At 63.4% G+C, this 56,760-nt stretch carries 49 protein-coding genes (1 of these 49 only partly in view); 31 read left to right on the top strand and 18 right to left on the bottom strand.

The window, feature by feature from the left end; translation table 11 throughout:
- Positions 1 to 585: the 5' portion of a high-affinity branched-chain amino acid ABC transporter permease LivH gene (gene livH / locus AC07Y9_RS27850; RefSeq protein WP_007926616.1), read on the bottom strand. Its footprint begins 339 nt before the window's first position; 585 of the gene's 924 nt are visible here — the first part of the coding sequence; the start codon lies at positions 583 to 585; its stop codon lies off the left edge, out of view.
- A 231-nt stretch (positions 586 to 816) separates the two neighbouring features.
- Positions 817 to 1,944, bottom strand: coding sequence for a branched-chain amino acid ABC transporter substrate-binding protein (locus AC07Y9_RS27845; RefSeq protein WP_007926614.1), 1,128 nt, complete (start codon positions 1,942 to 1,944; stop codon positions 817 to 819).
- Between the two features lie 339 nt (positions 1,945 to 2,283).
- Here AC07Y9_RS27845 and AC07Y9_RS27840 point away from each other — a divergent pair, with 339 nt between their 5' ends.
- On the top strand, positions 2,284 to 2,595 hold the full coding sequence (locus AC07Y9_RS27840) for a DUF2288 domain-containing protein (RefSeq protein ID WP_009042488.1): 312 nt from the start codon (positions 2,284 to 2,286) through the stop codon (positions 2,593 to 2,595).
- A gap of 327 nt (positions 2,596 to 2,922) precedes the next feature.
- Here AC07Y9_RS27840 and AC07Y9_RS27835 read toward each other — a convergent pair whose 3' ends face one another.
- A complete protein-coding gene (locus tag AC07Y9_RS27835) occupies positions 2,923 to 5,106 on the bottom strand; it encodes a hypothetical protein (RefSeq protein WP_102681348.1) in 2,184 nt (727 codons plus the stop codon).
- A gap of 192 nt (positions 5,107 to 5,298) precedes the next feature.
- Here AC07Y9_RS27835 and AC07Y9_RS27830 point away from each other — a divergent pair, with 192 nt between their 5' ends.
- Positions 5,299 to 6,195, top strand: coding sequence for an NAD(P)-dependent oxidoreductase (locus AC07Y9_RS27830; RefSeq protein ID WP_037004535.1), 897 nt, complete (start codon positions 5,299 to 5,301; stop codon positions 6,193 to 6,195).
- On the opposite strand, the gene AC07Y9_RS27825 is transcribed toward AC07Y9_RS27830, so the two are convergent.
- Entirely contained in the window at positions 6,086 to 8,374 is a 2,289-nt protein-coding gene (locus AC07Y9_RS27825) for a putative bifunctional diguanylate cyclase/phosphodiesterase (RefSeq protein WP_102681347.1), read from the bottom strand. The two genes, AC07Y9_RS27830 and AC07Y9_RS27825, sit on opposite strands and share 110 nt — an antisense overlap.
- A 143-nt stretch (positions 8,375 to 8,517) precedes the next feature.
- Positions 8,518 to 8,877 (bottom strand): YkgJ family cysteine cluster protein, encoded by a 360-nt coding sequence (locus AC07Y9_RS27820; RefSeq protein WP_007926609.1) that lies wholly within the window; start codon positions 8,875 to 8,877, stop codon positions 8,518 to 8,520.
- A 338-nt stretch (positions 8,878 to 9,215) separates the two neighbouring features.
- On the opposite strand from AC07Y9_RS27820, the gene AC07Y9_RS27815 reads away from it, so the two are divergent.
- Positions 9,216 to 10,562, top strand: coding sequence for a spinster family MFS transporter (locus AC07Y9_RS27815; RefSeq protein WP_102681345.1), 1,347 nt, complete (start codon positions 9,216 to 9,218; stop codon positions 10,560 to 10,562).
- A 77-nt stretch (positions 10,563 to 10,639) separates the two neighbouring features.
- Here AC07Y9_RS27815 and rapA read toward each other — a convergent pair whose 3' ends face one another.
- Positions 10,640 to 13,486: an RNA polymerase-associated protein RapA gene (rapA, locus tag AC07Y9_RS27810; protein ID WP_007926606.1), complete on the bottom strand. Its 2,847-nt coding sequence runs from the start codon at positions 13,484 to 13,486 to the stop codon at positions 10,640 to 10,642.
- A gap of 218 nt (positions 13,487 to 13,704) precedes the next feature.
- On the opposite strand from rapA, the gene AC07Y9_RS27805 reads away from it, so the two are divergent.
- The 3 genes from AC07Y9_RS27805 to ccoM all read left to right on the top strand — a co-directional run bounded on the left by AC07Y9_RS27805 (position 13,705) and on the right by ccoM (position 14,700).
- Positions 13,705 to 14,052, top strand: a complete 348-nt coding sequence (locus tag AC07Y9_RS27805; protein ID WP_007926605.1) for a hypothetical protein — start codon at positions 13,705 to 13,707, stop codon at positions 14,050 to 14,052.
- Positions 14,053 to 14,279: 227 nt separating this feature from the next.
- Complete coding sequence (locus AC07Y9_RS27800) at positions 14,280 to 14,438, top strand: hypothetical protein (protein ID WP_023968072.1); 159 nt, start codon at positions 14,280 to 14,282, stop codon at positions 14,436 to 14,438.
- A gap of 145 nt (positions 14,439 to 14,583) precedes the next feature.
- Positions 14,584 to 14,700 (top strand): cytochrome c oxidase subunit CcoM, encoded by a 117-nt coding sequence (gene ccoM / locus AC07Y9_RS27795; RefSeq protein ID WP_007926603.1) that lies wholly within the window; start codon positions 14,584 to 14,586, stop codon positions 14,698 to 14,700.
- A 152-nt stretch (positions 14,701 to 14,852) separates the two neighbouring features.
- Here ccoM and AC07Y9_RS27790 read toward each other — a convergent pair whose 3' ends face one another.
- Both AC07Y9_RS27790 and AC07Y9_RS27785 read right to left on the bottom strand, forming a co-directional pair.
- The gene (locus AC07Y9_RS27790) at positions 14,853 to 16,328 is read right to left on the bottom strand and encodes an inorganic phosphate transporter (protein ID WP_007926602.1); all 1,476 of its coding nucleotides are present in this window, start codon (positions 16,326 to 16,328) and stop codon (positions 14,853 to 14,855) included.
- Positions 16,329 to 16,681: 353 nt separating this feature from the next.
- The gene (locus AC07Y9_RS27785; RefSeq protein WP_009042495.1) at positions 16,682 to 16,882 is read right to left on the bottom strand and encodes a hypothetical protein; all 201 of its coding nucleotides are present in this window, start codon (positions 16,880 to 16,882) and stop codon (positions 16,682 to 16,684) included.
- Positions 16,883 to 17,515: 633 nt separating this feature from the next.
- Between AC07Y9_RS27785 and pcaR the strand changes: the two genes are divergently transcribed.
- The 11 genes from pcaR (at position 17,516) to pcaC (ending at position 28,589) form a co-directional block, all read left to right on the top strand.
- A complete protein-coding gene (pcaR, locus tag AC07Y9_RS27780; RefSeq protein WP_007926599.1) occupies positions 17,516 to 18,358 on the top strand; it encodes a pca regulon transcriptional regulator PcaR in 843 nt (280 codons plus the stop codon).
- A gap of 309 nt (positions 18,359 to 18,667) precedes the next feature.
- On the top strand, positions 18,668 to 20,014 hold the full coding sequence (pcaK, locus tag AC07Y9_RS27775; protein WP_102681344.1) for a 4-hydroxybenzoate transporter PcaK: 1,347 nt from the start codon (positions 18,668 to 18,670) through the stop codon (positions 20,012 to 20,014).
- A 312-nt stretch (positions 20,015 to 20,326) separates the two neighbouring features.
- Positions 20,327 to 21,184, top strand: a complete 858-nt coding sequence (locus AC07Y9_RS27770) for a CoA transferase subunit A (protein WP_009042497.1) — start codon at positions 20,327 to 20,329, stop codon at positions 21,182 to 21,184.
- A complete protein-coding gene (locus AC07Y9_RS27765; RefSeq protein ID WP_172833204.1) occupies positions 21,181 to 21,963 on the top strand; it encodes a CoA-transferase subunit beta in 783 nt (260 codons plus the stop codon). Before AC07Y9_RS27770 ends, AC07Y9_RS27765 begins: the two co-directional genes overlap by 4 nt.
- Positions 21,960 to 23,165: a 3-oxoadipyl-CoA thiolase gene (gene pcaF, locus AC07Y9_RS27760; RefSeq protein ID WP_173679817.1), complete on the top strand. Its 1,206-nt coding sequence runs from the start codon at positions 21,960 to 21,962 to the stop codon at positions 23,163 to 23,165. Before AC07Y9_RS27765 ends, pcaF begins: the two co-directional genes overlap by 4 nt.
- A 29-nt stretch (positions 23,166 to 23,194) precedes the next feature.
- Entirely contained in the window at positions 23,195 to 23,899 is a 705-nt protein-coding gene (gene pcaH, locus AC07Y9_RS27755; protein WP_009042500.1) for a protocatechuate 3,4-dioxygenase subunit beta, read from the top strand.
- A gap of 1 nt (position 23,900) precedes the next feature.
- Positions 23,901 to 24,467: a protocatechuate 3,4-dioxygenase subunit alpha gene (gene pcaG, locus AC07Y9_RS27750; protein ID WP_102681342.1), complete on the top strand. Its 567-nt coding sequence runs from the start codon at positions 23,901 to 23,903 to the stop codon at positions 24,465 to 24,467.
- Positions 24,468 to 24,666: 199 nt separating this feature from the next.
- Complete coding sequence (locus AC07Y9_RS27745) at positions 24,667 to 25,962, top strand: MFS family transporter (protein WP_102681341.1); 1,296 nt, start codon at positions 24,667 to 24,669, stop codon at positions 25,960 to 25,962.
- 47 nt (positions 25,963 to 26,009) lie between these two features.
- A complete protein-coding gene (locus tag AC07Y9_RS27740) occupies positions 26,010 to 27,374 on the top strand; it encodes a 3-carboxy-cis,cis-muconate cycloisomerase (protein ID WP_102681340.1) in 1,365 nt (454 codons plus the stop codon).
- Positions 27,375 to 27,385: 11 nt separating this feature from the next.
- Positions 27,386 to 28,186 carry a 3-oxoadipate enol-lactonase gene (gene pcaD, locus AC07Y9_RS27735; protein ID WP_102681339.1) on the top strand — a complete coding sequence of 267 codons (801 nt, stop codon included), beginning with the start codon at positions 27,386 to 27,388 and terminating at the stop codon, positions 28,184 to 28,186.
- A gap of 10 nt (positions 28,187 to 28,196) precedes the next feature.
- Positions 28,197 to 28,589: a 4-carboxymuconolactone decarboxylase gene (gene pcaC / locus AC07Y9_RS27730; protein WP_007926582.1), complete on the top strand. Its 393-nt coding sequence runs from the start codon at positions 28,197 to 28,199 to the stop codon at positions 28,587 to 28,589.
- 225 nt (positions 28,590 to 28,814) lie between these two features.
- Here the strand turns inward: pcaC and AC07Y9_RS27725 are convergent, their stop codons facing one another.
- The 4 genes from AC07Y9_RS27725 to emhA all read right to left on the bottom strand — a co-directional run bounded on the left by AC07Y9_RS27725 (position 28,815) and on the right by emhA (position 36,143).
- Positions 28,815 to 30,080 (bottom strand): OprD family porin, encoded by a 1,266-nt coding sequence (locus tag AC07Y9_RS27725; protein WP_102681435.1) that lies wholly within the window; start codon positions 30,078 to 30,080, stop codon positions 28,815 to 28,817.
- Between the two features lie 298 nt (positions 30,081 to 30,378).
- On the bottom strand, positions 30,379 to 31,839 hold the full coding sequence (gene adeC, locus AC07Y9_RS27720; protein ID WP_053259877.1) for an AdeC/AdeK/OprM family multidrug efflux complex outer membrane factor: 1,461 nt from the start codon (positions 31,837 to 31,839) through the stop codon (positions 30,379 to 30,381).
- A complete protein-coding gene (gene emhB, locus AC07Y9_RS27715) occupies positions 31,836 to 34,982 on the bottom strand; it encodes an efflux RND transporter permease subunit EmhB (RefSeq protein WP_102681434.1) in 3,147 nt (1,048 codons plus the stop codon). The genes adeC and emhB overlap by 4 nt, the downstream gene beginning before the upstream one ends.
- Positions 34,983 to 34,985: 3 nt before the next feature.
- Positions 34,986 to 36,143, bottom strand: coding sequence for an efflux RND transporter periplasmic adaptor subunit EmhA (gene emhA / locus AC07Y9_RS27710; protein WP_009042509.1), 1,158 nt, complete (start codon positions 36,141 to 36,143; stop codon positions 34,986 to 34,988).
- Positions 36,144 to 36,407: 264 nt separating this feature from the next.
- On the opposite strand from emhA, the gene emhR reads away from it, so the two are divergent.
- Positions 36,408 to 37,040, top strand: coding sequence for an efflux system transcriptional repressor EmhR (emhR, locus tag AC07Y9_RS27705; protein ID WP_087089193.1), 633 nt, complete (start codon positions 36,408 to 36,410; stop codon positions 37,038 to 37,040).
- Positions 37,041 to 37,202: 162 nt separating this feature from the next.
- Entirely contained in the window at positions 37,203 to 38,090 is an 888-nt protein-coding gene (locus tag AC07Y9_RS27700) for a DMT family transporter (RefSeq protein WP_101337046.1), read from the top strand.
- A gap of 76 nt (positions 38,091 to 38,166) precedes the next feature.
- Here AC07Y9_RS27700 and AC07Y9_RS27695 read toward each other — a convergent pair whose 3' ends face one another.
- Genes AC07Y9_RS27695 through AC07Y9_RS27685 form a run of 3 tightly spaced genes read right to left on the bottom strand, consistent with a single transcriptional unit; the run spans position 38,167 to position 40,739 of the window.
- Entirely contained in the window at positions 38,167 to 39,216 is a 1,050-nt protein-coding gene (locus tag AC07Y9_RS27695) for an alkene reductase (RefSeq protein WP_007926565.1), read from the bottom strand.
- Between the two features lie 28 nt (positions 39,217 to 39,244).
- Positions 39,245 to 40,411 (bottom strand): MFS transporter, encoded by a 1,167-nt coding sequence (locus AC07Y9_RS27690; protein ID WP_102681433.1) that lies wholly within the window; start codon positions 40,409 to 40,411, stop codon positions 39,245 to 39,247.
- Positions 40,412 to 40,424: 13 nt separating this feature from the next.
- Positions 40,425 to 40,739: an ArsR/SmtB family transcription factor gene (locus tag AC07Y9_RS27685; protein ID WP_007926562.1), complete on the bottom strand. Its 315-nt coding sequence runs from the start codon at positions 40,737 to 40,739 to the stop codon at positions 40,425 to 40,427.
- 153 nt (positions 40,740 to 40,892) lie between these two features.
- Here AC07Y9_RS27685 and AC07Y9_RS27680 point away from each other — a divergent pair, with 153 nt between their 5' ends.
- Complete coding sequence (locus AC07Y9_RS27680) at positions 40,893 to 41,474, top strand: acyl carrier protein phosphodiesterase (protein WP_102681432.1); 582 nt, start codon at positions 40,893 to 40,895, stop codon at positions 41,472 to 41,474.
- A gap of 27 nt (positions 41,475 to 41,501) precedes the next feature.
- Here the strand turns inward: AC07Y9_RS27680 and AC07Y9_RS27675 are convergent, their stop codons facing one another.
- Positions 41,502 to 42,296: a lysophospholipid acyltransferase family protein gene (locus AC07Y9_RS27675; RefSeq protein WP_007926558.1), complete on the bottom strand. Its 795-nt coding sequence runs from the start codon at positions 42,294 to 42,296 to the stop codon at positions 41,502 to 41,504.
- The gene (gene olsB, locus AC07Y9_RS27670; RefSeq protein ID WP_007926556.1) at positions 42,296 to 43,051 is read right to left on the bottom strand and encodes an L-ornithine N(alpha)-acyltransferase; all 756 of its coding nucleotides are present in this window, start codon (positions 43,049 to 43,051) and stop codon (positions 42,296 to 42,298) included. Before olsB ends, AC07Y9_RS27675 begins: the two co-directional genes overlap by 1 nt.
- A 140-nt stretch (positions 43,052 to 43,191) precedes the next feature.
- Here olsB and AC07Y9_RS27665 point away from each other — a divergent pair, with 140 nt between their 5' ends.
- From AC07Y9_RS27665 to AC07Y9_RS27625, 9 genes are all read left to right on the top strand, one after another.
- On the top strand, positions 43,192 to 44,067 hold the full coding sequence (locus AC07Y9_RS27665) for an acyl-CoA dehydrogenase middle domain-containing protein (protein ID WP_087089186.1): 876 nt from the start codon (positions 43,192 to 43,194) through the stop codon (positions 44,065 to 44,067).
- A gap of 171 nt (positions 44,068 to 44,238) precedes the next feature.
- Entirely contained in the window at positions 44,239 to 45,336 is a 1,098-nt protein-coding gene (locus AC07Y9_RS27660; protein WP_102681431.1) for a serine hydrolase domain-containing protein, read from the top strand.
- Positions 45,333 to 45,668, top strand: coding sequence for an amidase (locus tag AC07Y9_RS27655; protein WP_102681430.1), 336 nt, complete (start codon positions 45,333 to 45,335; stop codon positions 45,666 to 45,668). The genes AC07Y9_RS27660 and AC07Y9_RS27655 overlap by 4 nt, the downstream gene beginning before the upstream one ends.
- A gap of 214 nt (positions 45,669 to 45,882) precedes the next feature.
- On the top strand, positions 45,883 to 47,058 hold the full coding sequence (locus tag AC07Y9_RS27650; protein WP_053259885.1) for a M20 aminoacylase family protein: 1,176 nt from the start codon (positions 45,883 to 45,885) through the stop codon (positions 47,056 to 47,058).
- A gap of 108 nt (positions 47,059 to 47,166) precedes the next feature.
- Positions 47,167 to 48,477: a citrate-proton symporter gene (locus tag AC07Y9_RS27645; RefSeq protein ID WP_087089178.1), complete on the top strand. Its 1,311-nt coding sequence runs from the start codon at positions 47,167 to 47,169 to the stop codon at positions 48,475 to 48,477.
- Positions 48,477 to 49,934: an amidase gene (locus tag AC07Y9_RS27640; protein ID WP_102681428.1), complete on the top strand. Its 1,458-nt coding sequence runs from the start codon at positions 48,477 to 48,479 to the stop codon at positions 49,932 to 49,934. Before AC07Y9_RS27645 ends, AC07Y9_RS27640 begins: the two co-directional genes overlap by 1 nt.
- Positions 49,935 to 50,020: 86 nt before the next feature.
- On the top strand, positions 50,021 to 50,788 hold the full coding sequence (locus AC07Y9_RS27635; protein WP_007927441.1) for an IclR family transcriptional regulator: 768 nt from the start codon (positions 50,021 to 50,023) through the stop codon (positions 50,786 to 50,788).
- Between the two features lie 185 nt (positions 50,789 to 50,973).
- A complete protein-coding gene (locus AC07Y9_RS27630) occupies positions 50,974 to 51,564 on the top strand; it encodes a YceI family protein (RefSeq protein ID WP_053259889.1) in 591 nt (196 codons plus the stop codon).
- A 1-nt stretch (position 51,565) separates the two neighbouring features.
- Positions 51,566 to 52,723 carry a phospholipase D-like domain-containing protein gene (locus tag AC07Y9_RS27625; protein WP_102681427.1) on the top strand — a complete coding sequence of 386 codons (1,158 nt, stop codon included), beginning with the start codon at positions 51,566 to 51,568 and terminating at the stop codon, positions 52,721 to 52,723.
- Positions 52,724 to 52,854: 131 nt separating this feature from the next.
- Here the strand turns inward: AC07Y9_RS27625 and bglX are convergent, their stop codons facing one another.
- Positions 52,855 to 55,176 (bottom strand): beta-glucosidase BglX, encoded by a 2,322-nt coding sequence (bglX, locus tag AC07Y9_RS27620; RefSeq protein WP_102681426.1) that lies wholly within the window; start codon positions 55,174 to 55,176, stop codon positions 52,855 to 52,857.
- 254 nt (positions 55,177 to 55,430) lie between these two features.
- On the opposite strand from bglX, the gene AC07Y9_RS27615 reads away from it, so the two are divergent.
- The gene (locus AC07Y9_RS27615) at positions 55,431 to 56,039 is read left to right on the top strand and encodes a LemA family protein (RefSeq protein WP_053259892.1); all 609 of its coding nucleotides are present in this window, start codon (positions 55,431 to 55,433) and stop codon (positions 56,037 to 56,039) included.
- A gap of 73 nt (positions 56,040 to 56,112) precedes the next feature.
- Positions 56,113 to 56,760: TPM domain-containing protein (locus AC07Y9_RS27610; protein WP_102690494.1), on the top strand; the 648-nt coding region annotated here is incomplete at its 3' end.

Here is a 56,760-nt window from a genome sequence, read left to right as displayed (position 1 = left end):
CAGGTTGGCCATCTTGATGTCCTCGGCGCAGGCACGGCAGGCGCGGCCCAGGCGGGAACGGGAGATGAACAGGGTCAGGCCGAGCATGGCGATCAGGGTCACCACGAACACCACGATTTGCATGTAGGAGATCAGCACTTCATGTGCGCCACCTGGCCCGATGGAGAAGTTGCCCGGGATCAGGTTGGGGATGGATTTGTCCTTGGAGTCTTGCGCCAGCAGAACCGTGTTCTGCAGGAAGATCGACATGCCGATGGCCGAGATCAGCGGGATCAGACGGTTGCTGCCGCGCAGGGGGCGGTAGGCGATCCGTTCGATGCTGTAGCCGTAGGCACTGGTAACGACGATGGTCGCGATGAAGGCCGCGGTCATCAAGAGCGGGACACTGTCGAGTCCCATCATGGTCAGGCCCGCGATGGCGATGAACGCCACATAGGAACCGATCATGTACACCTCGCCGTGGGCGAAGTTGATCATTCCAATGATGCCGTAAACCATCGTATAGCCGATGGCGATCAGGGCATACGTGCTGCCAACGGTGAGACCGTTAACCAGCTGTTGGAAAAAGTGATAGAGGTCAGGCATTACAGCGCTCCTAAAAACCTGATACGCATTTCACTGGTGGAGTCATTTTCCCGCCTGTGCCCCGTGGATCTGCATCCACTTCGGGTCAGGTTTTGCCAGCGAACCGCTGATGACGGTTTTGAGATTTTCAGGTGGGCGGGCTTCCGGATCACGGAAAACAGGCCCAATACGTTCGCAAAACAAAGCCCACGGCACGCCGTGGGCTTTATTGGCAGTCAGTCAGACAGGGCCTTATTGAGGCGAGACTTCGGTTTTAGGTTTGCCGAAGTGCCACTCGTAGACCACGAACTTGAAGTCTTTCAGGTCGCCCTTGGTGTCGAAGCTCAGGTCGCCGGTCGGGGTCTTGAACGTACCGGCGTGGATGGCTTCAGCCACTTTGGTGGCGTCTTCGGACTTGGCGGCCTTGATGCCTTCGGCAATCACTTGGACAGCCGAGTAGGAAGGGAACACGAACGGACCGCTCGGGTCTTCTTTCTTGGCCTTGAAGGCATCCGCCAGGGCCACGTTGGCCGGATCCTGGTCGAAGGATTTCGGCAGGGTCACCAGCAGGCCTTCGGAAGCGTCCTTGGCGATCTGCGAAATGGAGTCGTTACCCACGCCTTCCGGACCCATGAACTTGGCTTTCAGGCCTTTTTCCTGGGCTTGGCGCAGGATCAGGCCCAGCTCCGGGTGGTAGCCGCCGTAGTAGACGAAGTCGACGTTGGCTTGCTTGAGCTTGGCGATCATCGAGGAGAAGTCTTTGTCGCCGGCATTGATGCCTTCGAACACGGCAACCTTGGTGCCTTTCTTCTCGAGGGTCTGCTTCACGGCGGTGGCGATGCCTTCACCGTATTGCTGCTTGTCGTGCAGCACGGCAACGATTTTCGGCTTCACGTGGTCGGCGATGTAGTTACCGGCGGCAGGGCCCTGGGCGCTGTCCAGGCCGATGGTGCGGAACACCATCTTGTAACCACGGGTGGTGATGTCCGGGCTGGTGGCGGCGGGGGTGATCATGACCACGCCTTCGTCTTCGTAGATGTCCGAAGCCGGTTGAGTGGAGCTGGAGCACAGGTGACCGATCACGAACTTGACGCCGTCGTTGACGACTTTGTTGGCTACGGCGACGGCTTGTTTCGGATCGCAGGCATCATCGTATTCGACGGCCTGGAGCTGCTTGCCATCGACGCCGCCCTTGGCGTTGATTTGTTCGATGGCCATTTTGGCGCCACTGAACTGCATGTCGCCGTACTGGGCTACAGGGCCGGTCTTGGGGCCGGCGATGCCGATCTTGATGGTGTCAGCTGCGAACGAATGGCTGGCGACTCCGGCCAGAACCATAGCGGCAAACAGTTTGGAAATCTGCTTAGTAGCCTTATTCATAGTGCTCCACTCTTACTGTTGTAATTTTTATAGTCCTGGCGCCGTAGCAGCAGAACCGGGTCAGATATCTCTTGGATATCCCCGGAAAATGCCCCCGGCAACTGTACCGGTACAGTGTAGAGCGCCGATTGTTAGCCTGGGAAGCTGGCGCCAGGGGGCAAAATCAGGGGGTGTCGCTTTATTGAAAGAAAAAGACAGAATCGCGGCGGGGTTTTGACCGTATTCAGCGAGCAATCCCTGGCTCTCCTGCACTTCTCTATCGTTGACGCAATTGCAACCGGGTTTGTCTGCCAGAGCACCGACGTTATCATTGCGCCGATTTCTTTTCGGGACAGGCCCATGACTCAAGAACCTAGCACCCTCTATGCCAAGCTGCTTGGTGAAACCGCATCCATTACCTGGAAGGAGCTGGAACCGTTCTTCGCCAAGGGTGCCCTATTGTGGGTCGACGCCAGCCTGGATTTGATCGAGGCAGCCGAGGCCATGGCCGAGAACCAGGCCGAGAAAGTGTCTGCCTGGCTGGCCGCCGAGAAAGTGGGCAAGGTGTCTGCGACGCGGGCGCTGGATCTGGTGGAGCGCGATCCGCTGCTGTGGGCGGTGGTGGTTTCGCCGTGGATTCTGGTCCAGGAAAGGGCGCAGGGCGAAGGCTGAGCACCAAAATAGTGCCTGGTTTTTCCGGTTGAAAGTGTGTAGCCGAGTAACCGCGATCAGGGTGATGGCAAGTTGCCCGTGGAGAAAGGCCCCACCCATTTCAGGCTGACGGTGACGTAAGCGGAATGGGAACAGTTTGCAAGGCAGCCCGAGGGCTGCCTGATTGTTTCAGGGGATTAACATCACTTCCCTGTAAACGCCATTTCCCCTGTAGGAGCGAAGCTTGCTCGCGATGGCGTCCAGCCAGTCGACATCGCTTCAGCTCGATGCCGCTGATCGCGAGCCATCGAGCGTCGACCGGCTGTTCCTACAGAAGAGGGGCAGCTGTTAGTAAGCCGTCCTGCCCGTATGGTTGTTCAGCGAGATGACCTTGGTCTTGCCGATGCGGTGGCGGTAGATCTCGCGCAGGTACTTGATGGCTTTCTTCACGCAATCGCGGGACAGGCGGATGTCGTTGATCGAGACGAACTTGTCCTTGTCGTTGATCAGCTCGCGGTACTTCTTCTCGTACATCGGCTTGATCGCGTACCAGTTGGTATCGAGGATCTTCGCCGGGTTCTCGAACTCGTTGAGCAACTCGTCGATGCGGCTTTCATCGAATGCCTCGCTGACGATGAAGTCGAGGATCGAGTTGTCCAGGGTCTCGTCGAAGCGGTACGGGTTGCGGGCGAAGCAACGCTTGATAAAGGCCACGATCAGGGTCAGGAAGTCGTCCGACAGGCACGGGCTCTTGGCGATCAGGGTGGTCAGCGAGAGGTTGGCCGAGGCGCCGATCACCAGGGCGTAACGCTTGAGGGTGGTATTGGGGAACAGGCTGTTGAGGTGGGTCTTGAGCCGGTTCAGGTCCATGTACGACAGCTTGTAGTCCTTGGGCAGGGAGACGATCGACACCACCGACGAGCAGTTCTTGAAGAAGTGCAGATCGTGCAGGGCGGCGGCGTCGTAACCGGAAGCCTTGTATTGCTCCAGCGCCGCGCGATAACGCTTGGACTCGATCGGCAGCAGGCTGATGCCTTCGATGGCCTGGGTCACCTTGTTGAAGTGCGGCAGGTCGATGGAGCGGAAGAACAGGTCGTCGATGTTCAGGCGCTGCGGCTCTTTCTCGAACACCTTGAACTTGTCACCGCTCGGCACCGGGGTTTCCGGGACCACGGACTCGGCGTAGGCGATCGCCACCGGGCCGGCCAGGCTCATGAACAGGTCGTTGGCATCCAGGCGGATGGTCTCGCCGATGTCGATGCCGGCGCGGCGGAAATAGTTCTGGTCGTAGTCGGTGGTCACCGCCTGGGCGGTGAGGATGTTGAAGATCTGCTGGGAGATGTACTGGTTGGCGTGCTTCTCCATGGCGTTGACGTCGATGTTCTGGATGTTGCCGTCATCGCTCTCTTCGGCATAACGCATGATGTCGTTGGAAATCAGCATCATCGCGTTCCATGGGCGGATGCGCCCCATGACGCTGGCTTCGCTGCTGTCTTCGTTATCGAAGTTGTAGGAGAAGTCCCATTCTTCCGACAGGTATTTGCACAGCAAGCGTCCGGCGTTGATGTGCAACGCTTCGGACATTTCGCTGCGGTGATCGGAGATGTTCGGCAGTACGCAGATGCCGCTGGTGAAGATCGGCTCGAAGACGAAGGAGTGGCCGCTCTTGCTGTCGTGCTCGTCGATCGGCTTGGTGTCGAACGTCTTGTTCATGTACGAGTACTGCTGGGCCAGGCCGAACTCCGAGGCCATGCCCGAACCGGTACCGCCGCCGGCGCTGAAGATCGAGAAGTACAGGCGCGACTGGTTGGCCTTGATGCCGCAGGAGTCGATCAGGTACGAGTGGATCATTTTCCAGTCGGGGCTGGAGAAGCGCTGCGTGTCCTTGTTGAGGATGATCTTGGCCAGGTACTGGCCGAGGATCGGCGCGTTGCCGGCGCCGCCGGCATGGACTTCCGAGAGGTCCATGATCTTCATTTTGCTGTAGTCGCGGATGAAGCCGCTTTTTTCGCCCTTGCGCGAGAAGCGGATGCGCCCGGCGATGTCCTTGTCCAGGTCGCCCAGCATCACCAGCGGCTCGACCAGGAACACCGGTTTGCTGGCCTTGCTCTGGCCCAGGCGCAGGTTGTGGCGGATCCACTGGGCGGGGCTGTAGCCCTTGTCGGCATAGACCTTGTCGTCGGTGTTGAACTCGTTGAGGTAGAACTTGCGGGCGTTGTACACCAGCTCCGCCACATCCAGGGCGATGTTCGACCCGCAGCGGCCCAGGCCGATCAGGCAGACCGAGGGAAATTCCTGCTCGCGGCGCGCCTCGAGTTCGTCTTCCAGGTGCGGCGCGCGGGGAAATACCGAGTCGCGCAGGCCGTCGAGGTTGTCGAGGATGCGGTCGGTGTTGGTTTCGGTGAAGTAGAGGTATTGCTGGGGCGCCTGCGGGCGCGAGCTGGACAATGGCTTCGAATCTGAAAAGCTCTGGCTGCCCGGGGTCAGCGTCAGTTCGGATACTGCGTTGGCAGAATTGTTTTTAGAAGTCATTGTGCGCCGTGTGTCTGGACTGGTCGGCTCGGTGACAAGATATCAAAGAGCCATCAAGTGGGATCTCGCGACTTTACAACGCGATATTGGCCCCAGCGATAGGGATAAGTCTGATGGCCGCTAGGGGGAATCCTTTCCTAAGCTCAGATAAATCGGCCAGTTTTTGGTGATCTTTAATCAAAAGGAGGCAAGATGATGGCAACGTTACCCACCCTCGGGTTCGCCGGTATTGGCCTGATGGGCTTGCCCATGTGTCGCCGTCTGCTGGCGGCGGGTTATCCCCTGGTGGTGTGGAATCGCAACCGGGAAAAATGCGCGCCGCTGCTGGAGGCGGGCGCGCAACTGGCCGAGACTCCGGCCCGGTTGTGCGAGTCCGCGGACCTGGTACTGCTGTGCCTGGCCAATACCGAGGTGGTGCGTGAGGTGGTGTTCGGTGCCGAGGGTATCGCCCAGGGAGCCCGGGCCGGCCAACTGCTGGTGGACCTTTCCAGCCTGGAGCCGACCGCCACCCGGGAAATGGCCGCGCAACTGGCCAGCAGCACCGGCATGGGCTGGGTCGATGCCCCGGTGTCCGGCGGCACGCCCGGTGCCGAGGCCGGCAGCCTGGCAATCATGGTCGGCGGCGAGGCGGCGGATATCGAACGGGTGCGCCCGGTCCTGCTCAATCTGGGGCAACGGGTGACTCATATGGGCGGCGTCGGCGCCGGCCAGGTGACCAAGGCTTGCAACCAGATGATCGTCGCCTGCAATGCCCTGGTGATCGCCGAAGTGGTGGCGCTGGCCGAGCGTTCCGGGGTCGATGCGTCATTGCTGGCCGAGGCGCTGGCCGGTGGTTTCGCCGATTCCAGGCCGTTGCAGATTCTCGCCCCGCAGATGGCCGAAAGCCGCTTCGAACCGATCAAATGGCATGTGCGCACCCTGCTCAAGGATCTGGACGGGGCGGTGAAGTTCTCCCGCGAGCAGGGCTCGGCCACGCCGATCAGCGGATTGGCTGCACAACTGATGCGCCTGCATGGCGGCCAGGGCTATCTGGAGCAGGATCCCGCGACCCTGATCCGCCTGTATCGCGAACCGACGTCAGAGGGCTGACCGCGGCGACGGCGGGCAGCATGCGCTGCTCGATCTCGTCGATCACCCCGGGCAACTCTTCCAGGGGCAGCGCCCGGCTGAGCAGGTAACCCTGGATGAAGTCGCAGCCGTATTGGGCGAGGAACTCGTACTGCTGCAGGCTCTCGACGCCTTCGGTCACCACCTGCAGGTGCAGGGTATGGGCCATGACGATAATCGCCTGGACGATTTCCTTGTCCTGGGTCGACTGGGGCACGTCCTGGATGAACGAGCGGTCGATCTTCAGGGTGTTGAGCGGCAGGCGCTTGAGGTAGGCGAGGGACGAATAACCAGTGCCGAAGTCGTCGATCGACAGCGACACCCCAAGATTGCGGATCTGCCGCAACAGGGCCACGGTGCTGTCGATGTTACCCATCAGGGCGTTTTCCGTGACTTCCAGTTCCAGGCGCTGGGGCGCGACACCGGCGTTGCTCAGGGTGTTGGCGATCTCCTCGGCCAACTCCTCCCGCGCCAGGTTCAGGGCCGAACAGTTCACCGCGATTTTCATCTCGGCAAAGCCATGGCGGGACAGGGCGGCCAGATCCTCGCAGGCCTTGCGCAGGACCCAGTTGTCCAGTTCGGCAATCAACCCGTTGGCTTCGGCGATCCCGATGAAACGATCCGGGGCCAGCAGCCCGTGCAACGGATGCCGCCATCGTACCAGCGCTTCGAGCTTGCTGACCTTGCGGCTGCCCAGGTCGTAGATGGGTTGGTAATACAGGGTCAATCCGGCTTCGTGGCGCAGGGCGTTGCGCAATTCTTCCTCCAGTTGCAGTTCCAGGCTCGCCCGGGTTTTCAGGTTGGTGCTGAAGAAATGCAGGCTGTTGCGACCGCTGCCCTTGGATTGATAGAGCGCCAGGTCGGCATGCTTGAGCAGTTCTTCGCAGGTTTCGCCATCGTCGGGAAAGACGCTGATGCCGATACTGGTGGTCATCACCATGCGCCGTCCTGCCAGCTCGATGGGCTCCTTCATCTTGCTCATGATGCGTTGCGCCATGTGCTGGGCTTCGTCGCGGTGGCTCAAGCTCATGAGGATGCAGAACTCGTCTCCACCGAAACGCGCCACCACGTCTTCATGGCTGCGGGTGGAGCTTTTGATATGGCCGGCAATCACCTTCAACAGTTGGTCGCCGGCATCGTGGCCGAGGCTGTCGTTGATCCGCTTGAAGTGATCGATGTCGAGGAACATCACCGCCAGCATGCCGCCCTGCACGGTCTTTTCGATGAGCTTTTCGGCGAACAGATGATTGAAGCCGCGACGATTGATCAGGTTGGTCAGGGCGTCGTAATGCGCCACCTGTTGCAACGCCACCCGAGCCTGGTCCAGTTGGCTCAACAGGGTGTTGACCCGACGCAGGTCCTGTTCCTTGTGCTGGAGTTTCTTGTCCGCCAGGGCCGCGCTGATGCTGCTGCCGATGATCAGCAGGGCGATGACGGCGATGGTCAGGCCCAGTTGCAAGGGGTTGTCATCCACCGCTATCGAAGGCGTGCCCGCCACTGGCATCACCAGTTTCAGCGCCCACATGCCGGTGAAATGCATGGCGACTATGCCGCCCCCCAGCAGCAGGCTGGCCGCGTATTTGAGCAACTGGTGGAGCACGCCGCTGCCATTGCTCAGGTAGCGGGACAGCAGCAAGGCGACCAGGCTCGCGCTGATGGCGATGGCAATCGACAGGCCGAAGAGGTCGGGTTGGTAGTAGGCCGTGGCTTGTGAGCGCATGGCCGCCATGCCGACATAATGCATGACGCAGATGCCCAGGCCGATCCAGATCGACGCCAGCAGGTAGCGCCACAGTTGCAGCCGGGTATGGCTGAGGGTCTTCATCGCCAGCCAGGATGCAATCACCGCGATCAGCAGCGACAGCAGGGTCATCGGCAGGTCGTAATGGGTTTCGATGGGGATTTGCAGTGCCAGCATGCCAATGAAATGCATGGCCCAGATGCCGCCGGCCAGACAGAAGGCGCCGATCCAGCGCCAGCGTTGCTGGGCGGCTGCCAGGTCGACGTGGCGCACCCGTTCGGCCATATCCAGGGTGGCGAAGCTGCCAGCGCAAGCCACCAGATAGGCGAGGATCACCAGCACGGGGTTGTGGCTGCAGGTGAGTAATACCTGCCCGCCTTCAGGGAGCTCGGTAAAAAAATGCAGACCAAGCCATTCCATCGCAGGCCCCGTTTCTTGAGTCATCCAGGGCCAGCCCTGATGGCTGACCAATGGGAGTGAGTATAGGAAGCCGAGGCAAGGCCGGGAGCGATGGTGGCAGATTGACTTAAATGATTTTGGAATTCAGTCCATAGCCAATCGAGCTAAGCGCTCTGTTCGAAATACAGCGTCGGCTCCAGGGGCGCGAGCCCGAATGCCGCGCGCGCGGCGTCGCAATCGACGTTCTGTTGGCCATTTTCCCAGGACGCCTCGAACTCGCGGCAGGTGCTGGAACGCTGGTGATAGATCGAACAGCTGACTTCCTTGCCGACCTCGCCGGTCAGCGCGGTGCAGCGGGTCGGCTTGCAATCGGTACCGAGCATGGCGACCCGGCTGGGGCTGATGGACGCCACCAGATCGTCGGGGACCGTACCGCCGGAAGAGGCGCATTCACCCCAGAAAAAAGACACACGAAAGTGTGAACAGCAGGCACCGCAATTCAGACACGGACTGGCTTCGGACATGGGCGTATTCAAAGGGGAGGAGGTTGATGAGGGGGGCAGCAAGGCCGCTATTCTAGGCTTCGCAACGGCCTTGGGAAGGGGGCGCGCAAGGTATTTTTCAGGCCCTGCGCAAGCCCTTGAAAAATCGGGCTTTAGCCCCGGTATCCGGGGGCTTGCGGCGGTTTCGGCGGGGGGCGATGGCGTTGTTCGGGCGGCCGTCGAGCGCGGTTGACGACCTGTGCTTCGGATTGCCTGATATCAGCCTTACGAATCATTACAGACAAGCGCGGCGGGGCTGACTAGATTGCAACTTCCAGGCTCGGTTGCGTCTGGCCGAATAACAATAAAGAGACCGACCCATGCAGAACTCGACCCAAGCGGCGAATGCCTGGCGCATTCTGTTCCTGTTGTTCCTGGCTAACCTGTTCAACTTCTTCGATCGCACCATTCCGGCCATCATCATCGAGCCGATCCGCATGGAGTGGCACCTGAGCGACTTCCAGATCGGCATCATCGGCACTGCCTTCACCATCGTTTACGCCATTGCCGGCCTGCCCCTGGGGCGCATGGCCGATACCGGCTCGCGCAGCAAGCTCATGGGCTGGGGCCTGGCGGTATGGAGCGGGCTGACCGCGGTCAACGGCCTGGTGGGCAGCTTCTGGAGTTTCCTCGTCGTGCGCATGGGCGTCGGCATCGGCGAAGCCAGCTATGCGCCGGCGGCCAACTCGCTGATCGGCGACCTGTTCCCGGCCCATCGCCGGGCCCGGGCCATGGGCATCTTCATGCTTGGCCTGCCGCTGGGCCTGTTGTTGGCGTTCTTCACCATCGGCGCCATGGTCAAGGCCTTCGACAGCTGGCGCGCGCCGTTCTTTATCGCCGCGGTGCCGGGGCTGTTGCTGGCAGTGTTCATGTTCTTTATCAAGGAGCCCAAGCGTGGGGCGGCGGAAGCCGTCAAGGTCTCCCAGGAGCGCGTCGACCGGCCGATCCGCCGGGTGTTGGCGATTCCGACCTTTCTCTGGCTGGTGCTGGCCGGGCTGAGCTTCAACTTCGCCTCCTACGCCTGCAACTCGTTCCTGGTGCCGATGCTGCAGCGTTACTTCCTGATGCCGTTGCAGGAAGCCGCGGTAGCGACCGGGGTGATAGTCGGGGTGACCGGCCTGTTCGGCCTGACCCTGGGCGGCTGGGTCGCCGATAAGATTCACCTGCGTGTCGCCAATGGCCGGTTGCTGTTCGCCGCCTTCAGCATGTTGATCTCGACCCTGTGCACCGCCTGGGCCCTGCATGCCGGGCGCATCGAGATCGGGGTGTTTGTCGCGGTGTTCAGTGTCGGCTGGCTGTTCACCTACAACTACTATACCTGCGTTTACACGGCGATTCAGGATGTGGTCGAACCACGTCTGCGGGCCACGGCCATGGCGCTGTTCTTCGCCGGCCTGTATCTGCTGGGCGGAGGCCTGGGGCCGGTGGTGGTGGGGGCGCTGTCCGATCACTTCGCCCATGCGGCGATGTACGCCGCCGGAGCCGGGCAGATGACCGAGGCGTTCAAGGCGGTCGGCCTGCATGACGCCATGTACCTGATCCCGGTGGCGTTGCTGTTGACCATGCTGTTCCTGTTCCTGGCCTCGCGCTGCTTCGTGCGTGATGCGCAGCGGATGAAGGACGGGTTGGTACCGGGCGAGCCGGCGGGGGCGGCGGTGGCGGCTTGAACAGTGCTTCTACAGAAGCAGATAAAAAAAGGCCCGCATTGTGCGGGCCTTTTCATTTACCGGCAGAGCAGGGGGGATCAGCCCGCCACCAGGACCCGGATCGCTTCCAGGCGCAGCGCGGCTTTCTCAAGCATCGCCAGGCCTTGTTCGCGTTGTTGGCGCAGGGCCACCAGTTCGCTGTCGCGCACGGTCGGGTTGACCGCCTGCAACGCGGTCAGGCGCGCCAGTTCTTCGTCGGTGTCGGCGGCCAGGCGCCGTTGCGCCTCGGCCACGCGCTCGGCGTGACGCGGGGCGATCTTCGCTTCGCCGGCGTTGATCTTCGGCGTCAGCTGGTCGCGCTGGGCCTGGATGAACTTGTTGGCGCTGGCCCGTGGCACGCTTTCCAGCTGGTCGTTGAGGGTCTCGAAGGCGACCCGTGCCGACAGGTCGTTGCCGTTGGCGTCCAGCAGGCAGCGCAGGGCGGCCGGTGGCAGGTAGCGGCCCAGCTGCAGCGAGCGCGGTGCCACCACTTCACTGACGTACAGCAGTTCCAGCAACACGGTGCCGGGTTTCAGCGCCTTGTTCTTGATCAGCGCCACGGCGGTGTTGCCCATGGAACCGGACAGCACCAGGTCCATGCCGCCTTGCACCATCGGGTGCTCCCAGGTGATGAACTGCATGTCTTCGCGAGACAGCGCCTGGTTGCGGTCGTAGGTGATGGTCACGCCTTCGTCGTCGCCCAGCGGGAAGCTGGCGTCGAGCATTTTTTCGCTCGGCTTGAGGATCAGCGCGTTGTCCGAATGGTCTTCGCTGTCGATGCCGAAGGCGTCGAACAGGGTTTCCATGTAGATCGGCAGGGCGAACTGGTCGTCCTGCTCGAGGATCGCTTCCACCAGCGCATCGCCTTCGCCGGCGCCGCCGGAGTTGAGCTCCAGCAGACGGTCGCGGCCGGTGTGCAGCTCGGCTTCCAGGCGCTCGCGCTCGGTGCGCGCCTCGTCGATCAGCGCTTGCCACTCGCCGTCGTCGGCTTCTTCCAGCAGCGGCAGCAGGCGCGGGCCGAACTGATGCTGCAGGGCGTTGCCGGTCGGGCAGGTATTGAGGAAGGCGTTCAGCGCTTCGTGGTACCACTGGAACAGGCGCTCTTGCGGGCTGGTTTCCAGGTACGGCACATGCAGCTCGATCACGTGTTTCTGGCCGATCCGGTCAAGACGGCCGATCCGCTGCTCCAGCAGGTCCGGGTGCGACGGCAGATCGAACAGCACCAGATGGTGGGCGAACTGGAAGTTGCGACCTTCACTGCCGATTTCCGAGCAGATCAGCACCTGGGCGCCGAACTCTTCGTCGGCGAAGTAGGCGGCGGCGCGGTCGCGCTCGAGGATGTTCATGCCTTCATGGAATACCGTGGCCGGGATACCGGAGCGCACGCGCAGGGCGTCTTCCAGGTCCATGGCGGTTTCCGCGTGGGCGCAGATCACCAGGACCTTGGTGCGCTTGAGCATTTTCAGCTGGTCGATCAGCCACTCGACGCGCGGGTCGAATTTCCACCAGCGCTCTTCTTCGCTGGCGTCCGGCTGGGCCTGGAAGCTGACTTCCGGGTACAGCTCGGCGTGCTCGCCCAGCGGCAGTTCCAGGTACTCGTCCGGGCATGGCAGCGGGTACGGGTGCAGCTTGCGCTCGGGGAAGCCTTGCACCGCGGCGCGGGTGTTGCGGAACAGCACGCGGCCGGTGCCGTGGCGGTCCAGCAACTCGCGCACCAGGCGCGCGCTGGCTTCAGTGTCGCCGTCGTTGACGGCGGCGAGCAGGGCTTCGCCTTCGTTACCGAGGAAACTGTGGATGGTCTTGTGCGCTTCTGGCGACAGGCGTCCTTTATCCAGCAGTTCCTGCACGGCTTCGGCCACCGGGCGATAGTTTTCGCTCTCGGCGCGGAAGGCGGCCAGGTCGTGGAAGCGGTTCGGGTCGAGTAGGCGCAGACGGGCGAAGTGGCTGTCCTGGCCCAGTTGTTCCGGGGTGGCGGTGAGCAGCAGGACACCGGGGATCACCTCGGCCAGCTGTTCCACCAGCGCGTATTCCGGGCTGACCTGGTCTTCGTGCCACACCAGGTGGTGGGCCTCGTCGACCACCATCAGGTCCCAGCCGGCGGCGAACAGCGCGTCCTGGGCCTTCTCGTCGTCCACCAGCCATTCCAGGGCCACCAGGGCGAGCTGGGTGTCTTCGAAGGGGTTGGCGGCATCGCTTTCGATAAAGCGTTCTTCGTCGAACAGCGCGACCTGCAGGTTGAAGCGCCGGCGCATTTCCACCAGCCACTGGTGCTGCAGGTTCTCCGGGACCAGGATCAGCACGCGGCTGGCGCGGCCCGACAGCAGCTGGCGATGGATCACCAGGCCGGCTTCGATGGTCTTGCCCAGGCCCACTTCGTCCGCCAACAGAACCCGCGGCGCGATACGGTCGGCGACTTCACGGGCAATGTGTAGCTGGTGGGCGATAGGCTGGGCACGTACGCCACCCAGGCCCCACAGCGACGATTGCAGCTGGCGGCTGGTGTGTTCCAGGGTGTGGTAGCGCAGGGAGAACCAGGCCAGCGGGTCGATCTGCCCGGCGAACAGACGGTCGCTGGCCAGACGGAACTGGATGAAGTTTGAGAGTTGGGTTTCCGGCAGGGTGACGACTTCGTTCTGCCCGTTGAGGCCGTGGTAGACCAGCAGGCCGTCGACATCGTCGACTTCGCGCACGGTCATTTTCCAGCCTTCGAAGTGGGTGATGGTGTCACCCGGGGAAAACCTCACGCGAGTGAGGGGCGCATTCCGTAGCGCATACTGGCGAGTGTCGCCAGTGGCCGGATAGAGCACGGTCAGCAAGCGGCCGTCCTGTGCCAGAACGGTGCCTAGACCTAGCTCGGCTTCGCTGTCACTAATCCAGCGTTGCCCCGGTTGATACTGCTGCGCCATGCTGCCTGACTCCCGCCTTGAAAAAGCCGACTATGTTAACGGATCGGCGGCCTCAGGCCAAAGAACTCTAACAAAAACAACTACGCTGGAAGGTAGCGTATCGGGCGCATTTGTCGTGGTTTGGGCACTATCGGGTGACGACTGGGTCACAAGTTTGCGACCGATGGCTCAAGTCGCCCCCGCAGCAGCCGACAGCCTGCCGACAGGAGACCAATAATATGCTGCCCCCGATGCTGCCCTTGAGTGCCGTGCCCGTGACCTCCCAGCAGGATCCGATTCGTCCGCGCCCGGATATCCCGCCGGTGGTACCGGTGCAACAGAGTTCCAACGAAAGCACCATCGACCTGCACAAGCGCGATGCCGAACAGTCGGCGCTGCTGCTGCGCGAAGAACAGCAGCGCCAGCAGCAAAGGCACAAACGCCAGCGCGAAGCCGAGGCTGCGGACGATCCCGAACTGCACCTGGCCGTGCCCGGGGACGAGTTGAATGCCGACAACACCGTGCCGGTGGCGCCGCTGATCGAGGACGCACCACGCCAGGGGCTGTGGGTCGACGTCGAGGTCTAGATGCTGTCCTTTAATGCCTGCGACAGTGGCGCGCAAGGGATCACAGGGGGTACTTCGCGCGATGCTGGTCAAACTGCGGCCCCCCTTTAATTGCGCTCAATATCCGCTGATCACTGGTCAGGCGCCGCGTCACGCCGCATTATTGGCAAACCCGCAAGGGCCGCAGCCGCGCTATCTCTATATAGAGGCTCCGGTCGACATAGACCTGAACGATGCAAGCCAACGCCATGAGCCAAGACGACAACCTGATCGACCTGAACGCCGAACGTGCCAAGCGTGTGCATGACTTGAAGGAAAAGCGCCTGAACGAAGTGCGCCAGGCATTCGAGCAGGCAATGCCTTTGGGCAAGCCGAAGAAGAAACCGAAAAAGCCGAAAAAGCGCTGAACCGGGCGCGATCTGTTGATGTAAGTCAGTTATTTCCCCTCCCTGTCGTCCTGTCTGGGTCGACCATTGACCCCGGTCAATTTTCCCCGCCGCCTCTTTGGTTAACTTAGCCCCATCGCAACAGGGCAAGAGCAGGAGGCCAGTCATGTTTTTCGACAATGTGGTGATCGCCGGAGTGCTGACTGTCGGCCTCATGGTTCTGTTTTTCGCCGGGTTTGGATTTTTCATCTGGAAAGATGCGCATAAACGCAAAAAACCTTAAGTCTTTCCGGTAACGAGCACGCAAGGCATTTTGGGCAACTTCGGTTGCCCTTTTTTTTGCCTGTGTGTTTTGTGGCAAAGCCATCATTTATTTCAGGCACAAAAAAAGGTGCGACCCGAGGGGCGCACCTTTTTTGTCGCGGACTGAACGAATCAGGTCCCGAGGGCTTTCGAGGCCAGCCAGAACAGACCGGCCGACAGCGCCACGGTTGCCGGCAGGGTCAGCACCCAGGCCAGCAGGATGGTGCGTATGGTGCCGCTTTGCAGGCCGCTTTTGTTGGCGACCATGGTTCCCGCCACGCCCGAAGACAGCACATGGGTGGTCGATACCGGCAGGCTGAAGATATTGGCCATGCCGATCAGGCCGGCGGCGGTGATCTGCGCCGACATGCCCTGGGCATAGGTCATGCCTTGCTTGCCGATCTTCTCGCCGATGGTCTGTACCACACGTTTCCAGCCGATCATGGTCCCCAGGCCGAGGGCCAGGGCCACGGCCAGGATCACCCAGAACGGCGCGTACTCGGTGGTGGCGGTCAGGTCTTTGCGCAACTTGTCCAGGTCAGCCTTTTCACGGGCCGCGAGGTGCGGCAGCTTGCCGACTTTCTTCGCGGTGTCATCCAGGCAGAGCAGGTAGCGACGCACTTCGATACGGCTTTCGGCCGGCAGCGAGTGATAGTCGGCGACACCCTTGAGGGTGCCCAGCAGCGCAGCGATGGTCGGTTCGGTCTGCTGCGGGTTGCAGCGGAACTTGCCTGGCAGGTCGTCTTTCACGCTTTTGCCCAGGGCCAGGAACTCGCCCAGGGAGTCCTCGTTACGCTGATAGAACTGGCTCAGGTGCAGGGTGGCGTCGCGGGTACGCTCGATCTGGTAGGTGGTGCTGTTCAGGTCGAGCACGAACTGCGCGGGCACGATACCGATCAGTACCAGCATGATCAGGCCGATGCCTTTCTGGCCGTCGTTGGAACCGTGCACGAAGCTCACGGCCATGGCCGAGATCACCAACACCAGGCGATTCCAGAAGGGCGGGTGTTTCTTGTCGTCGACCTTGCGGCGTTGTTCCGGGGTCTTGTGCATCTTCGAGATCGGGCGCCACCACTTCAGGCCGATCAGCACCAGGGCGGCAATCAGGAAGCCGGCCATGGGCGAGAACACCAGGGAAGCACCGATGTCGATCGCTTTCTGCCAGTTCACGCCATCGCCCAGCGGGATGTCGTTGAGCAGGGCATTGGCCAGGCCGACACCGAGGATCGAACCGATCAGGGTGTGGGAGCTGGAGGCGGGAATACCGAAGTACCAGGTGCCCAGGTTCCAGGTGATGGCCGCGGCCAGCAACGAGAAGACCATGGCCAGGCCGTGGCCGGTGTTGACATTGATCAGCAGCTCGACCGGCAGCAGATGGACGATGGCATAGGCCACGCCGACACCGCCCAGCAGCACGCCGAGGAAATTGAATACACCGGAAAAGAATACGGCCAGGTGCGGCGGCATGGCTTTGGTGTAGATAACAGTGGCAACCGCATTTGCGGTGTCATGAAAGCCGTTGATGAACTCGTAGGCGAGGACAAAAGCCAGGGCGAGCAAGAGGCTCACAAGCACCCAAGCATCCAGTCCGCTGAATAAATCGATCATGAAGGTTTTCTGACCCGGTCATAAGGGGGCGCGATTATGCCAGAAAACCCTGGTAATCGATGCACTAGGTGCTGGTTGGTAACATTCTTCAACGAAAAAGCCGGAGGCAGGCCAATGGCCATGCCTTTTTTCGGGGCATGGGCAAGCCATTGATTTTACTGGGGCTCATCCTCAAGGTCAGGGGCGAAACGTTGAGCCAAATGTCTCAAACGCTTGTATGAAATTTCAGTTTCATGACGTTTTTTGAGCCCTTGGGGGCCATTCGCTGCCACACGGCGGATGCCAGGCCGACCTTGCGATCGACCTTTATCTGCAAGGGCATCGAGCCGTGCGAAAGTTTCAGGCGAACAGCGTCACGGCTGGTCTGCCTTGAGCTCTTTTTCCATCTTTTGCAGTTCTTGGGTGAAGGCCTGGTCGAGAACGCTGGCGCGCTTGCGCCAGGGTTTGCGTTCCGGTTCAGGCTGGGCGGCGTAGGTGGTGACTTCGCCTCCGTAAACTTCCTTGTAACGTTGTTCCTGGCGCTCAAGTTCCGCGCGCAGTTCGTCTTTCGTCACAGTGTTACCTAACTGAGTTGAGATTATCCCGATGATACGCATTGCCTAGATCGGGTTTATCAAACCGCCTCGTACTCGGCTCGATTAAAGGAGCCAGGATTGCGATGGGGCTCGCCAAACCGCTTCTTGTTGCATGCGGCCACGCCACCGGACAAGAACAGCTGTCGTAGCAACAGTTACTTTTTTGCAAACGCATTGGCCGGGCATATTGAGATGAGCGTCAAGCGCTTGCTGCAGGAGGCGTCATTTACTCTACGCAGCCTGATGATGCTGCCGAACGCAGAAAAGCGTCGGTGATCACTTTACTCATTATAGCGGCGGCCATGAATAACTCTATCGGCAATAAGTTAAAAATCATCAACTTGATATCAGGGTTTTGTTACACGAAAGTTTTAATCCGGATGACGAGAGCAGTTCTGTAACAAGGCCTGACAAGTTGCCTGGACTAATGCGGAAGAAATGAGAGTTTTATTGGCGGCGAAAAAGCGGCACATCCCATGGCAGGCATTTATCGCGATGGATTGCGATTATCGGTCGATGGTTCGATAATCGCCCAATGTTGGCCGTGCAGGCTTGTGCATCCTCTCCAGTACGGCTTGTAATAAGCCGGACTTCCGTCGCAGAGAACCTGAAATGAACGATCAATTGCGTAATTCCTTCGCTTCCGCCGCGCCGCCGATTGTCGCTTCGCCGGCCAAGCGGATTCAGGCGCTGACGGGTGATCCGGATTTCATGACCTCTCTGGCTCGCGGACTGGCGGTGGTCCAGGCCTTTCAGGAGCGCAAGCGCCATCTGACCATCGCCCAGATCAGCCACCGTACGGAGATTCCCCGTGCCGCCGTGCGCCGCTGCCTGCATACCTTGATCAAGCTCGGTTACGCCACCACCGATGGCCGCACCTATTCGTTGCTGCCCAAGGTGCTGACGCTGGGGCATGCCTATCTGTCTTCCACACCGCTGGCGGTGTCGGCCCAGCCTTACCTGGACCGCATGAGCGAGCAATTGCACGAAGCTTGCAACATGGCCACCCTGGAAGGCGACGACATTCTGTACATCGCCCGTTCGGCCACCACCCAGCGCCTGATCTCGGTCGATCTCTCGGTGGGTGGGCGCCTGCCGGCCTACTGCACATCCATGGGGCGGATCCTGCTGGCGGCGCTGGATGACGCCTCGTTGCGCGAATACCTCGATCATGCCGACCTGCAAGCCAAGACCAGCCGTACTTTGCACACGCCGCAGGCGTTGCTCGAATGCCTGCAACAGGTCCGGCAGCAGGGCTGGTGCATCGTCGATCAGGAACTGGAACAAGGCCTGCGCTCCATCGCCGTACCGGTGTACGACGCTTCGGGCCAGGTACTGGCTGCGCTCAACGTGAGTACCCATGCCGGCCGCGTCAGCCGCGCCGAGCTGGAGCAGCGCTTCTTGCCGGGCCTGCTCAGCGCCAGTCGCGACCTCAGCGCCCAATTGTTCGCTTGAGGGCTGCCTGCTTAAGCTGTTCGATAAACGCACAGATACGCGCTTGCTGAATTGACGCTCTTTCCCTTGCCTCATTAATGTCGCGGCAGCGTCATCCGGCCACTGGAGCACCGCCTCTGCAATGGCCGCGTGACGCCCCCATAATAATGAAGAGGCCAGCCCCCATGAGCATCGCCCGCGCGCCCAGCCGCGCTCCTCTATCCTGCCTTCGCCTGCCGACGGCCTGATCCCGCAAGACCCTTTTCGATCTGAACCGACCAGCTCTGGCTGGCACCTGTTCGCCTGCGTTTTTCGCGTGGAATAAAAATAATGAACCAGCCTCAATCCGCTGTAGGGAACTGCCTTGATGTGCAGTCCTTTATCAATGCCCAGCCGCTGTCGCGCTATCAGTGGCGAGTGGTGATCCTGTGTTTCCTGATTGTCTTCCTCGATGGCCTCGATACCGCGGCCATGGGCTTCATTGCGCCGGCGCTGTCCCAGGATTGGGGCATCGACCGCGCCAGCCTCGGCCCGGTGATGAGTGCCGCGCTGATCGGCATGGTCTTCGGGGCGCTGGGCTCCGGCCCACTGGCTGACCGCTTCGGGCGCAAAGTGGTGCTGGTGGGGGCGGTGCTGCTGTTCGGTGCCTTCAGTCTGGCGTCGGCCTACAGCAGCAATGTCGACCAGTTGCTGGTGCTGCGTTTCCTTACCGGCCTGGGGCTGGGCGCCGGCATGCCGAATGCCACCACGCTGCTTTCCGAATACACCCCCGAGCGCTACAAGTCGTTGCTGGTGACCAGCATGTTCTGTGGTTTCAACCTGGGCATGGCCGGCGGCGGTTTCATTTCCGCCAAGCTGATCCCGGCATTTGGCTGGCACAGCCTGTTGCTGATCGGCGGGATTTTGCCGCTGATCCTGGCAGTGGTGCTGCTGGTCTGGCTGCCGGAGTCGGCGCGTTACCTGGTGGTGCGCAATCGTGGCACCGACAAGGTTCGCAAGGCCCTGGCGCCGATCGAGCCGGGCACGGTCGGCCAGGCCGCGAGCTTCAGTGTGCCGGAACAGAAGACGGTGAAGGCGCGCAATGTGTTTGCGGTGATTTTCTCCGGGACCTACAGCGTCGGTACCTTGCTGTTGTGGCTGACCTATTTCATGGGGCTGGTGATCGTATACCTGCTGACCAGCTGGCTGCCGACCCTGATGCGCGACAGCGGCGCGAGCATGGAGCAGGCGGCCTTTATCGGCGCGCTGTTCCAGTTCGGCGGGGTACTCAGCGCGGTGGCGGTGGGCTGGGCCATGGACCGCTTCAACCCGCACAAGGTCATCGGCACCTTCTACCTGCTGGCCGGGGTCTTCGCCTACGCGGTCGGGCAAAGCCTGGGCAACATCACCTTGCTGGCGACCCTGGTGCTGGTCGCCGGCATGTGCGTCAACGGCGCGCAATCGGCGATGCCATCCCTGGCCGCGCGCTTCTATCCGACCCAGGGCCGCGCCACCGGCGTGTCGTGGATGCTCGGCATCGGTCGCTTCGGGGCGATCCTCGGGGCCTGGATGGGCGCCACGCTGCTGGGGCTGGGCTGGAATTTCGAGCAAGTGCTGACCGCGCTGGTGATCCCGGCCGCGCTGGCGACCACGGCGGTGGTGATCAAGGGCATGGTCAGCCATGCGGATGCGACCTGATCGAATGAGCAAGGCGCTCCTCAAGGGAGCGCTGAATACCTGTAGCCGCTGCCGCAGGCTGCGATAAGGCCGAAGGCCTTCAGCGATCCTGAGATCTTCGCGACCGTTCTCCGAACGCGGCCCGGGTCGATCGCAGCCTGCGGCAGCGGCCACAGCACAATCGATAGTCAGACAACAATCTGTTCGATAAACGAACGCTCAGTCGATTATCGGATTGTTTGGGTTTTTCCCTCGGCTTAATCTTCAGTCACTCCGGCGCATCCTTCGGCGCCTTTTTCTTCCAGTCGCTCAATAACAATCGGGAGATCCCCCATGGCTGAAATCCTTTCGCTGCACGACGCGGTGAAGCAGTTCGTCAACGACGGCGATACCGTCGCGCTCGAAGGCTTCACCCACCTGATCCCCACGGCCGCGGGTCATGAAATCATTCGCCAGGGCAAAAAAGACCTGACCCTGGTACGGATGACCCCTGACCTGATCTACGACCAGTTGATCGGTGCCGGTTGTGCCCGCAAGCTGATTTTCTCCTGGGGCGGCAACCCGGGCGTCGGCTCCCTGCATCGCCTGCGGGATGCGGTCGAGAAGCAATGGCCGCACCCCCTGGAAATCGAAGAACACAGCCACGCCGACCTGGCCAATGCCTACGTGGCGGGCGCCTCGGGTCTGCCATTCGCGGTCTTGCGCGCTTATGCCGGCTCCGACCTGCCGAAGGTCAACCCGCTGATCAAGAGCGTGACCTGCCCATTCACCGGTGAGGTGCTGGCGGCGGTGCCATCGGTACGTCCTGACGTCACCGTGATCCATGCGCAGAAAGCCGACCGCAAGGGCAACGTGCTGTTGTGGGGCATTCTTGGCGTACAGAAGGAAGCCGCCCTGGCCGCCAAGCGCTGCATCGTCACCGTGGAAGAAATCGTCGACGACCTGAACGCCCCGATGAACGCCTGCGTGCTGCCGACCTGGGCCCTGAGCGCGGTCTGCCATGTGCCGGGCGGCGCCCATCCGTCCTACGCCCACGGCTATACCGAGCGCGACAACATCTTCTACCAGGCCTGGGACCCGATCGCCCGCGACCGTGAAACCTTCACCGCCTGGATCAACGAATACATCCGCGGCAGTGCTGACTTCAGCGAATTCCAGGCCAAGCTGGCCGCAGCAACGGGGGCCAAATAATGACTTACTCCACCAATGAAATGATGACCGTTGCCGCCGCCCGCCGCCTGCAGAACGGCTCGGTGTGTTTTGTCGGGATCGGCCTGCCGTCCAAGGCCGCCAACCTGGCGCGCCTGACCTCGTCGCCGGACGTGGTGCTGATCTACGAATCCGGCCCGATCGGCGCCAAGCCCAGCGTACTGCCGCTGTCCATCGGTGACGGCGAGTTGGCCGAGACCGCGGACACCGTGGTGCCGACCGGCGAGATCTTCCGCTACTGGCTGCAAGGCGGGCGGATCGACGTCGGTTTCCTCGGCGCCGCCCAGGTCGACCGTTTCGGCAACATCAACACCACGGTGGTCGGCGACTACCACCAGCCGAAAGTCCGCCTGCCGGGCGCCGGCGGTGCGCCGGAGATCGCCGGCTCGGCCAAGAGCGTGCTGATCATCCTCAAGCAGTCGTCGCGTTCCTTTGTCGACAAGCTCGACTTCATCACCTCGGTCGGTCACGGCGAAGGCGGCGACTCGCGCAAGCGCCTGGGCCTGCCAGGGGCCGGGCCGGTGGGGATCATCACCGACCTGTGCATCATGGAGCCGGAAGCCGGCACCCATGAATTCGTGGTGACCTCGTTGCACCCGGGCGTGACCCGCGAGCAGGTGGTCGCTGCCACCGGCTGGGCGATCCGTTTCGCCGACCAGGTGGCGGAAACCGCCGCCCCGACCGAGATCGAATTGACCGCCCTGCGTGACCTGGAAGCCCGCACCGCCGCGGCCCATGGCCAAACCCCGGGAGAAGCCTGATGCGCGAAGTGTTTATCTGTGACGCCATTCGTACCCCCATCGGCCGCTTTGGTGGCGGCCTGTCGACGGTGCGGGCCGACGATCTGGCCGCCGCGCCAATCAAGGCACTGATCGAGCGCAACCCGTCGGTGGACTGGAACGCGGTGGACGAGGTGTTCCTCGGTTGCGCCAACCAGGCCGGCGAAGACAATCGCAACGTGGCGCGCATGGCGCTGCTGCTGGCCGGGCTGCCGGAAACCATTCCGGGCGTGACTCTCAACCGCCTGTGCGCTTCGGGCATGGATGCCATCGGCACCGCCTTCCGCGCCATCGCCAGTGGCGAGATGGAGCTGACCATCGCCGGCGGCGTCGAGTCGATGTCCCGCGCGCCCTTTGTCATGGGCAAGGCCGACACCGCCTTTTCGCGCAACATGAAGCTGGAAGACACCACCATCGGCTGGCGTTTCATCAACCCGCTGATGAAGGCCCAGTACGGCGTGGATGCGATGCCGCAGACCGCCGACAACGTCGCCGACGATTATCAGGTGTCGCGTGCCGACCAGGATGCGTTCGCCCTGCGCAGCCAGCAGCGCACCGCCGCGGCGCAGGCCGCCGGGTTCTTCGCCGAGGAAATCGTCCCGGTGCGTATCGTCCACAAGAAGGGCGAGACCGTGGTCGAGCAGGATGAGCACCCGCGGGCCGATACCTCGCTGGAAACCCTGGGCAAACTCAAGCCGGTCAACGGCCCGGACAAGACCGTCACCGCCGGCAACGCCTCGGGCGTCAACGACGGGGCGGCGGCGCTGATCCTGGCGTCGGCCGAGGCGGTGAAAAAGCACGGCCTGACCGCCCGTGCCCGGGTGCTGGGCATGGCCAGCGCCGGCGTGGCGCCACGGGTGATGGGCATCGGCCCGGTGCCGGCGGTGCGCAAGTTGACCGAACGCCTGGGCGTGGCAGTCAGCGATTTCGATGTGATCGAACTCAACGAAGCCTTCGCCAGCCAGGGCCTGGCAGTATTGCGCGAACTGGGCCTGGCGGACGACGCGCCACAGGTCAACCCCAACGGCGGCGCCATCGCCCTCGGCCATCCGCTGGGCATGAGCGGCGCGCGCCTGGTATTGACCGCGCTGCACCAGCTGGAAAAGACCGGTGGCAAGAAAGGCCTGGCGACCATGTGCGTGGGTGTCGGCCAGGGCCTGGCATTGGCCATCGAGCGCGTCTGACGCGCTTCTTATAAGAACGAGGAACGAGCATGACCGACAAGCCCGGTTACCGGCGCCCGCAACCAGGTACTCAGCCTGATTACCTGCACCCGGCCTACAAATCCACCAACACCCGCTCGCCGTCCAAACCGCTGGTGTTCCTGCCCCATTCGCTGTCGGAAATCACCGGCCCGACCATCGGCGCCGATTACCTGCAGGACAAGGATAACGACCTGACCGCCCAGCATGCCGGCGAGCCCCAGGGCGAGCGCATCATCATCCACGGCCGGGTGCTGGACGAGAACGGCCTGCCGGTGCCGGGGATCCTGGTGGAGATCTGGCAGGCCAACGCCGCCGGTCGCTACAACCACGACCGCGACCTGCACGACGCACCGCTGGACCCGAACTTCACCGGCACCGGGCGTACTGTCACCGATGCCGATGGCTGGTACCAGTTCCAGACCATCAAGCCCGGTGCCTATCCCTGGGGTAACCACCACAATGCATGGCGTCCGGCGCATATCCACTTCTCGCTGTTCGGCCCGAGTATCCTCACGCGCCTGGTGACCCAGATGTATTTCCCGGGCGACCCGCTGCTGGCCTACGACCCGATCTACAACTGCGTGCCGGACACTAGCGCCAAGGAACGCCTGATCGCCAGCTTCGACCTGGAGAAAACCATTCCGTCCTACGCCCTTGGCTACCGTTGGGACATCGTCTTGCGCGGCCGCGATGCCACGCCGATGGAGAAATAAGATGACGCTGACTGCGACCACATCCCACACCGTCGGCCCGTACTACCACATCGGCCTGACCTGGCTGAACCGCGAAGACCTGACCCAGGCCGAGACCCTCGGCGAGCGGGTGGCGATCAGCGGCCAGGTGGTGGACGGTAACGGCGATTTCGTCAACGACGCCATGCTGGAAATCTGGCAGGCCAACGCGGCCGGCAAGTACGACCACCCGGAAGACGATCAGGCCAAGGCCCTGGACCCGAACTTCCAGGGCTTCGGCCGGGTGCCGGTGGATGGGGAAGGGCGTTTCCGTTTCACCACCATCAAGCCGGGTACCGTACCTGGCCTGAAAGGCTCGACCCAGGCGCCGCACCTGGTGGTACTGGTATTTGCCCGGGGCCTGGTCAAGCACCTGCTGACCCGTATCTACTTCGACGGCGAGCCAGCCAACGCCGCCGATCCGCTGCTGGCCTGCGTGCCCGAAGAGCGTCGCACCACCTTGCTGGCCAAGGCCGATGCACCGGGCTACTACCAGTGGAACGTGATCCTGCAGGGTACCGACGCGGAAACGGTGTTCTTCGATTATTGAGTGTGCCTGGGGGGATCGCGAGCAAGCTCGCTCCTACATGACCGCAGTTGAATCACGGCATCGTGACCGACCCATATCCTGTAGGAGCGAGCTTGCTCGCGATAAGGCCGAATAGGCCGACACCTCCAAGGTCGTCTTGCGGAACGGGACTGTTACAAAGTATGTCTAGACTCACCACGTCCCCAAAGAGTGAAAAGCCATGACAACGTTAACCAGTCACTACACGACCGAGGAGCGCAGCAAGAGGATCTTCGCGATCGTCGGCGCTTCCTCCGGCAACCTGGTCGAATGGTTCGACTTCTACGTCTATGCCTTCTGCGCGATCTATTTCGCCCCGGCGTTTTTCCCCTCCGACGACCCCACGGTGCAACTGCTCAATACCGCCGGCGTGTTCGCCGCCGGGTTCCTGATGCGTCCTATCGGCGGCTGGCTGTTCGGCAGGGTGGCCGACAAGCACGGGCGCAAGAATTCCATGATGATCTCGGTGCTGATGATGTGCGCCGGCTCCTTGGTCATCGCTTTCCTGCCAACCTACGCCAGCATCGGCGCCTGGGCGCCGGCGCTGCTGCTGATGGCGCGGCTGTTCCAGGGCCTGTCGGTGGGCGGTGAATATGGCACCACCGCGACCTACATGAGCGAAGTCGCGCTCAAGGGCCAGCGCGGGTTCTTCGCGTCCTTCCAGTACGTGACCCTGATCGGCGGGCAACTGCTGGCGGTGCTGGTGGTGGTGATCCTGCAACAGTTCCTCGACGAGGCGCAGCTCAAGGCCTGGGGCTGGCGGATTCCGTTCGTGATTGGCGCCATTGCCGCCCTGATCTCCCTGCTGCTGCGGCGCTCGCTGAAAGAAACCACCAGCAAGGAAATGCGTGAAGACAAGGACGCCGGCAGCGTGGCCGCGCTGTTCAAGCATCACTCGAAGGCCTTTGTCACCGTGCTGGGCTACACCGCCGGCGGCTCGCTGATTTTCTACACCTTCACCACCTATATGCAGAAATACCTGGTGAACACCGCCGGCATGCACGCCAAGACCGCCAGCTACATCATGACCGGCGCGCTGTTCCTGTACATGTGCCTGCAGCCGCTGTTCGGCATGTTGGCGGACAAGATCGGCCGGCGTAACTCGATGCTCTGGTTCGGCGCGCTGGGCACGCTGTGCACCGTGCCTATCCTGCTGACCTTGAAAACCGTTACCAGCCCGTTCCTGGCCTTCGTGCTGATCACCCTGGCCCTGGCGATCGTCAGTTTCTACACCTCCATCAGCGGCCTGGTAAAAGCCGAGATGTTCCCGCCGCAAGTGCGGGCGCTGGGGGTCGGCCTGGCCTATGCGGTGGCCAACGCACTGTTCGGCGGTTCGGCGGAATACGTGGCCCTGGGCCTGAAATCCCTGGGCATGGAAAACACCTTCTACTGGTACGTGACGGCGATGATGGCGATTGCCTTCCTGTTCAGCCTGCGCCTGCCGAAACAGGCGGCGTACCTGCACCACGATCTGTGACCTGTCCGCGTGCGTCCGTCGCGGACGCACGCCCCAAAGGATTGTTTATGAGCACACCGGCGAGCAACCAACTGTTCGATGCCTACTTCACCACCCGCGATATGCGCGCGGTGTTCTGCGACCAAGGCCGGGTCCAGGCCATGCTCGACTTCGAGGCCGCGCTGGCCCGGGCCGAGGCCCGGGTCGGGGTGATCCCGGCCGTGGCGGTGGCGCCGATCGAGGCGGCCTGCCGGGCCGGGCTCTATGATTTTTCCGCCCTGGGCCAGGCCATCGCCACGGCGGGTAACTCGGCGATTCCACTGGTCAAGGCCCTGGGCAAACAGATCGCCAAGAGCGACGCCAGCGCCGAGCGTTATGTGCACCTGGGCGCCACCAGCCAGGATGTGATGGACAGTGGGCTGGTCCTGCAAGTGCGGCAGGCGCTGAGCTTGATCGATAATGACCTGGCGCGCCTCGGCGGCATCCTGGCCGCCCAGGCCCAGCGCTATGCCGACACGCCCATGGCCGGCCGCACCTGGCTGCAACATGCCACGCCGGTCACCCTCGGCATGAAGATCGCTGGCTGGCTGGGGGCAGTGAGCCGCAGTCGCGAGCGCCTGGCGCAGCTCAAGCCACGCCTGCTGGTGCTGCAGTTCGGCGGTGCCTCCGGGACCCTCGCGGCCCTGGGCGAGCAGGCCCTGCCGATTGCCCAGGCCCTGGCCGAGGAGTTGCAACTGAGCTTGCCGGAACAGCCCTGGCATACCCAGCGCGACCGGCTGGTGGAGTTCGCTTCGGTACTCGGCCTGATCGCCGGCAGCCTCGGCAAGCTCGGCCGTGACATCAGCCTGCTGATGCAGACCGAGGCGGCGGAAGTCTTCGAGCCGTCGGCGCCGGGCAAGGGCGGTTCCTCGACCATGCCGCACAAGCGCAACCCGGTGGGCGCGGCGGTGTTGATCGGCGCGGCGACCCGGGTGCCCGGGTTGCTGGCGACGATGTTCAGCGCCATGCCCCAGGAGCACGAACGCAGCCTGGGCCTGTGGCACGCCGAATGGGAAACCCTGCCGGAGATCTGCTGCCTGGTGTCCGGCGCCTTGCAACAGGCGCTGCTGGTGGCCGACGGGCTGGAAGTCGACGCCGCGCGCATGGCCAGGAACCTCGACCTGACCCAGGGGCTGGTGCTGGCGGAGGCCGTGAGCATCGCCCTGGCCCAGCGCCTGGGTCGCGAGACCGCGCACCATCTGCTGGAGCAATGCTGCAAGCGCGCGGTGGCCGAACAGCGGCATCTGCGCGCGGTGCTGGGGGATGAGCCGCAAGTGACCGCCGAGCTGTCGGCGGCGGAACTGGATCGCCTGCTGGACCCGGCGCATTACCTCGGCCAGGCGCACGCCTGGGTCGAGCGCGCCGTGGCCGAACATTTAGCCTTGAACGCCTGAAGGAGACTGCCGTGGCATTCGTACAACTCGCCGATGGCGAACTGCATTACCAACTGGACGGCACGGCCGATGCGCCGGTGCTGGTCCTGTCCAACTCCCTGGGTACCGACCTGCACATGTGGGACATGCAGATTCCGGTCTTTACCAAGCACTTCCGGGTGCTGCGTTTCGACACCCGTGGCCACGGCAAATCCCTGGTCACCGAAGGCCCCTACAGCATCGAGCAATTGGGGCACGATGTGCTGGCGCTACTGGACGCGCTGCATATCCAGCGTGCGCATTTCTGCGGCCTGTCCATGGGCGGGCTGATCGGCCAGTGGCTGGGTATCAATGCCGGCGAGCGCCTGAACAAACTGGTGGTGTGCAACACCGCGGCGAAGATCGGCGACCCGTCGGTATGGAATCCACGGATCGAAACCGTGCTGCGCGACGGCCAGGCGGCCATGGTCGCATTGCGCGATGCCTCGATCGCCCGCTGGTTCACCCCGGACTTCGCCGCGGCGCACCCGGACCAGGCCAAGCTGATCACCGACATGCTGGCGGCCACCTCGCCCCAGGGCTATGCCGCCAACTGCGCGGCGGTGCGCGATGCGGATTTTCGCGATCAATTGTCGGCGATCGAGGCGCCGACCCTGGTGGTGTCCGGTACCGAAGATGCGGTCACGCCACCCTCGGGCGGGCACTTCATCCAGGAGCGCGTGCGCGGCGCCGAATACGCCGAGTTCCATGCGGCGCACCTGTCCAACGTCCAGGCTGGCGCTGCGTTCAGCGAGCGGGTCGTGGCATTTTTGCTGGCCGACCAGCGTATTTAAGGAGCCCCCCGTGGACGAGAAACAACGTTACGCCGAAGGCATGCAAGTGCGTCGCGCGGTGCTGGGCGATGCCCATGTCGATCGCAGCCTGAGCACCCTGACCGAGTTCAACTCGGAGTTCCAGGAAATGATCACCCGGCATGCCTGGGGCGATATCTGGACGCGTCCGGGCCTGCCGCGTCATACCCGCAGCCTGATCACCATCGCCATGCTGATCGGCATGAACCGCAACGAAGAGCTCAAGCTGCACCTGCGCGCCGCCGCCAACAATGGCGTGAGCCGCGCCGAGATCAAGGAAGTGATCATGCAGAGCGCGATCTACTGCGGCATTCCGGCGGCCAACGCAACCTTCCACCTCGCCGAGTCGGTGTGGGACGAGCTGGGCGTCGAATCCCGCGGCTGATAACCCACGACCTATATAACGAACGCGGCGCCGAGCAACTCGGCGCCGCTGCGTTTTCCCTGTCGGAGCGAGCTTGCTCACGATGAGCCTGAGAGCGCCACGTTCAGCCCGTCAGTACGCGTCATCGTTGACGATCATCGCGAGCAAGCTTCGCTCCTACAAAAAACAAGGCCAGCCCCGGGGAACGGGGCTGGCCTTGGTTCTGGTGTGGGCGAGCGAGTGGGCTTACAGCAGGCTGATCGGGTAGCTGATGATCAGGCGGTTCTCGTCGAACTCGTTGGTGCTGAAGTCGCGGCGCATGGTCGAGTTGCGCCATTTGACGTTGAGGTTCTTGAACGTGCCGCTTTGCACGGTGTAGGCCAGTTCGCTCTCGCGTCCCCATTCCTTGCCGTCGGTGATGGTGCCGGTGTGCACGTTGTCGCCCTTGATGTAGCGGTTCATCAGGGTCAGGCCGGGGAAGCCGACCGCGACGAAGTTGTAGTCATGGCGCAGCTGCCAGGATCTTTCCTGGGCGTTGTCGTAGCTGGCGTTGTAGCTGTCGTTGGCCAGGGTGCCGCCGCTGGTGCCGTTGACGCGCATCCAGGCGCTGTCGCCGGTGAGTTTCTGCAGGCCGACGTAGAAGGTGTGGCCGCCGTACTTGGCCGAGAACAGGCCCGACCAGGTCTTGTTGTCCAGGTCGCCGGCGCGGGCGCTGCCATCTTCCTTGCCGTAGAAGAAGCCGATGTTGGCGCCCAGGGTCCAGTCGCCCAGCGGCTGGCTGTGGATCAGGTTGAGGTATTGCTGGCTGTAGATGTCCTTGAGCTGGGCGTTCCACACCCCGACCTGGGTGCGCTTGTCGTTGAAGCTGTATTCGCCGCCCTGGAAGTTGAAGCGGTCGGAGGTGAAGGCCGCTTTGCCGGTCATCGACATGTCGCTCATGCTGCTGTCGTCACGCGGGCTGTTGGCGCGGAACTGGCCGCCGTAGAGGGTCAGGCCGTCAATTTCCTTCGAGGTGATCTGGCCGCCACGGAAGGTCTGGGGCAGGGAGCGACCGTCGTCCGAGCGCAGGATCGGCAGCACCGGCATCCATTCACCGACCTTGACCTCGGTCTGCGACAGGCGGGCCTTGAATGCCACGCCCGTGCGGCCGAAGTGGTCGGCCGGGCGCCCGTCGTGATCCAGCGGCAATAACTGGGTACCGCCGGTGCCTTTGCCGCCATCGAGCTTCAACGAATACAGCCCCAGCACGTCCATGCCGAACCCGACGGTGCCTTGGGTGAAGCCGGATTTGGCATCGAGGATGAAGCTCTGCGTCCATTCTTCAGCCTTGCCCTGGGCCTTGCCCGGGTTGGTGAAGTTGCGGTTGATGTAGAAGTTGCGCAGGTTCAGGTTGACCTTGGCGTCTTCGAGAAAGCCGGACTCCGCGGCCATGACCGGCAGGGCCGTGCTGGCGATGCTGACAGCCAGCAGGCTGGGCAGCAGTGAATAGGGAGTGCGAGTGGATGGCTTCATGGATCGGGCTCTCTAATTGTTAGGGGTGAGGCTGGGCGCTGCCGCAACGTCAGGTTGCAGACAAGGTTGAAACCGGGAGGGTGGATGGAACGGAATCAGCCGGAGCGGGCAGGGCGCGGGGTCATGATGACGAACCTGTTGTTATTGGTTTTTGTAGGTGCGGGGAATGGTGCGTTGGATCAACGGCCCTGTTCAATTGGTCTTGGCGGGTTTTGGGCGATTAACGAACACAAGCGACGGCGGTCTTCGGCCCATAAAAAAACCCACCGCAAGGTGGGTTTTTTCAAGCGTCATGCACTCAGAACAGCTTCAGTGGCGGTGCCTCTTTGCTCACTTCCGCTTGCTGCGAACCTTGCTCGTTCCAACCGCCGCCCAGGGCCTTGTACAGGTTGACCTCGCTGGTCAGCTGCGCAAGCCGGTCGGTGATCAACGCTTGCTGCGCGCTGAACAGCGAGCGCTGGGCGTCGAGGAAGGTCAGGTTGCTGTCGACACCGATGCGGTAGCGACGTTCGGCCAGGCGGTAGTAGTCCTGGTTGGCATTGACGAAGTCACGCTGGGCCTGCAACTGCTGGTTGTAGGTCTGGCGTGCGGCCAGGCCATCGGAGACTTCCTGGAAGGCGGTCTGGATGGACTTCTCGTACTGCGCGACGTTGATGTCTTTCTGGATTTTCGAGTAATCCAGGCTGGCGCGCAGGCTGCCGGCGTTGAAGATCGGGATATTGATCTGCGGCGCGAACGACCAGGTGCCCGAACCGCCCTTGAACAGGCCGCCCATATCCGGGCTCAAGGTCCCGGCATTGGCGGTCAGGCTGATGCTCGGGAAGAACGCCGCGCGTGCCGCGCCAATACTGGCGTTGGCGGCTTTCAGGTTGTGCTCGGCGGCGAGGATGTCCGGGCGGCGTTGCAGCAGTTCCGACGGCAGGCCGGCGGGCAACTCGCTGAGCAGGTCGGCCGACAACGGCTGCGGGCTCGGCAGGTTGGCCGGGATCGAGGTACCCAGCAGCAGGGTCAGGCTGTTTTCGTCCTGGGCCACCTGGCGGGTATAACGCGCCAGTTGCACCCGGGCGTTTTCCACCGAGGTCCGCGCCTGGCTCAGGTCCAGGGCCGAGGCCACGCCGACTTCGTTGCTGCGCGAGGTCAGGCGGTAGCTCTCCTCGTAGGCCGCCAGGGTGTCCTGGGTCAGCTTGAGCAGTTCCTTGTCGGCCTGCCAGGTCAGGTAGGCGTTGGCCACGCTGGCCACCAGGCTGATCTGCGTGCTGCGCCGGGCTTCTTCGCTGGAGAAGTAGGTCTGCAAGGCCTGCTCGCTCAAGCTGCGAACGCGACCGAACAGGTCCAGCTCATAAGCGCTGACACCCAGGGTTGCCGAGTACTGGCTGGAGATGGCCGCTTCACCGGTCTGCGACAGCCGTGCCGGGGTGCGTTGACGGCTGCCGCTGCCGTTGGCCGAGATCGCCGGGAACAGGTCCGCGCGCTGGATCTGGTACTGCGCGGCGTAGGCGTCGATGTTCAGCGCCGCGACCCGCAGGTCGCGGTTGTTCACCAGCGCGGTCTGGATCAGCTGCTGCAGGGCAGGGTCATGGAAGAACTGCCGCCAGCCCTGTTCGGCGGCTGCCTGGTTGGCAGCCTCCGCAGGCGAATAGGCCGGCCCTTGCGGGTATTGCGCCGCGACCGGCGCTTGCGGCTGCTGATAATCCGGTATCAGCGAGCAACCACTCAGCACGGCGGCGGTGATTGCGAGGGAGAGTAGCGACTTGCTCATTGGCCAGCCTCTTCAGGAGTTTCGGTAGGTTGCGCTTCGAGTGCCTTGCGGCGGCTCATCGAGGACACGGTGACGAAGAACAAAGGCACCCAGAATATCGCCAGGACAGTCGCGGTGAGCATACCGCCAATCACGCCGGTACCGATCGCATGCTGGCTACCCGAGCCTGCGCCGGTGGAGATGGCCAGCGGTACCACACCGAGCACGAAGGCCAGGGAGGTCATGATGATCGGACGCAGACGCATGCGGCAGGCTTCGATCGCCGCGTCCACCAGGCTGCGGCCCTGCTCGTGCAGTTCCTTGGCGAACTCGACGATCAGAATGGCGTTTTTCGCCGCCAGGCCGATGGTCACCAACAGCCCCACCTGGAAGTACACGTCGTTGGACAGGCCGCGCAGGCTGGTCGCCATCAGCGCACCGATGATCCCTAGCGGCACCACCAGCATGACCGCGATCGGAATCGACCAGCTTTCATACAGCGCCGCCAGGCACAGGAACACCATCAGCAGCGACAAGGCGTACAGCGCGGGAGCTTGCGAGCCCGACAGGCGTTCCTCGTAGGACAGGCCGGTCCAGGAGATACCGACACCGGCCGGCAGCTTCTTGGCGATGGCTTCGACTTCGGCCATGGCTTCACCGGTGCTGTAGCCCGGCGCCGGGGCACCCAGGACTTCCACCGCTTCCACGCCGTTGTAGCGAGCCAGTTTCGGCGAACCGTAGATCCACGTGCCCTTGGCGAAGGAGGCGAACGGCACCATGGTCCCGGCGCTGTTGCGCACGTACCACTTCTTCAGGTCCTCGGGGCTCATGCGAGCGTTAGGCTGACCCTGGATGTACACCTTCTTCACCCGACCGCGGTCGATGAAGTCGTTGACGTAGCTACTGCCCAGGGCAATCGACAAGGTGTTGTTGATGTCGGAGATGGTCACGCCCAGGGCGCTGGCCTTCTCGTCATCGATTTCCAGCTGGTACTGCGGCTCGTCGTTCAGGCCGTTCGGACGCACCTGGGACAGGATCTTGCTTTGCGCCGCCATGCCGAGGAACTGGTTGCGCGCCTCCATCAGTTTCTCGTGGCCGATACCGGCGCGGTCCTGCAGGAACACGTCGAAACCGGTGGCGTTACCCAACTCCAGTACCGCCGGCGGGGCGAAGGCGAACACCATCGCGTCACGGAAGCTGAAGAAGTGCTGCTGGGCACGGGCGGCCAGGTTGAACACGCTGTTTTCCACGGAGCGTTCGTCCCACGGCTTGAGCATGATGAACGCCATGCCCGAACTCTGGCCACGACCGGCGAAGTTGAAGCCGTTCACGGTGAAGACCGAGGCCACGGTGTCCTTTTCCTTGTCCAGCAGGTAGGCGCGCATTTCATCGACTACCACCTGGGTCCGCTCGGAACTGGAACCGGCCGGGGTCTGTACCTGGGCGAACAGTACGCCCTGGTCTTCTTCCGGAAGGAACGCAGTCGGGATGCGGGCGAACAGCCAGATCATGCCGACCACGATCAGCACGTAGGCCAGCAGGTAAGGCGCCTTGTGCTGCAGGATGTTGCCCACGCCACGCTCGTAGCTTTTGACGCTGCGGTCGAAGGTCCGGTTGAACCAGCCGAAGAAGCCGCGTTTCGGCGCGGCGTGTTCGCCGTGGGGAATGGCCTTGAGCATGGTGGCGCACAGGGCCGGAGTGAAGATCAGGGCAACCAGGACCGACAGGGCCATGGCCGAGACCACGGTGATCGAGAACTGCTTGTAGATCACACCGGTGGAACCGCTGAAGAACGCCATTGGCAGCAGTACCGCCGACAGCACCAGGGCAATACCGACCAGGGCGCCCTGGATCTGGCCCATGGACTTCTTGGTCGCTTCCTTGGGTGACAGGCCTTCCTCGGCCATTACCCGCTCGACGTTTTCCACCACGACGATGGCGTCGTCCACCAACAAGCCGATGGCCAGCACCATGCCGAACATGGTCAGGGTGTTGATGCTGAAGCCGGCGGCCGCGAGGATGCCGAAGGTACCCAGCAACACCACCGGAACGGTCATGGTGGTGATGACGGTGGCGCGGAAGTTCTGCAGGAACAGGAACATCACCAGGAACACCAGCACGATCGCTTCGACCAGGGTTTCAACCACACCCTTGATCGACTCGGTCACCACCGGGGTGGTGTCGTACGGGAATACCACTTTCATCCCTTCCGGGAAGAACGGCTCCAGGTCGCTGATGGTCTTGCGCAGGGCCTTGGCGGTGTCCAGGGCGTTGGCGCCGTTGGCCAGTTTCACGGCCAGGCCGGAAGCCGGGGCACCGTTGAACTGGGCACTGACGGAGTAGTTTTCACCCCCCAGGCCGACATCGGCGACGTCGCCCAGACGCACTTGCGAGCCGTCCGCGTTGACCTTCAGCAGGATGGCCTTGAACTGCTCGGCAGTCTGCAGGCGGGTCTTGCCGATGATGGTGGCGTTCAGTTGCTGGCCTGGCAGGGCTGGCAAGCCACCGATCTGGCCGGACGACACCTGGACGTTCTGCGCCGCCACGGCGTTTTTCACGTCGACCGGAGTCAGGTTGAAGTTGTTCAGCTTGGCCGGGTCGAGCCAGATACGCATGGCGTACTGGGCACCGAACACCTGGAAGTCACCCACGCCCGCGGTCCGCGAGATCGGGTCCTGCATGTTGGACACGATGTAGTTCGACAGGTCGTCCTTGGACATGCTGCCGTCCTCGGAAACCACACCGATCACCAACAGGAAGTTCTTCACCGCCTTGGTCACGCGAATACCCTGTTGCTGCACTTCTTGCGGCAGCAGCGGGGTGGCCAGGTTCAGCTTGTTCTGCACCTGGACCTGCGCGGTGTCCGAGTTGGTGCCCTGCTCGAAGGTCGCGGTAATGGTCATGCTGCCGTCGGAGTTACTTTCCGAGGACACATAACGCAGGTTGTCGATACCGTTGAGCTGCTGCTCGATGACCTGGACCACGGTGTCCTGCACGGTCTGTGCGGAAGCGCCTGGGTAGGTCACGGAGATGGCGATCGCTGGAGGCGCGATGCTCGGGTATTGGTTGATCGGCAATTTGAGGATCGATAGAGCCCCGACCAGCATGATCACCAGGGCGATTACCCAGGCGAAAATCGGACGGTCGATAAAAAATTTCGACATGGTTTACTCCCCTTTGCCGCCTGCAGCTTTGTCAGTTGCCTGTGCAGTGGCCGGGTTTTTTGCTGGAACGTTGGTCGCTTCGCTGGCTTTGACTTCGACGCCAGGTCGGACGAATTGCAGCCCTTCGGTGATCAGGCGATCACCGGCCTTCAGGCCGTCCTCGATCAGCCACTGGTTGCCGACGGTGCGGCTGGCCTTGAGCTGACGCAGTTCAACCTTGTTGTCCGGACCAACCACCAGGGCGGTCGGTGTGCCCTTGAGGTCGCGGGTCACGCCTTGTTGCGGGGCGAGGATCGCCGCGGCATTCACGCCGGCCTGCAGTTGCGCGTGCACGAACATGCCGGGCAGCAGGGTGTGTTCCGGGTTCGGGAACACCGCGCGCAGGGTCACGGAACCGGTGGTTTCGTCTACCGACACTTCGGAGAACTCCAGCTTGCCGTCGAGCTTGTACTGGCTGCCGTCTTCCAGGGTCAGCTTGACCTTGGCGGCGTTGTCGCCAGCCTTCTGCAGGCGACCGCTTTCCAGCTCGCGGCGCAGTTCGAGCAGTTCCACCGACGACTGGGTGACGTCGACGTAGATCGGGTCGAGTTGCTGGATGGTTGCCATGGCGGTGGACTGACCGTTGCTGACCAATGCGCCTTCGGTGACCGAAGAACGGCCGATACGCCCGGAGATCGGCGACAGCACCTTGGTGTAGCGCAGGTCGATCTGGGCGCTCTGCAGCGCGGCTTCCGATTGCAGGCGGTTGGCGACGGCGGTGTCGTATTCCTGGCGGCTTACGGCTTGCTCGTCGACCAGCTGCTTGTAGCGATCGGAGATCGACTTGGTCGATTGCAGGTTGGCCTGGGCGCTCTTGAGGGTCGACTCATAGACCGACGGATCGATCTGATAGAGCTGCTGACCTTCCTTGACGTCGCCGCCTTCCTTGAACAGACGCTTGAGAATGATGCCGTTGACCTGAGGACGGACTTCGGCGATCCGGAACGCAGTGGTGCGCCCTGGAAGCTCGGACGTCAGGGTAAAGGCTTGAGGTTGCAGGGTGACTACGCCGACCTGAGGGGCTTGTGGGGCGGGAGCCGCCTCTTCCTTTTTACATCCGCTGAGCAGCGATGCCAGGGCGACGGCAGTGACCAGAGCGGTAACAGCTGGCTTGAGTTGCATGAAGATCCTCGGGTCAGGCGCGCAAAATGCGCACTCGAAAAGTGGAAGGGTAAAAAACGAGTGCTGAGTGGATAAGTAGCTTGCTAAGGAATATACTTACGTTCATGGTTGTTTGTAAATACCTTAGCGGCGTACCCATTCGGTTACAAAAGCCGTTGCAAGTGTCGAATTGTAGGCTGGGCAAACGGCACCCGAGATGCCGTTCCATATTTATTCAGATGAGCTTCATGCATCGCTGAAACATCCTGATCGAGGTTTACTGCCATGGTCCGTCGTACCAAAGAGGAAGCTCAAGAAACCCGCAAACAGATACTCGAGGCGGCTGAAAAAGCCTTCTACGAGCGCGGTGTGGCGCGTACCACCCTGGCCGATATCGCGGCGTTGGCCGGTGTCACGCGTGGAGCCATTTACTGGCATTTCAGCAACAAGGCGGATCTGGTGCAGGCCATGCTCGATACCTTGCGCGAGCCGCTGAATGAAATGGCCAGGTCCAGTGAAGACGAAGAGGAAGTCGATCCGCTGGGATGCATGCGCAAGCTGCTGATTCATTTGTTTCATCAAATTGCCCTGGACCCGAAAACCCGACGCATTAATGAGATTTTGTTTCACAAGTGCGAATTCACCGATGAAATGTGCGACTTGCGGCGCCAGCGTCGCGCGGCCAGCCTGGATTGCAACGTGCATATCGAGCTGGCGTTACGCAATGCCGTGAAGCGGGGACAACTGCCCGAGAACCTCGATACTGCCCGGGCGGCCATCAGCATCCACGCCTATATTGATGGCATTCTTTATCAGTGGCTGTTGGCGCCGGACAGTTTCGAACTCCATAAGGAAGCGGAGCGCTGGATCGATACCGGATTGGACATGCTGCGCCTGAGTCCCAGCCTGCGTAATTGAGACAAAATGCGGAATTACGTCGGCAGATGTCAACGTTTGCGCGTTATAAAACGCGATGTTTCATTCGTCACGGCTCACCGGGATGCCTTTATATACGTGCCGACTTTATCTTGATAGATAGCGAGCTACGTATTTTGTAGGGAAATTGTTGCGAGTATGTGAATGAGTGTGAGTACCGCGGCTTACAAGGGCACCGAGCAACCGGTCAAAGGTATAGCACTGATTTGCCTGGCGGTTTTACTGTTCGCCAGTCATGACACCCTGTCCAAATACCTGTCCGGGTTCTATCCCATCGTCATGGTGGTCTGGGCCCGGTATGTGGTGCACACGCTGTTGATGCTGGTGGTGTTCGTGCCGCGCAGCGGTTTCTCCGCCGTGGTGCGTACCAAGCGCCCGGGCCTGCAACTGTTGCGCGCCTTGTGCCTGATCGGCACCAGCCTGTTTTTCACCACCGGCCTGCGTTATATCCCCCTGGCCGAGGCCACCGCGGTCAACTTCCTCGCGCCTTTGCTGGTTACTGCCTTGTCCGTGCCGCTGCTGGGCGAGCGGGTGACCCGCAGCCAGTGGCTGGCGGTGCTGGCCGGCTTCGTCGGGGTATTGATCGTGATTCGTCCGGGCGGCGCCTTGTTCACCCCGGCGATCCTGCTGCCGCTGTGCTCGGCCTTGTGTTTCGGCTTCTATCAGTTGCTCACCCGCAAGCTCAGCGGTGTCGACAGCCCCACTACCAGCAACTTCCTCACCGGGATTCTCAACAGCCTGATCATGAGCGCGGCGCTGCCGTTCTTCTGGAGCACGCCGACCCTGGGGCACGCCCTGTTCATGATCGGCCTCGGGACCTGCGGCATGCTCGGCCACCTGTTGCTGACCCAGGCTTTCCGCCATGCCGCGCCGGCGATGCTGGCGCCATTCAGCTACGGGCAGATTCTATTCGCCGGCATGTACGGCTACCTGATCTTCGATCACACCCCGGACAGCTTCGCCATAGTCGGGATCGCGGTGATCTGCCTCAGCGGCCTGGCCGTGGCCTGGGGCCAGCGCAAACGCGGCTGATCGCGCCCCACCTTCAGGTGAACGCGAATGAAAAAGCCCCGGCTCTTGCGAGTCCGGGGCTTTTTATTGAAGCGTCTTACAGCGTCGGGTAGTCGATATAGCCGACCGGGCCCTTGGCGTAGAACAGCTCGGGACGCGCGTCGTTCAGCGGTGCATCGGCCTTCAGGCGGGCCGGCAGGTCCGGGTTGGCGATGAAGGGCACACCGAAGGCCACGGCATCGGCCTTGCCGCTGGCCAGCCAGGCGTTGGCGCTGTCCTTGGTGAAGCGTTCGTTGGCGATGTAAGGGCCGCCGAAGGCTTCTTTCAGTTGTGGGCCGAGGCTGTCGGCGCCTTCTTTCTCACGCGAGCAGATAAAGGCGATACCGCGTTTGCCCAGCTCGCGGGCGAGGTAGGTGAAGGTTTCCGAGAGGTTCTCATCACCCATGTCGTGCAGGTCGGCACGGGGCGACAAGTGCACGCCCACACGGCCGGCGCCCCAGACTTCGATCGCCGCGTCAGTCACTTCCAGCATCAGCCGCGCCCGGTTTTCCAGGGAGCCGCCGTACTGGTCGGTGCGCTGGTTGGTGGAGCTTTGCAGGAACTGGTCGAGCAGGTAGCCGTTGGCGCCGTGGATTTCCACGCCGTCGAAGCCGGCGGCCTTGGCGTTCTCGGCACCGACGCGGTAGGCGTCGACGATGTCGGCGATTTCAGCGGTTTCCAGGGCACGCGGGGTCGGGAAGTCGGCCAGCGGACGCACCAGGCTGACGTGGCCCTTGGGCTGGATGGCGCTGGGCGCGACCGGCGCTTCGCCGTTCAGATAGCTCGGGTGGGAGATCCGGCCCACGTGCCACAGTTGCAGGAAGATCTTGCCGCCCGCGCCGTGAACGGCCTTGGTCACGTTGCTCCAGCCGCGCACCTGGTCGTTGGACCAGATGCCCGGGGTGTCCGGGTAACCCACGCCTATCGGGGTCACCGAGGTGGCCTCGCTGAGGATCAGGCCGGCGGAGGCGCGTTGTACGTAGTACTCGGCCATCAGCGCGTTCGGTACGCGGCCTTCGTCGGCGCGGCAGCGGGTCAGCGGCGCCATGATGATGCGGTTGGCCAGCTCGAGGTCGCCGAGTTTGATCGGATCGAAAATAGTCGTCATGAAATACACCCTTCTTTAGATGAACGTATCAGTTGGTGGCAGGAGCCAGTTCGGCATTTCCGCCCTGGCGAAAGGTAATCAGCGTCACCAGCAGGGCCAGGACCGCCAGCGCGGCGGCCGCCAGCGGCACGTTGACCAGGCCGTAGCCGTGGGCGATGACGCTGCCGCCGACCCAGGCGCCCAGGGCGTTGCCGATGTTGAAGGCGCCGATGTTCAGCGTGGACACCAGGTTCGGCGCGGCCTTGCCGAAGGTCACCACGTTGACCTGCAGGGCGGGCACCGCGGCGAAGCAGGCGGTGGCCCAGAGGAACAGGGTGACTTCGGTGGGGATCAGCGCGACGCTGGTCCAGGTCAGCACGGAGCTGGTCACGGCCATGGCGATCAGCACGCCGACCAGGGTTCCCGACAGGCTCTTGTCGGCCATCTTGCCGCCGATGATGTTGCCCAGGGTCAGGCCCAGGCCGATCAGCCCCAGGGTCCAGGTCACGCCCTGGGGCGAGACGCCGGTCACCTCGCCCAGCAGCGGGGCGACATAGGTGAATAGGGTGAACACTGAGGCGGAGAACAGCGCGGTCATGCTCAGCGACAGCCAGATCCCGGCGCCCTTGAGGGCGATCAGTTCCGAACGCATGTCGAGCTTCTCTTCGTCGCGCTTGGCGGGCAGGAAGCGGATCAGGCCGATCAGGGCAATCACGCCGATCACGGTCACCGCCCAGAAGGTCGAACGCCAGCCGGCCTGCTGGCCCAGGGCGGTGCCCAGCGGTACGCCGAGCACGTTGGCCAGGGTCAGGCCGGTGAACATCAGGGCCACGGCGGAGGCACGCTTGTTGGCGGGCACCAGGCCTGCCGCGACCACCGAACCGATACCAAAGAAGGCGCCATGGCACAGGGCGGTGACCACACGGGCGAACATCAGCACGTCATAGTCACTGGCCAGCGCGCACAGCAGGTTGCCGACGATGAAAATCCCCATCAGCGCTACCAGGGCGGCCTTGCGCGGCAGCCTGGCGGTGGCCAGGGCCATGAACGGCGCGCCGATCGCCACGCCCAGGGCGTAGCCGGTCACCAGCCAGCCGGCGCCGGGGATCGACACACCCAGGTCGTTCGCCACATCGGGCAGCAGGCCCATGATGACGAACTCAGTGGTGCCGATGGCGAAGGCGCTCAAGGCCAGGATGAGGAGCGAGAGGGGCATTGTCGGGTCCTTGTCAGTCTTTGATGCGAAGTTCTGCGGTCAGCTTCTCGAGGAAGGCCTGGATCACATCTTCGTTGCGTTTGAAAAAGTGCCATTGGCCGGCTTTCTGGCTGCTGATCAGGCCGGCCCGCTGCAAGGTCGCCAGGTGCGCGGAGACGGTCGACTGCGACAGGCCGCAGCGTTGGTCGATCTGTCCGGCGCAGATGCCGTACTCGTGGTTGTGGGTCTGATCGGGGAACTGGACCTTCGGGTCCTTGAGCCAGATAAGGATGTCTCGTCGTACTGGGTGCGCCAGGGCTTTTATTATTTCGTCGAGGTCGATGGACATGGCGGTGCTCGTTTTCCGTAAAACGTTATATCGCGATGAGGCGAACTTTAAATCGCTATTTCGCGATATACCAATATGATTTTGATCTGAGATCAGCGTTAATCGGTATATCGGGTTATAACGATATGTGAGGCGCGGTGCTAAGCTGCGCGAATGAATTATCTCGCACATCTGCATCTCGGCGGCCAGCGCCCCGGTCAATTACTCGGCAGTTTGTATGGCGACTTCGTCAAAGGGCGCCTGCAGGGCCAGTTCGACCCGGAAATCGAGGCGGCGATCCAGCTGCATCGCAGCATCGACATCTTTACCGACCGCCATCCGTTGGTGGGCGAGTCGCTGTCGCGTTTTTCCCTGACCCGTCGGCGTTATGCCGGCATCGTGCTGGACGTGTTTTTCGACCACTGCCTGGCCCGGGACTGGATGCTCTATGCCGACCGGCCGTTGGAATTGTTCACTTCGGACGTGTACCGGGTGCTGGCGGCCGAACCCCGGTTGCCTGGGCGTCTGGCGCAGATCGCGCCGCATATGGCCGCCCATGACTGGCTGGGTTCCTACCGCGAGTTCGAGGTGCTGGAGCAGGTGTTGCGGGGGATTGCCCGGCGCCTGTCACGCCCGGAAGAGCTGGCGGCGGCGATGGGCGAGCTGGAGCGGCTGTATCGGCCGTTGAGCGAGGACTTCCGGGCGTTCTACCCGCAGTTGCAGGCGTTCGCCGCGCAACATATGCAGCCGCGGTAGGAGCCGGCAAGGCCGGCTCCTCCAGGCTCAGGCGGCGATCAGGTCGCCGGCACGCCGTGGCTCGGCTGGCTGGGCGATGTCGCCAAACAGAACCTTCTGCACCGCCTGTTGCGCCTGGAACGCCAGCGCGGCGCGCTCCTGGCCCTGGCAGGCAATCGGCTTGAGCAGATGGATTTCCACCCGGCCCTGATCGTTGGCGAACAGGCGCATCAGGTGCGACAGCAAGTCGTCGTCGCCGATGAACGGCGCCAGCGGATCGATATCGCCATCGCGCAGGTAACGAATGGCCACCGGCTGCAACGCCACGTCGGCATCGATGGCGCTGGCCAGCAGGCGACCGTGGAAGGTGCGCAGGCTGCGGCCGTCGGTGGTGGTGCCTTCGGGGAACATCAGCAGCGGGTGGGTCTGCTGCAGATGGCGGGTCATCTGCTTACGGATCAACTGGCTGTCGCCCGAACCGCGGCGGATAAACAGGCTGCCCGCCTTGGCGGCCAGCCAGCCGGCGACCGGCCAGGTACGCACTTCGGCCTTGGACAGGAACGACAGCGGCGTCAGTGCGCCGAGCAACGGGATATCGGTCCAGGACACGTGATTGCTGACCCACAGCATCGGCTGCTTCGGCACCTCGCCGTGCACCGTCACGCCGAAGGGCAGGGCATTGCTCAGGCGCGCCATGAAAAAGCGCGACCAGCGCTGGCGCCGGACCATGGAATGGGCGACGCCCAGGCGCTCGAACACGCCGAACACACTGGCCATGCTCAGGCCCAGCGCCACCACCAGCAGCACCCGGGCGATGCGCCCGTAGACCCGTAGCCGGCGCATCACACGGCCGCCTTGAAGTGACGGGCGTAGCGCGGGCACAGCTCATCGCGCTTGAGCAGGATGAACACGTCGGCCACCTGGAAATCCTGGTCCCAGCACGGCTCGCCGCAGATCTTCGCGCCCAGGCGCATGTAGGCCTTGAGCAGCGGCGGCATTTCGGCGATGACGTTGGACGGGATATCGAGGTTCGGCAGCGGGTTCTTCGGTTCGGCGCGCAGGTGCTCGGTGCACAGGTAGCGTTCGCGCAGGCGCTGCATGATCGCGTGGGCCTGCACGCCGCCGTCCTGCATCGGGATGCTGGCGCAGCCCATCAGGTAGCTGTAGCCGCCCTGGTTGAGCACTTCGGCCAGCTCGCCCCAGAGCACGGCGATGGTGCCGCCGTTGCGATAGGCCGGGTCGACGCAGGTGCGGCCGATCTCGAGGATCGGGCCCTTGAGCTGGACCAGGCCGTGCAGGCTGAATTCTTCTTCGCTGTAGAAACGCCCCAGGCTGCTGGCGGCCTGGTGGTCGAGCAGGCGGGTGGTGGCGACCAGGCGGCCGCTGTTCAAGTCACGCACGCCAATGTGGCTGCAGTGGACATCATAGTCATCCATGTCCAGACCCAGTTCCGCGCCTTTCAGTTTGGCGTTGAACTCGCCGCTGAAGACGTTGAAGCGCAGGGCCTGGGCTTCTTGCAGGGCCGCGGCGCCAACCAGGCGCTCGGCTTGCAGGCGGCGTTCATTGCCGGTGTCGCTGATGCGGGCGATCTGAGTCATTGTGAATCTCCGTGCGGGCCACTGACCCGCCTTGGGTTGCAGCCGATCGACTTTGTTGTGCAAAGTCAGGCTATGTAGCCCCGGTGTCATCGCCATGAAGCTTTGGTGATGCTTATATGACAGCCCCTGAGGACCCGCTTATGCCCTGGCAAGCCCTGCTGCACAGTCGTCGCCGACTGCCCGCCCACCTGGACCTGGCCGAGGGTTATGCCGCGTTGTTAGAGGAACTGGGACCGGTGACGCCCTTCGAGCTGGCGGTGCGCGGTGGGCGGTTGATGGCCACCCCGGGGCTGGCCTTCCTGGTGGGCTACCAGGCGGCCTTGCGCATGCTCTGGCCCAGCGCGCCGCTGAGCCTGGGTGCGCTGTGCGCCACCGAGCAGCGCAGCCTGCGCCCGGCCGATATGCAGACCCGTCTGCAGGACCTTCACCTGAACGGGCGCAAGGATTTTGTCACCGCCGGCGATGCCGCCGACTGGCTGCTGATCGCCGCCCGCTGCGAAGCGCCAGGCGAGTCGCCGCGCTTGAACCTGGCGGTGGTCTATGCCGGCGAGCCCGGGGTCAAGGTCGACAAGCTGCCGGCGATCCCGCTGATGCCGGACATCAGCCACGGCCGCCTGCAACTGGATAACGCCCTGTGCGAGCTGCTGGCGGGAGACGGTTGGGATGCCTACGTCAAACCCTTCCGCACCCTGGAAGACATCTATGTACTCAGCGCCATGACCGCCTGGCTGTATGGTGTCGGCCAGGACAACGACTGGCCGCAGACCCTGCTCCTGCAATTGCTGGCCTTGCTCGCCGGTTGCGCGGAAGTCAGCCGGCAGAACCCGTCGCTGGGCAGCGGGCATGTGTTGCTGGGAGGCCTGTTCGCCCAGTTCGACGGGCTCAAGCCGGCCCTTGAGCAGGCCTTTGCCGATGGCCCGCCGCAGTGGGCCGAATTGTGGAAGCGCGATCGGGCGGTGCTGGACCTGGCGGCGGGGGCGCGGAGCAAACGCCTGGCCAAGGCGCTGGCTCTATAAAAGGAGGGGCCGCTGCGCGGCCCATCGCGAGCAAGCTTGCTCCTACATAAGCAGGGTCGCTTTTCTGTAGGAGCGAGCTTGCTCGCGATAGGTCTGCAGGACCGTCGGCCGGACAAAAACTGTCATCTCCCTGGTCTACCCTCAGCGGGTTCCCTTGCCCGAGTTCCCGCCATGCTCAAAGGCTCGACCCTGCTGCTTGCGTTGCTGTTGATGCTCCCATCCGCCTGGGCCGAGAACTGGCCCGGCGCGCAATGGAGCAAGGGGCCCGCAGCCAGCGGCCCGGCCCTTGAGGCACTGGAGGCCTACGCCTTCGCCCCCCGGAACGAGGCGACCCGCCTGGGCATCCGCAGCGACGCCTTGCTGGTGATCCGCGACGGCCAGTTGATCTATGAGCGTTACGCCGGCCCGACCAGTGCCGACACCCCGCACCTGACCTGGTCCATCAGCAAGAGCCTGTTAGCCGCGGTGCTGGGCGTGGCCTATGGCGAAGGGCGTTTCCAGTTGCAGGACAAGGCCGCGCGCTTCCTGCCGGCGTTGCGCCAGCACCCGGATATCCGAATGGCCGACCTGCTGCACTGGGCCTCGGGCCTGGACTGGCAGGAGGATTACGAGTACGCGCCCCTCAAGTCCTCGGTGGTGGCCATGCTCTACACCCGCGGCCACGGCGATATGGCGAGCTTTACCGCCGAGCACCCGGCCTTCAGCCCGCCGGGGCAGGTGTTTCGCTATTCCAGCGGCGACAGCAACCTGCTGTCGGCGGCCCTGAAAGGCATGCTGGGCGCCCGGCGTTATGCCGATTACCCGTGGCAGGCGCTGTTCGAGCCCCTGGGCATTACCCACGCCGTGTGGGAAAGCGACGCCACCGGCACCTTCGTTGGTTCCTCCTATGCCTACCTCACTGCCCGCGATCTGGCGCGGGTCGGTTTGTTGATGCTGCGCGATGGGCGTTGGGGCGAGCGCCAGTTGCTGTCCAGGGACTGGGTCGAATTCAATCGCACGCCGTTCGCCGGTTATCAGGCCAATCAGGACGAGCTGGTGCCCGGCGGCCATTGGTGGCTCAACCGCGCCGTTGGCGGAGCTCCGCCGCCCTGGCCGGATGCGCCGGCCGATACCTTCGCGGCACTGGGCCATTGGGGGCAGGCGTTGTACGTGATTCCCAGCGCCGGGCTGGTGATCGTGCGTTATGCCGATGACCGCGACGGCAGCTATAGCCACAACGAGCTGCTCAAACTGGCCCAGGCGGCTTTCGCCCGGCAGGTGCAGCCATGAGCCGGCATCCATGGCTCCTGCGCCATCCCTTCGCCAGCCTGCTGTTGCTGGCGCTGTTGGCCTTGCTCGACTGGGGCTGGGGCTGGAGCGAGCGGGTCGCCCTGCGAGCCTTCCCGGACATCCTCAGCGCCTACAGCGCCAAGGAGTACTGCTCCTGCCGCTACGTGATGCATAACGCCGCCGAGTACTGCGAAGGTTATGTGCAGCAGTACCTGCCGCTCAAAAGCCTGCAGGACGATGCCGAGCACAAGCGGGTCAGCGCCAGCGGCCTGGGACGCAGCCACAGCGCTGTCTGGCTGGGCGAACGCCAGGGCTGTCGACTGGAGCCCTGAACGGCGCCGCGTAAAGATCGGTAATCCTTTCCCGGGGCTTCCAGCCCCCGTGCTGATTGGCTCCCCGCACAAGGTTCCACCCTGTGGAACCACATTTGATTGTCGCGGGCGACGGCTCGCGGTTATCTGAGGGCACGCCGCGATCACGCCTTGCCGCACCGTGAGACGCTCCGAAAAAAAGAACGGGATTACACCCGGCCCGAGGAGATACGTCATGACCCGTTTCCCGCATATCTTTGCCTGGCTCGACGACGTCGCCAGCGACCTGCGCGCCGTGCGCCAGGACATCCACGCCCATCCCGAACTCGGTTTCGAGGAGAACCGCACCGCGGCGCTGGTCGCCCGTTCCCTGGAGGAGTGGGGTTACCAAGTGCATAGCGGCATCGGCAAGACCGGCGTGGTCGCTGTGCTGCGCAATGGCAACAGCCCGCGCAGGCTTGGCCTGCGCGCCGACATGGACGCCTTGCCGATCATCGAGAACAGCGGCGTGGCCTACAGCAGCCGCCACAGCGGTTGCATGCATGCCTGCGGGCACGATGGCCACACTGCCATGCTCCTCGGCGCGGCGCGTTACCTGGCGGCCACGCGCCAGTTCGACGGCACCCTGACCCTGATTTTCCAGCCGGCCGAAGAAGGCCAGGGCGGCGCCGAAGCGATGCTCGCCGACGGCCTGCTGGAGCGTTTCCCCTGCGACGCGCTGTTTGGCATGCACAACATGCCGGGGCTGCCGGCCGGCCACCTGGGTTTTCGTCAAGGGCCGATGATGGCCTCCCAGGACCTGCTCACCGTGACCCTCGAAGGCGTGGGTGGGCACGGTTCGATGCCGCACCTGACGGTCGACCCGCTGGTGGCCGCGGCCAGTGTGGTGATGGCCTTGCAAACCGTGGTGGCGCGCAACATCGATGCCCAGGAGGCGGCGGTGGTGACGGTCGGTGCGCTGCAGGCCGGCGAGGCGGCCAACGTGATTCCGCAACAGGCGCTACTGCGCCTGAGCCTGCGGGCGCTGAACGCACCAGTGCGCGAGCAGATGCTCGAACGGGTCAAGGCGATCATCCACACCCAGGCCCAGAGCTTCGGCTGCTCGGCCAGCATCGAACACCGCCCGGCCTATCCGGTGCTGGTCAACAGCCCGGAGCAGACCGAATTCGCCCGCCAGGTGGGTGTGGCGCTGCTGGGCGAGCAGGCGGTCGACGGCAATACGCGCAAGCTGATGGGCAGTGAAGACTTCGCCTGGATGCTGCAACGCTGTCCCGGCAGCTACCTGTTCATCGGCAACGGCCTGTCCCGGCCGATGGTCCACAACCCCGGCTACGACTTCAACGACGACATCCTGCTGACTGGCGCCGCCTATTGGGCCGCGCTGGCCGAGAGCTGGCTCGAGCCGGCCTGAGTTTTCCCTTTCTTCTGCCGCTGAATCGGGCGCCGTGGCGCCCGGCACTTCCCATAAGGGCCCGACTCGTTACCCGAGAGGCCCGACAAGAATAGAAGGACAGCGCTCATGCACACCTCGAATTCCAGTGTTTCGCGTACCCGGCAAGTGGTCGCCGCGGTGATCGGCAACGCCCTGGAGTGGTACGACTTCATCGTCTACGGCTTTCTGGCCAGCATCATCGCCCGGCAGTTTTTTCCCTCCGACGACGAATACGCCTCGCTGCTGATGGCCCTGGCCACCTTCGGCGTGGGCTTTTTCATGCGCCCGGTGGGCGGCATCCTGCTGGGCATGTATTCCGACCGCAAAGGCCGCAAGGCCGCCATGCAACTGATCATCCGCTTGATGACAGTCTCCATCGCCCTGATCGCCTTTGCCCCCAACTATGCGGCCATCGGCATGGGCGCGCCGCTAATGATCGTGGTCGCGCGGATGCTGCAGGGCTTCGCCACCGGCGGCGAATACGCCAGTGCCACGGCCTTCCTGGTGGAAAGCGCGCCGGCGCACCGCAAGGGCCTGTACGGTTCCTGGCAATTGGTCGGGCAATGCCTGGCGGTGTTCTCCGGGGCGGCGATGGTGGCGTTGGTCACCCATCTGTTCTCGCCCGAGGACCTCGACCTGTGGGGCTGGCGCCTGCCGTTCGTGATCGGCTTGCTGATCGGCCCGGTGGGCCTGTGGATCCGCAAGTATATGGAAGAGCCGGAAGCCTTCGTCGAGGCCCGCAGGCAGGTGCGCGGCAACGGCCCGGGCCTGATGCAGGTGCTGCGCGAGCACCGGCGCAGCATCCTGGTGTCCATGGGCCTGGCCTGCGGGGCGACGGTGTCGTTCTACGTGGTGCTGGTGAACATGCCGACCTTCGCCCACAAGAACCTCGGCTTGCCGCTGGACCAGGTGTTGCTGGTGCAGATGTTCGCGGTGGCGCTGATGACGGTGGTGATTCCATTGTCCGGCGCCCTGTCGGACCGGCTGGGGCGGCGCCCGGTGTTGCTGGCCTTCACCCTGGCGTTTTTCGTCATGGTGTACCCGCTGTATGTCTGGGTCGCCGCGGCGCCCTCGATCGAGCGGCTGCTGGTGATGCAGGTGCTGCTGTGCAGCGCCATCGGCGGCTTCTTCGGCCCGGCGCCGACGGCACTGGCCGAACAGTTCCCGGTGCAGGTGCGTTCCACCGGGGTGTCGGTGGCCTACAACGTGGCGGTCATGGTCTTCGGCGGTTTCGCTCCGCTGATCGTGACCTGGCTCAGCAAGGTACTGGGCACCCCGGTGGCCCCGGCGTTTTATGTCTTGTTTGCCTGCGTGTTGACGCTGCTGGGCACTTATTGCCTGCATGAGGCACCCAAAGAGAAGAAACCGAGCACACTGAATTTCGGGGTGAAGCCTTGATGGATATCGCAATACAAGATCTTGGACCCATTGTCGAGCTGGGCGCCGTCGAGCTGTCCCGGGCGATCCACGCCCGCAGGTTTTCCTGCCGCGAAGTGATGTCGGCCTACCTGGACCGGATCGAGCGCTGCAACCCCCGGGTCAATGCCCTGGTGTCCCTGCGCGAGCGCCAGGTACTGCTGGCCGAGGCCGAGGCGCGCGACCGCCAGCTGGACCGGGGCCAGTCCCTGGGCTGGATGCACGGCATGCCCCAGGCGATCAAGGACCTGGCGGCCACCGCCGGGCTGCGCACGACCCTGGGCTCGCCGCTGTTCGCCGAACAGGTACCGGTCCATGACGCCATCTGCGTGGAGCGGGTCCGGGCCAGCGGGGCGATCATCGTCGGCAAGAGCAACGTGCCGGAGTTCGGTCTGGGCTCGCAGACCTACAACAAGGTGTTCGGCACCACCGGCAATGCCTACGACCCGACGTTGAATGCCGGCGGCAGCAGTGGCGGGGCGGCGGTGGCCCTGGCGCTGCGCATGCTGCCGGTGGCCGATGGCAGCGACATGATGGGCTCGTTGCGCAACCCGGCGGCCTTCAACAATGTCTTCGGCCTGCGCCCGTCCCAGGGCCGGGTGCCCCACGGCCCGGCGCCGGAGCTGTTCGTCCAGCAACTGGCCACCGAGGGGCCGATGGGCCGCAGCGTGGCCGATATCGCGTGCTTGCTCGCCACCCAGGCCGGGTACGACTCGCGGGTGCCGTTGTCGCTCAAGGACGACCCGGCGATCTTCAACGAGCCTTTGCAGCGGGACTTTCGCGGCACGCGCCTGGGCTGGCTGGGGGACTACGACGGCTATCTGGCCATGGACGATGGCGTGTTGGCGCTGTGTGAGTCGGCGCTGGGGGATTTTCGCCAGCTGGGCTGCGCGGTCGAGGCCTGCCAGCCGGCGTTTTCCATGGCGACGCTGTGGCAGTGTTGGCTGGTGCACCGGCATTGGCTGGTCCAGGGCAACCTGGGGCCGCTGTATGCCGACCCGCAGAAGCGCCAGCTGCTCAAGCCCGAGGCGCAGTGGGAAGTCGAGGGCGGGCTGCGCCTGAGCGCGGCGGATGTCTACCAGGCCTCGCAGATTCGCAGCGACTGGTACCGGGCCCTGGAGCGCTTGTTCGAGCGTTACGATTTCCTGCTGTTGCCCAGCGCCCAAGTGTTCCCTTTCGATGCAGGGGTGCCTTGGCCGCGCCTTGTCGGAGGGCGGGAAATGGATACTTACCATCGCTGGATGGAAGTGGTGATCGGCCCGACCCTGGCCGGCCTGCCGAGCCTCAGCGTGCCGGTCGGCTTCAACCAGGCGGGCTTGCCCATGGGCATGCAGATCATCGGCCCGGCCCAGGCCGACCGGGCGGTGTTGCAGCTCGGTCATGCCCACGAACAACTGACGCAGTGGGTCAGGCGCCGGCCGCCGGGTCATCCGTTGTAACCCTCGAACCGGGGTGTGCGGGTTTATCGGGCCCGCATCTTGCTGCGTAAAACGCTCATCCATCCGCTTATCAGGGAGGTCGGCATATGGCCAGCAAGGTAGAAACCGGCAGTGTGCGCTCGGTCGAACGGGCGTTGGCGATCGTCGAACTGCTGGGCCAGCACCAGGCCCTGGGCCTGGAGGAGCTGCACTACCTGACGGCGCTGCCCAAGGCCACGGTGTCGCGCATGCTCCTGACGTTGCAGGAGCAGGGCTGGATCTATCGCGGCCTGAGCGACCGGCGTTACCGGCTGTGCGCCAGGCGGCTGTTCGGCGACCAGCAGCAACGCTTCAAGCGGCAGTTGGTGGAGCGTGCCGCGCCCTGGTTGCAGGCCTTGAGCGAGCGCACCGGGCTGGTGGTCGACCTGTCGTGTTTCGACGGCGAGCGCCTGGAGGTCATGGAAAGTTCGATCCCGGCGGTGCTGCGCAAGCGTTATCCGCATAACTGCCAGATCGTCGGCCACTATTCGAGCCTGTTCCATTCGGCGATGGGCAAGGCGTGCCTGGCCGAGCTGGATCACGAGCAGGTCCAGCGCCTGGCCGTTCGCGAGCGGGTGCCCCAGGAGGACCAGTACCGCGCCTGCGAACAATCCCAGCATCAGGGGTTCGGCCAGCGCACCGAGGGCTATTGGGAGTACCCGGTGCGGCTGCCGTTCCTGATCCGCGCCGTGGCCTTGCCGATTCGTGACCAGGGCCGGCTGGTGGGCAGCATGGCCCTGCACTGGCCGATGGACCAGGCGCCGGTGGAGCGGGTGCTGAGTTTGCACCTGGACAGCCTCGCGGCGACTGTCCACGATGTCGAGCGCAGCCTGTAGCCGCTGCCGCAGGCTGCAATCGGCCGGCACGGCCGTGACATTCTCGCGGGCGTAGGAGGTCCTGCGGGTCTTTCGCAGCCTGCGCCAGCGGCTACGGAATTCACCGTTCGGGGCTGGTCGCTGTTTGCAAGCGCGCGCGGGCCGGTTAAGGTTCGGCTCAGATTTCTCGACCCCATGAGTCTTCCATGTTCAACGCTTCTTTCCCCAAAGCCCTGGGCGCTTTGCTGCTGGCCTGCGCGGCCTGGCCGGCCCAGGCCAACTGGTACCTGGACAACGAGTCCTCGCGCCTGTCGTTCGTCACCACCAAAAACGCCAATGTTTCCGAAGTCCATCGTTTCCTGGTCCTGCACGGCAAGGTCGACGCGAAGGGCATGGCGCAGCTGGAAGTCGAGCTGGACTCGATCAACAGCGGGATTCCGCTGCGCGACGAGCGCATGCGCAAGGAACTGTTCGAAATCGAGCGGCATCCGGATGCCCTGATCAACGCACAGATCAACCTGCGCCCGATCAACGACCTGGCGCCCGGCGCGCAGATCGAGCTGCGTCTGCCGGTCAACGTCACCCTGCACGGCAAACAGCACGAATACAGCGCCGAGCTCCTGGCCACGCGGCTGGACGATCGGCGCTTCCAGGTGGTGACCCTGGAGCCGCTGGTGCTCAACGCCGCCGATTTCGACCTGGTGCCGGGGCTCGAGACCCTGCGCAAGGCGGCCGGTCTGTCGGCGATCAGTCTGTCGGTGCCGGTGGGTGCGGTGCTGATCTTCACGGCGCGCTGATATGGCGGGCGCGGTCTTTCCCTGGCGTGAAGGCAATCGCTTCGTGTTGCTGATCGACGGTCCGAGTTTTTTCCCGCGGATGCTGGTGGCGATCGCCCGTGCCCGTGAACAGGTGGAGCTGGAGCTGTACCTGGTGGAGGCGGGCGCTTGCGCCGAGGCCATGGTCCAGGCCCTGACCCAGGCCGCCGAGCGCGGGGTGCGGGTGCGTTGCCTGTTCGATGACTACGGCAGCCTGGCCTTCACCCTGGGCCTGCGCCAGCGCCTGACGGGCGCCGGGGTCGAACTGCGCTTCTACAATCGCCTGAGCTGGCGCCGCGGGGTGCGCAACCTGTATCGCGACCACCGCAAACTGTTGCTGGTGGATCAGGAACTGGCGGTGGTCGGCGGCACCGGGGTGACCGATGAATTCTGGAACCCGCTGCAAGACAGCTGCGACTGGCATGAAGTCATGGTGGAGATCAGTGGCCCGCTGGTGCTCGACTGGCAGATGCTGTTCGACCGGCAGTGGATCGCCAACCGCTATCGCACCGCCTGGAAGCCGGCGTCGAACTTCGGCTTGCCACGCCTGCCGCGGGTGCCGGCCCAGGGCGAGGGCATGGGCCGGGTGGCCTATGCCGACGCCCGGCAACACCGGGATATTCTGCAATCGCTGGTGCGCGCGCTGAACAGCGGGCAACGGCGAATCTGGCTGGCGACCCCGTATTTCCTGCCGACCTGGAAGGTCCGCCGCTCCCTGCGCCGCGCCGCCGGGCGCGGGGTGGACGTGCGCCTGCTGCTGACCGGGCCGCGCACCGATCACCCGTCGGTGCGTTATGCCGGGCATCGTTATTACCCGCGCCTGCTGCGGGCCGGGGTGAAGATCTTCGAATACCAGCCGCGTTTCCTGCACCTGAAGATGGTGCTGATCGACGATTGGGTGAGCATTGGCTCGTGCAATTTCGATCACTGGAACCTGCGCTTCAACCTCGAGGCCAACCTCGAAGCCCTCGACCTGCCGCTCACCGATGCGGTGGTTGCAAGCTTTCTCGCCGACTTCGACCAGAGCCAGGAAGTCAGCCTCGAAGCCTGGAAGAACCGCCCGCTGTGGCGGCGGGTCAAGCAGCGGATCTGGGGCTGGGTGGACCGGCTGGTGGTCAACCTGCTCAATCGCCGCGACTGAACCCGGCCCGGCGCGGCTTTGGCTTCTGTAGGAGCCAAGCTTGCTGGCGAAATGGGCGGTGAGGTGGGGCAGGTGGATCGCTTCGCGGGCAAGCCTCGCTCCTACGGCAGGAGCGAGGCCGAGGGGGAGGGTTACAGCAGTTCGAAGCTCTGTTGCTTGACGTCCCGGGAGTCCAGGCCGATCTCGACCTTGAACTCGCCCGGTTCCGCGGCGTACTTGAGCTGGGCGTTGTAGAACTTCAGGTCGTCTTCGCTGATGCTGAAGTGGATGACCTTCTGTTCGCCGGCCTTGAGCTGCACTTTCTGGAAGTTTTTCAGTTCCTTGATCGGTCGGATCATGGAGCCGGCGACATCCTGGATATACAGCTGCACCACGGTTTCGCCGTCGCGCTTGCCGGTGTTTTTCAGGGTCACGCTGGCGTCGAGCTTGCCGCTCTTGTTCAGGGTGGTCGACGACAGGGCCATGTCCGACAGGCTGAAGGTGGTGTAGCTCAGGCCATAACCGAACGGAAACAGGGGACCGGTGGTGTCGTCGAAATACTGCGAGGTGTAGTTACCCGGCTTGCCCGGGGTGAACGGCCGGCCAATGGTCAGGTGGTTGTAGTAGGTCGGGATCTGCCCCACCGAACGCGGGAAGGTGATCGGCAGCTTGCCGGACGGGTTGTAGTCGCCGAACAGCACATCGGCGATGGCGTTGCCGCCTTCGGTGCCGCTGAACCAGGTTTCCAGGATCGCGTCGGCCTGTTCGTTCTCGTCGAGCAGCGCCAGCGGCCGGCCGTTCATTAATACCAGCACCAGCGGCTTGCCGGTGGCCTTGAGGGCCTTGATCAGTTCGCGTTGGCTGGCCGGGATGTGCAGGTCGGTACGGCTGGAGGATTCGTGGGACATGCCCCGCGATTCGCCCACCGCCGCCACCACCACGTCAGCCTGCTGCGCGGCCTTCACCGCTTCGTCGATCAACTGTTGGGCCGGGCGCGGGTCGTCCACCACTTCCGGGGCATCGAAGTTTAGGAAGTTCAGGTAGTCGACCACCGCCTTGTCGGCGGTGATGTTCGAGCCACGGGCGTAGATCAGCTGCGCCTGGTCGCCCAGGGCGCGGCTCATGCCATCGAACAGGGTGACCGATTGCGCCGGCACACCGGCGGCGGCCCAACTGCCCATCATGTCGATCGGCGCCTTGGCCAGCGGACCGACCAGGGCGATCTTGCCGGCCTTTTTCAGCGGCAGGGTTTCATTGGCGTTCTTCAGCAGCACCAGGCTGCGGCGCGCCACATCGCGGGCATCGCTGCGGTGCAGGCGACTTTCGGCGTTGGTGTCGGCCGGGTCTTCTTCGGCCTTGCCGATGCGCAGGTAGGGGTTGGCGAACAGGCCCATGTCGTACTTGGCGGCCAGCACTTCGCGCACGGCGTTGTCCAGGTCGCGCTGGCTGACGTCGCCGGACTTGATCAGCCCCGGCAGCTCCTTGGCGTACAGCGAGTCGTTCATGCTCATGTCGATGCCGGCCTTGATCGCCAGCTTGGCGGCTTCGCGGCCGTCCTTGGCGACGCCATGGCGCATCAGCTCGACGATGGCGCCGTGGTCGCTCACTGCCAGGCCCTTGAAGCCCCACTCCTTGCGCAGCAGGTCGTTCATCAGCCAGGTGTTGGAGGTGGCCGGCACGCCATTGATCGAGTTCAGCGCCACCATCACCCCGCCGGCACCGGCGTCGATCGCAGCGCGGTAGGGCGGCAGGTAGTCCTGGTACATCTTCACCGGACTCATGTCGACGACGTTGTAGTCGCGACCGCCTTCCACCGCGCCGTACAGGGCGAAGTGCTTGACGCTGGCCATGATGCTGTCGGCGTTCTTCGGGCTGTCGCCCTGGTAGGCCTTGACCATGACCTTGGCGATGCGCGAGACCAGGTAGGTGTCTTCGCCGAAGCCTTCGGAGGTGCGGCCCCAGCGTGGGTCGCGGGAGATGTCGACCATTGGCGCGAAGGTGATGTCCAGGCTGTCGGCGCTGGCTTCCTGGGCGGCGATGCGCCCGGAGCGGCCGATGGCGTCCATGTCCCAGCTCGACGCCAGGGCCAGGGGGATCGGGAAGATCGTGCGGTGGCCGTGGATCACGTCATAGGCGAAGAACATCGGGATCTTCAGCCGGCTGCGCATGGCCGCGTCCTGCATCGGCCGGTTTTCCGGGCGGGAGATGGAGTTGAAGGTGCCGCCGATGCGCCCGGCGGCGATTTCCTTGCGGATCAGCTCGCGGGGCATTTCCGGACCGATGCTGATCAGGCGCAACTGGCCGATCTTTTCATCCAGAGTCATCTGCTTGAGCAGGTTGTCGATGAAGGCGTCCTTGTTCTGCAGGACCGCGTCCGAAAAGGGTTTTTCCTGGGCCGATACCGGCGTGGTGGCGGCGAGGGCAGGGTGACTGGCCAGGCTGATCAGCAAACCCAGCAAACACAGCTTCTTCATGAATATTGTTCTCTAGGGCCTAAAACAGACGCGATCAGTACGCGTCGAGCGGCCGAAAATTGGGAGAGCGGCTAATAAAGGAACGACTATTGTTGTTCGGATAAATGCAGCACACTTCTGAACTCTTTTTCGCGCTGGGCATCTTTTAGCCGATTGGCCCGATGCAATCCAGTGGTGGCGGCAGATTATGCCCGATGCACTCGATTCAAAGGGTTACAGGTTCCATCCCCTAGGTTGCAAGGAGCGTCACCACCATGAACGTACGACAGAGCCTTCGCTCAAGCTGGCCCGTGATGGCATTGCTGCTGCTCGGCAGCCTGCTCAGCGGCTGCGGGATCAACAACATCCCGACCCTCGACGAACAGGCCAAGGCGGCCTGGGGTCAGGTCCAGAACCAGTACCAGCGTCGCGCCGACCTGATCCCCAACCTGGTGGAAACGGTCAAGGGCTACGCCAAGCACGAACAGGAGACCCTGACCGCGGTGATCGAGGCGCGGGCCAAGGCGACGTCGATCCAGGTCGATGCCAGCACCCTGGACAACCCGGAAAAACTCAAGCAGTTCCAGCAGGCCCAGGACCAGCTGACCGGCGCCTTGAGCCGTTTGATGGTGGTGTCGGAGCGGTATCCGGACCTCAAGGCCAACCAGAACTTCCTGGCCCTGCAGTCGCAGCTCGAAGGCACCGAGAACCGCATCGCCGTGGCGCGTCGCGATTTCATCCTCGCGGTGCAGAAGTACAACACCGAGATCCGTACCTTCCCCGGCCGCCTGTGGCACAGCGTGATGTACAGCAACCTGCAGGTGCGCGAGACCTTCGAGGCCACCAGCCCCGACGCCGACAAAGCCCCAGAAGTGAAGTTCTGATCAGCCGCGGCTGCCCGCGGATCGCGTGAGCGGCCGCGGGATCCGCCCCGGCGTTACCACGGATGAGGTTCCAATGCGTGTGTTGAGAGTGGGTGTGGTGCTGTTGCTCTGGGTGTTTGCGATAGCGGCCCAGGCCGAGCTGAAGTTCCCGGCGCTGAGCGGGCGGGTGGTGGATAACGCTCAGATGATTGAGCCGGCGGTGCGCCAGCAACTGACCCAGGAGCTGGCCTCCCACGAACAGTCCACCGGCGAGCAGGTGGTGGTCGTGACCCTGCCGGACCTGCAAGGCACCAGCATCGAGGACTTCGGCTATCAGCTGGGGCGCTACTGGGGCATCGGCCAGAAGGACAAGAACAACGGCGCCTTGTTGATCGTCGCCCGCGACGATCGCAAGCTGCGCATCGAAGTCGGTTACGGCCTGGAAGATCGCCTGACCGACGCGCAAAGTTCGGTGATCATCAACCAGGTCATCACCCCGGCCTTCAAGGCCGGCCATTTCAGCAAGGGCATCAGCGATGGCGTATCGGCCATGCTGCTGGTGCTGGGCGGCAATCCACTGGACGAACCGAGCGCAGCCTATGACGGTGGCGGCGAGCGTGGCAGTGAGTTTTTCGAGCGGCATCCCGGCGCGCTGGTGTTCCTGGTGCTGCTGTTTATCGTGACGATCTTCGTCTGCCAGTTGCTTGGCATCCTGCCCAGCGGTGGCGGCGGGCGTGGCGGT

This window comes from Pseudomonas sp. GW456-L12 (genome assembly GCF_059424045.1).
The sequence above is the reverse complement of the archived record's forward strand: the minus strand, read 5'-3'. Positions and strand labels throughout refer to the sequence as shown.

Excerpts from the sequence above, each read along its gene's own strand:
- AC07Y9_RS27625 (WP_102681427.1), top strand. The coding sequence starts at position 51,566 with ATGGCGGGCGCGGTCTTTCCCTGGCGTGAAGGCAATCGCTTCGTGTTG.
- AC07Y9_RS27690 (WP_102681433.1), bottom strand. The coding sequence starts at position 40,411 with ATGCCCCTCTCGCTCCTCATCCTGGCCTTGAGCGCCTTCGCCATCGGC.
- AC07Y9_RS27740 (WP_102681340.1), top strand. The coding sequence starts at position 26,010 with ATGAGCACACCGGCGAGCAACCAACTGTTCGATGCCTACTTCACCACC.
- emhR (WP_087089193.1), top strand. The coding sequence starts at position 36,408 with ATGGTCCGTCGTACCAAAGAGGAAGCTCAAGAAACCCGCAAACAGATA.
- AC07Y9_RS27830 (WP_037004535.1), top strand. The coding sequence starts at position 5,299 with ATGATGGCAACGTTACCCACCCTCGGGTTCGCCGGTATTGGCCTGATG.
- AC07Y9_RS27725 (WP_102681435.1), bottom strand. The coding sequence starts at position 30,080 with ATGAAGCCATCCACTCGCACTCCCTATTCACTGCTGCCCAGCCTGCTG.
- AC07Y9_RS27845 (WP_007926614.1), bottom strand. The coding sequence starts at position 1,944 with ATGAATAAGGCTACTAAGCAGATTTCCAAACTGTTTGCCGCTATGGTT.
- AC07Y9_RS27815 (WP_102681345.1), top strand. The coding sequence starts at position 9,216 with ATGCAGAACTCGACCCAAGCGGCGAATGCCTGGCGCATTCTGTTCCTG.
- pcaH (WP_009042500.1), top strand. The coding sequence starts at position 23,195 with ATGACCGACAAGCCCGGTTACCGGCGCCCGCAACCAGGTACTCAGCCT.
- AC07Y9_RS27695 (WP_007926565.1), bottom strand. The coding sequence starts at position 39,216 with ATGACGACTATTTTCGATCCGATCAAACTCGGCGACCTCGAGCTGGCC.
- pcaK (WP_102681344.1), top strand. The coding sequence starts at position 18,668 with ATGAACCAGCCTCAATCCGCTGTAGGGAACTGCCTTGATGTGCAGTCC.
- AC07Y9_RS27700 (WP_101337046.1), top strand. The coding sequence starts at position 37,203 with ATGAGTGTGAGTACCGCGGCTTACAAGGGCACCGAGCAACCGGTCAAA.
- AC07Y9_RS27770 (WP_009042497.1), top strand. The coding sequence starts at position 20,327 with ATGGCTGAAATCCTTTCGCTGCACGACGCGGTGAAGCAGTTCGTCAAC.
- AC07Y9_RS27655 (WP_102681430.1), top strand. The coding sequence starts at position 45,333 with ATGAGCCGGCATCCATGGCTCCTGCGCCATCCCTTCGCCAGCCTGCTG.
- AC07Y9_RS27745 (WP_102681341.1), top strand. The coding sequence starts at position 24,667 with ATGACAACGTTAACCAGTCACTACACGACCGAGGAGCGCAGCAAGAGG.
- AC07Y9_RS27820 (WP_007926609.1), bottom strand. The coding sequence starts at position 8,877 with ATGTCCGAAGCCAGTCCGTGTCTGAATTGCGGTGCCTGCTGTTCACAC.
- AC07Y9_RS27840 (WP_009042488.1), top strand. The coding sequence starts at position 2,284 with ATGACTCAAGAACCTAGCACCCTCTATGCCAAGCTGCTTGGTGAAACC.
- AC07Y9_RS27640 (WP_102681428.1), top strand. The coding sequence starts at position 48,477 with ATGGATATCGCAATACAAGATCTTGGACCCATTGTCGAGCTGGGCGCC.
- AC07Y9_RS27790 (WP_007926602.1), bottom strand. The coding sequence starts at position 16,328 with ATGATCGATTTATTCAGCGGACTGGATGCTTGGGTGCTTGTGAGCCTC.
- AC07Y9_RS27680 (WP_102681432.1), top strand. The coding sequence starts at position 40,893 with ATGAATTATCTCGCACATCTGCATCTCGGCGGCCAGCGCCCCGGTCAA.
- AC07Y9_RS27665 (WP_087089186.1), top strand. The coding sequence starts at position 43,192 with ATGCCCTGGCAAGCCCTGCTGCACAGTCGTCGCCGACTGCCCGCCCAC.
- AC07Y9_RS27805 (WP_007926605.1), top strand. The coding sequence starts at position 13,705 with ATGCTGCCCCCGATGCTGCCCTTGAGTGCCGTGCCCGTGACCTCCCAG.
- adeC (WP_053259877.1), bottom strand. The coding sequence starts at position 31,839 with ATGAGCAAGTCGCTACTCTCCCTCGCAATCACCGCCGCCGTGCTGAGT.
- rapA (WP_007926606.1), bottom strand. The coding sequence starts at position 13,486 with ATGGCGCAGCAGTATCAACCGGGGCAACGCTGGATTAGTGACAGCGAA.
- AC07Y9_RS27650 (WP_053259885.1), top strand. The coding sequence starts at position 45,883 with ATGACCCGTTTCCCGCATATCTTTGCCTGGCTCGACGACGTCGCCAGC.
- pcaG (WP_102681342.1), top strand. The coding sequence starts at position 23,901 with ATGACGCTGACTGCGACCACATCCCACACCGTCGGCCCGTACTACCAC.
- olsB (WP_007926556.1), bottom strand. The coding sequence starts at position 43,051 with ATGACTCAGATCGCCCGCATCAGCGACACCGGCAATGAACGCCGCCTG.
- AC07Y9_RS27825 (WP_102681347.1), bottom strand. The coding sequence starts at position 8,374 with ATGGAATGGCTTGGTCTGCATTTTTTTACCGAGCTCCCTGAAGGCGGG.
- AC07Y9_RS27675 (WP_007926558.1), bottom strand. The coding sequence starts at position 42,296 with ATGCGCCGGCTACGGGTCTACGGGCGCATCGCCCGGGTGCTGCTGGTG.
- AC07Y9_RS27800 (WP_023968072.1), top strand. The coding sequence starts at position 14,280 with ATGAGCCAAGACGACAACCTGATCGACCTGAACGCCGAACGTGCCAAG.
- emhA (WP_009042509.1), bottom strand. The coding sequence starts at position 36,143 with ATGCAACTCAAGCCAGCTGTTACCGCTCTGGTCACTGCCGTCGCCCTG.
- AC07Y9_RS27645 (WP_087089178.1), top strand. The coding sequence starts at position 47,167 with ATGCACACCTCGAATTCCAGTGTTTCGCGTACCCGGCAAGTGGTCGCC.
- emhB (WP_102681434.1), bottom strand. The coding sequence starts at position 34,982 with ATGTCGAAATTTTTTATCGACCGTCCGATTTTCGCCTGGGTAATCGCC.
- AC07Y9_RS27630 (WP_053259889.1), top strand. The coding sequence starts at position 50,974 with ATGTTCAACGCTTCTTTCCCCAAAGCCCTGGGCGCTTTGCTGCTGGCC.
- AC07Y9_RS27615 (WP_053259892.1), top strand. The coding sequence starts at position 55,431 with ATGAACGTACGACAGAGCCTTCGCTCAAGCTGGCCCGTGATGGCATTG.
- AC07Y9_RS27835 (WP_102681348.1), bottom strand. The coding sequence starts at position 5,106 with ATGACTTCTAAAAACAATTCTGCCAACGCAGTATCCGAACTGACGCTG.
- pcaR (WP_007926599.1), top strand. The coding sequence starts at position 17,516 with ATGAACGATCAATTGCGTAATTCCTTCGCTTCCGCCGCGCCGCCGATT.
- AC07Y9_RS27685 (WP_007926562.1), bottom strand. The coding sequence starts at position 40,739 with ATGTCCATCGACCTCGACGAAATAATAAAAGCCCTGGCGCACCCAGTA.
- bglX (WP_102681426.1), bottom strand. The coding sequence starts at position 55,176 with ATGAAGAAGCTGTGTTTGCTGGGTTTGCTGATCAGCCTGGCCAGTCAC.
- AC07Y9_RS27635 (WP_007927441.1), top strand. The coding sequence starts at position 50,021 with ATGGCCAGCAAGGTAGAAACCGGCAGTGTGCGCTCGGTCGAACGGGCG.
- AC07Y9_RS27660 (WP_102681431.1), top strand. The coding sequence starts at position 44,239 with ATGCTCAAAGGCTCGACCCTGCTGCTTGCGTTGCTGTTGATGCTCCCA.
- ccoM (WP_007926603.1), top strand. The coding sequence starts at position 14,584 with ATGTTTTTCGACAATGTGGTGATCGCCGGAGTGCTGACTGTCGGCCTC.